This window comes from Streptomyces sp. NPDC048514, from assembly GCF_043199955.1.
Taxonomy (GTDB): Bacteria; Actinomycetota; Actinomycetes; order Streptomycetales; family Streptomycetaceae; genus Streptomyces.
On the sequence record NZ_JBICWT010000011.1, the window covers coordinates 230,687 to 285,858 of the forward strand.

The 55,172-nt window shown below is 71.4% G+C and carries 54 protein-coding genes and 3 tRNA genes (1 of these 57 cut by a window edge); 22 read left to right on the top strand and 35 right to left on the bottom strand.

The window, feature by feature from the left end; translation table 11 throughout:
- Positions 1 to 139: 139 nt before the first annotated feature.
- The 9 genes from ACGFT2_RS25135 to ACGFT2_RS25175 all read right to left on the bottom strand — a co-directional run bounded on the left by ACGFT2_RS25135 (position 140) and on the right by ACGFT2_RS25175 (position 10,230).
- Positions 140 to 937: an HAD family hydrolase gene (locus ACGFT2_RS25135; protein WP_393281975.1), complete on the bottom strand. Its 798-nt coding sequence runs from the start codon at positions 935 to 937 to the stop codon at positions 140 to 142.
- Positions 934 to 2,211 (bottom strand): serine--tRNA ligase, encoded by a 1,278-nt coding sequence (serS, locus tag ACGFT2_RS25140; RefSeq protein WP_393281976.1) that lies wholly within the window; start codon positions 2,209 to 2,211, stop codon positions 934 to 936. The genes ACGFT2_RS25135 and serS overlap by 4 nt, the downstream gene beginning before the upstream one ends.
- A gap of 529 nt (positions 2,212 to 2,740) precedes the next feature.
- On the bottom strand, positions 2,741 to 3,673 hold the full coding sequence (gene pheA / locus ACGFT2_RS25145) for a prephenate dehydratase (protein WP_393281978.1): 933 nt from the start codon (positions 3,671 to 3,673) through the stop codon (positions 2,741 to 2,743).
- 80 nt (positions 3,674 to 3,753) lie between these two features.
- Positions 3,754 to 5,037: an iron uptake transporter deferrochelatase/peroxidase subunit gene (efeB, locus tag ACGFT2_RS25150; RefSeq protein ID WP_393281979.1), complete on the bottom strand. Its 1,284-nt coding sequence runs from the start codon at positions 5,035 to 5,037 to the stop codon at positions 3,754 to 3,756.
- A gap of 6 nt (positions 5,038 to 5,043) precedes the next feature.
- Positions 5,044 to 7,215, bottom strand: a complete 2,172-nt coding sequence (locus tag ACGFT2_RS25155) for a copper resistance protein CopC (protein WP_393281981.1) — start codon at positions 7,213 to 7,215, stop codon at positions 5,044 to 5,046.
- A 13-nt stretch (positions 7,216 to 7,228) separates the two neighbouring features.
- Complete coding sequence (locus ACGFT2_RS25160; protein WP_393281983.1) at positions 7,229 to 7,729, bottom strand: copper chaperone PCu(A)C; 501 nt, start codon at positions 7,727 to 7,729, stop codon at positions 7,229 to 7,231.
- A complete protein-coding gene (locus ACGFT2_RS25165; protein ID WP_393281985.1) occupies positions 7,726 to 8,376 on the bottom strand; it encodes an SCO family protein in 651 nt (216 codons plus the stop codon). Before ACGFT2_RS25165 ends, ACGFT2_RS25160 begins: the two co-directional genes overlap by 4 nt.
- Positions 8,377 to 8,459: 83 nt before the next feature.
- Entirely contained in the window at positions 8,460 to 9,236 is a 777-nt protein-coding gene (locus ACGFT2_RS25170; protein ID WP_393281987.1) for a YcnI family protein, read from the bottom strand.
- A gap of 163 nt (positions 9,237 to 9,399) precedes the next feature.
- On the bottom strand, positions 9,400 to 10,230 hold the full coding sequence (locus tag ACGFT2_RS25175) for a hypothetical protein (protein ID WP_393281989.1): 831 nt from the start codon (positions 10,228 to 10,230) through the stop codon (positions 9,400 to 9,402).
- Between the two features lie 186 nt (positions 10,231 to 10,416).
- On the opposite strand from ACGFT2_RS25175, the gene ACGFT2_RS25180 reads away from it, so the two are divergent.
- Together ACGFT2_RS25180 and ACGFT2_RS25185 are read left to right on the top strand one after the other, a co-directional pair.
- A complete protein-coding gene (locus tag ACGFT2_RS25180; RefSeq protein WP_393281991.1) occupies positions 10,417 to 10,863 on the top strand; it encodes an ATP-binding protein in 447 nt (148 codons plus the stop codon).
- 43 nt (positions 10,864 to 10,906) lie between these two features.
- Positions 10,907 to 11,470, top strand: coding sequence for a GNAT family N-acetyltransferase (locus tag ACGFT2_RS25185; protein WP_393281993.1), 564 nt, complete (start codon positions 10,907 to 10,909; stop codon positions 11,468 to 11,470).
- A 101-nt stretch (positions 11,471 to 11,571) separates the two neighbouring features.
- Here ACGFT2_RS25185 and ACGFT2_RS25190 read toward each other — a convergent pair whose 3' ends face one another.
- Positions 11,572 to 13,056, bottom strand: a complete 1,485-nt coding sequence (locus ACGFT2_RS25190; RefSeq protein WP_393281995.1) for an aminopeptidase P family protein — start codon at positions 13,054 to 13,056, stop codon at positions 11,572 to 11,574.
- A gap of 156 nt (positions 13,057 to 13,212) precedes the next feature.
- Positions 13,213 to 14,637: a PP2C family protein-serine/threonine phosphatase gene (locus ACGFT2_RS25195; protein ID WP_393281997.1), complete on the bottom strand. Its 1,425-nt coding sequence runs from the start codon at positions 14,635 to 14,637 to the stop codon at positions 13,213 to 13,215.
- A 610-nt stretch (positions 14,638 to 15,247) separates the two neighbouring features.
- On the opposite strand from ACGFT2_RS25195, the gene ACGFT2_RS25200 reads away from it, so the two are divergent.
- Positions 15,248 to 15,910: a bifunctional DNA primase/polymerase gene (locus tag ACGFT2_RS25200; RefSeq protein WP_393281998.1), complete on the top strand. Its 663-nt coding sequence runs from the start codon at positions 15,248 to 15,250 to the stop codon at positions 15,908 to 15,910.
- Between the two features lie 55 nt (positions 15,911 to 15,965).
- The gene (locus ACGFT2_RS25205) at positions 15,966 to 16,538 is read left to right on the top strand and encodes a hypothetical protein (RefSeq protein WP_393282000.1); all 573 of its coding nucleotides are present in this window, start codon (positions 15,966 to 15,968) and stop codon (positions 16,536 to 16,538) included.
- 260 nt (positions 16,539 to 16,798) lie between these two features.
- On the opposite strand, the gene ACGFT2_RS25210 is transcribed toward ACGFT2_RS25205, so the two are convergent.
- The 3 genes from ACGFT2_RS25210 to ACGFT2_RS25220 form a co-directional block, all read right to left on the bottom strand.
- Positions 16,799 to 17,788, bottom strand: a complete 990-nt coding sequence (locus ACGFT2_RS25210; RefSeq protein ID WP_393282002.1) for a DUF5926 family protein — start codon at positions 17,786 to 17,788, stop codon at positions 16,799 to 16,801.
- Positions 17,789 to 17,924: 136 nt separating this feature from the next.
- Positions 17,925 to 18,563: an ATP-binding protein gene (locus ACGFT2_RS25215; RefSeq protein ID WP_393282003.1), complete on the bottom strand. Its 639-nt coding sequence runs from the start codon at positions 18,561 to 18,563 to the stop codon at positions 17,925 to 17,927.
- Between the two features lie 101 nt (positions 18,564 to 18,664).
- Positions 18,665 to 19,492, bottom strand: coding sequence for a glycerophosphodiester phosphodiesterase (locus ACGFT2_RS25220; RefSeq protein WP_393282004.1), 828 nt, complete (start codon positions 19,490 to 19,492; stop codon positions 18,665 to 18,667).
- A 229-nt stretch (positions 19,493 to 19,721) separates the two neighbouring features.
- Here ACGFT2_RS25220 and ACGFT2_RS25225 point away from each other — a divergent pair, with 229 nt between their 5' ends.
- The 3 genes from ACGFT2_RS25225 to ACGFT2_RS25235 all read left to right on the top strand — a co-directional run bounded on the left by ACGFT2_RS25225 (position 19,722) and on the right by ACGFT2_RS25235 (position 22,707).
- Positions 19,722 to 21,206, top strand: a complete 1,485-nt coding sequence (locus tag ACGFT2_RS25225; RefSeq protein ID WP_393282006.1) for a S1C family serine protease — start codon at positions 19,722 to 19,724, stop codon at positions 21,204 to 21,206.
- 622 nt (positions 21,207 to 21,828) lie between these two features.
- On the top strand, positions 21,829 to 22,461 hold the full coding sequence (locus ACGFT2_RS25230; protein WP_393282008.1) for a LysE family transporter: 633 nt from the start codon (positions 21,829 to 21,831) through the stop codon (positions 22,459 to 22,461).
- Positions 22,462 to 22,622: 161 nt separating this feature from the next.
- A tRNA-Ser gene (locus ACGFT2_RS25235) sits at positions 22,623 to 22,707 on the top strand.
- A gap of 191 nt (positions 22,708 to 22,898) precedes the next feature.
- Here ACGFT2_RS25235 and ACGFT2_RS25240 read toward each other — a convergent pair.
- A complete protein-coding gene (locus ACGFT2_RS25240; protein WP_393282010.1) occupies positions 22,899 to 23,171 on the bottom strand; it encodes a hypothetical protein in 273 nt (90 codons plus the stop codon).
- 403 nt (positions 23,172 to 23,574) lie between these two features.
- On the opposite strand from ACGFT2_RS25240, the gene ACGFT2_RS25245 reads away from it, so the two are divergent.
- Positions 23,575 to 23,760 (top strand): DUF6381 family protein, encoded by a 186-nt coding sequence (locus ACGFT2_RS25245; RefSeq protein ID WP_393282012.1) that lies wholly within the window; start codon positions 23,575 to 23,577, stop codon positions 23,758 to 23,760.
- 227 nt (positions 23,761 to 23,987) lie between these two features.
- On the opposite strand, the gene ACGFT2_RS25250 is transcribed toward ACGFT2_RS25245, so the two are convergent.
- Together ACGFT2_RS25250 and ACGFT2_RS25255 are read right to left on the bottom strand one after the other, a co-directional pair.
- Positions 23,988 to 24,455, bottom strand: coding sequence for a hypothetical protein (locus ACGFT2_RS25250; protein ID WP_393282014.1), 468 nt, complete (start codon positions 24,453 to 24,455; stop codon positions 23,988 to 23,990).
- A gap of 242 nt (positions 24,456 to 24,697) precedes the next feature.
- Positions 24,698 to 25,570: a bifunctional DNA primase/polymerase gene (locus tag ACGFT2_RS25255; protein ID WP_393282016.1), complete on the bottom strand. Its 873-nt coding sequence runs from the start codon at positions 25,568 to 25,570 to the stop codon at positions 24,698 to 24,700.
- A gap of 378 nt (positions 25,571 to 25,948) precedes the next feature.
- Here ACGFT2_RS25255 and ACGFT2_RS25260 point away from each other — a divergent pair, with 378 nt between their 5' ends.
- The 6 genes from ACGFT2_RS25260 to ACGFT2_RS25285 all read left to right on the top strand — a co-directional run bounded on the left by ACGFT2_RS25260 (position 25,949) and on the right by ACGFT2_RS25285 (position 32,128).
- Entirely contained in the window at positions 25,949 to 26,260 is a 312-nt protein-coding gene (locus tag ACGFT2_RS25260) for a hypothetical protein (RefSeq protein ID WP_393282017.1), read from the top strand.
- Positions 26,261 to 26,526: 266 nt separating this feature from the next.
- Positions 26,527 to 27,498: a bifunctional MaoC family dehydratase N-terminal/OB-fold nucleic acid binding domain-containing protein gene (locus tag ACGFT2_RS25265; RefSeq protein WP_393282209.1), complete on the top strand. Its 972-nt coding sequence runs from the start codon at positions 26,527 to 26,529 to the stop codon at positions 27,496 to 27,498.
- Positions 27,495 to 28,010 carry a MaoC/PaaZ C-terminal domain-containing protein gene (locus ACGFT2_RS25270; RefSeq protein WP_393282019.1) on the top strand — a complete coding sequence of 172 codons (516 nt, stop codon included), beginning with the start codon at positions 27,495 to 27,497 and terminating at the stop codon, positions 28,008 to 28,010. The genes ACGFT2_RS25265 and ACGFT2_RS25270 overlap by 4 nt, the downstream gene beginning before the upstream one ends.
- Entirely contained in the window at positions 28,007 to 29,173 is a 1,167-nt protein-coding gene (locus ACGFT2_RS25275; protein WP_393282020.1) for a lipid-transfer protein, read from the top strand. The genes ACGFT2_RS25270 and ACGFT2_RS25275 overlap by 4 nt, the downstream gene beginning before the upstream one ends.
- A gap of 610 nt (positions 29,174 to 29,783) precedes the next feature.
- On the top strand, positions 29,784 to 30,374 hold the full coding sequence (locus ACGFT2_RS25280) for a SigE family RNA polymerase sigma factor (RefSeq protein WP_393282022.1): 591 nt from the start codon (positions 29,784 to 29,786) through the stop codon (positions 30,372 to 30,374).
- A 98-nt stretch (positions 30,375 to 30,472) separates the two neighbouring features.
- Positions 30,473 to 32,128 (top strand): long-chain fatty acid--CoA ligase, encoded by a 1,656-nt coding sequence (locus ACGFT2_RS25285; protein WP_393282023.1) that lies wholly within the window; start codon positions 30,473 to 30,475, stop codon positions 32,126 to 32,128.
- Between the two features lie 116 nt (positions 32,129 to 32,244).
- Here ACGFT2_RS25285 and ACGFT2_RS25290 read toward each other — a convergent pair whose 3' ends face one another.
- Positions 32,245 to 33,498, bottom strand: coding sequence for an MFS transporter (locus ACGFT2_RS25290; protein WP_393282024.1), 1,254 nt, complete (start codon positions 33,496 to 33,498; stop codon positions 32,245 to 32,247).
- A gap of 133 nt (positions 33,499 to 33,631) precedes the next feature.
- Between ACGFT2_RS25290 and ACGFT2_RS25295 the strand changes: the two genes are divergently transcribed.
- Entirely contained in the window at positions 33,632 to 34,213 is a 582-nt protein-coding gene (locus tag ACGFT2_RS25295; RefSeq protein ID WP_393282026.1) for a TetR family transcriptional regulator, read from the top strand.
- Between the two features lie 27 nt (positions 34,214 to 34,240).
- On the opposite strand, the gene ACGFT2_RS25300 is transcribed toward ACGFT2_RS25295, so the two are convergent.
- A complete protein-coding gene (locus ACGFT2_RS25300; protein ID WP_393282028.1) occupies positions 34,241 to 39,679 on the bottom strand; it encodes a PAS domain-containing protein in 5,439 nt (1,812 codons plus the stop codon).
- A 545-nt stretch (positions 39,680 to 40,224) separates the two neighbouring features.
- Positions 40,225 to 40,722, bottom strand: a complete 498-nt coding sequence (locus tag ACGFT2_RS25305; RefSeq protein WP_393282030.1) for an SSI family serine proteinase inhibitor — start codon at positions 40,720 to 40,722, stop codon at positions 40,225 to 40,227.
- 366 nt (positions 40,723 to 41,088) lie between these two features.
- On the opposite strand from ACGFT2_RS25305, the gene ACGFT2_RS25310 reads away from it, so the two are divergent.
- Positions 41,089 to 41,179 (top strand) — tRNA-Ser (locus ACGFT2_RS25310).
- A 215-nt stretch (positions 41,180 to 41,394) separates the two neighbouring features.
- Positions 41,395 to 41,467 (top strand) — tRNA-Arg (locus tag ACGFT2_RS25315).
- 77 nt (positions 41,468 to 41,544) lie between these two features.
- On the opposite strand, the gene xerC (ACGFT2_RS25320) is transcribed toward ACGFT2_RS25315, so the two are convergent.
- The 10 genes from xerC (ACGFT2_RS25320) to ACGFT2_RS25365 form a co-directional block, all read right to left on the bottom strand.
- Positions 41,545 to 42,771: a tyrosine recombinase XerC gene (gene xerC / locus ACGFT2_RS25320; protein WP_393282031.1), complete on the bottom strand. Its 1,227-nt coding sequence runs from the start codon at positions 42,769 to 42,771 to the stop codon at positions 41,545 to 41,547.
- The gene (locus tag ACGFT2_RS25325) at positions 42,768 to 42,974 is read right to left on the bottom strand and encodes a helix-turn-helix domain-containing protein (RefSeq protein ID WP_135791302.1); all 207 of its coding nucleotides are present in this window, start codon (positions 42,972 to 42,974) and stop codon (positions 42,768 to 42,770) included. The genes xerC (ACGFT2_RS25320) and ACGFT2_RS25325 overlap by 4 nt, the downstream gene beginning before the upstream one ends.
- Positions 42,971 to 44,251, bottom strand: coding sequence for a replication initiator (locus tag ACGFT2_RS25330; protein WP_393282211.1), 1,281 nt, complete (start codon positions 44,249 to 44,251; stop codon positions 42,971 to 42,973). The genes ACGFT2_RS25325 and ACGFT2_RS25330 overlap by 4 nt, the downstream gene beginning before the upstream one ends.
- A gap of 157 nt (positions 44,252 to 44,408) precedes the next feature.
- Positions 44,409 to 44,654, bottom strand: a complete 246-nt coding sequence (locus ACGFT2_RS25335; RefSeq protein WP_393282033.1) for a SpdD protein — start codon at positions 44,652 to 44,654, stop codon at positions 44,409 to 44,411.
- Between the two features lie 25 nt (positions 44,655 to 44,679).
- Positions 44,680 to 44,874 carry a hypothetical protein gene (locus tag ACGFT2_RS25340; RefSeq protein ID WP_362311772.1) on the bottom strand — a complete coding sequence of 65 codons (195 nt, stop codon included), beginning with the start codon at positions 44,872 to 44,874 and terminating at the stop codon, positions 44,680 to 44,682.
- Positions 44,875 to 44,890: 16 nt separating this feature from the next.
- A complete protein-coding gene (locus ACGFT2_RS25345) occupies positions 44,891 to 45,082 on the bottom strand; it encodes a mobile element transfer protein (RefSeq protein ID WP_393282035.1) in 192 nt (63 codons plus the stop codon).
- An 11-nt stretch (positions 45,083 to 45,093) separates the two neighbouring features.
- A complete protein-coding gene (locus ACGFT2_RS25350; RefSeq protein WP_393282037.1) occupies positions 45,094 to 45,714 on the bottom strand; it encodes a DUF2637 domain-containing protein in 621 nt (206 codons plus the stop codon).
- Between the two features lie 33 nt (positions 45,715 to 45,747).
- Positions 45,748 to 47,124, bottom strand: coding sequence for an FtsK/SpoIIIE domain-containing protein (locus tag ACGFT2_RS25355; RefSeq protein ID WP_393282039.1), 1,377 nt, complete (start codon positions 47,122 to 47,124; stop codon positions 45,748 to 45,750).
- Positions 47,124 to 47,480, bottom strand: coding sequence for a hypothetical protein (locus tag ACGFT2_RS25360; protein WP_101417896.1), 357 nt, complete (start codon positions 47,478 to 47,480; stop codon positions 47,124 to 47,126). The genes ACGFT2_RS25355 and ACGFT2_RS25360 overlap by 1 nt, the downstream gene beginning before the upstream one ends.
- Before the next feature lie 167 nt (positions 47,481 to 47,647).
- Entirely contained in the window at positions 47,648 to 48,436 is a 789-nt protein-coding gene (locus ACGFT2_RS25365; RefSeq protein WP_053710568.1) for a GntR family transcriptional regulator, read from the bottom strand.
- 109 nt (positions 48,437 to 48,545) lie between these two features.
- Between ACGFT2_RS25365 and ACGFT2_RS25370 the strand changes: the two genes are divergently transcribed.
- The 4 genes from ACGFT2_RS25370 (at position 48,546) to ACGFT2_RS25385 (ending at position 51,853) form a co-directional block, all read left to right on the top strand.
- Entirely contained in the window at positions 48,546 to 48,953 is a 408-nt protein-coding gene (locus ACGFT2_RS25370; protein WP_393282213.1) for an NUDIX hydrolase, read from the top strand.
- A gap of 46 nt (positions 48,954 to 48,999) precedes the next feature.
- On the top strand, positions 49,000 to 49,431 hold the full coding sequence (locus tag ACGFT2_RS25375) for an ATP-binding protein (protein WP_393282041.1): 432 nt from the start codon (positions 49,000 to 49,002) through the stop codon (positions 49,429 to 49,431).
- Entirely contained in the window at positions 49,428 to 49,805 is a 378-nt protein-coding gene (locus ACGFT2_RS25380) for a hypothetical protein (RefSeq protein WP_393282215.1), read from the top strand. The genes ACGFT2_RS25375 and ACGFT2_RS25380 overlap by 4 nt, the downstream gene beginning before the upstream one ends.
- A gap of 1,772 nt (positions 49,806 to 51,577) precedes the next feature.
- Entirely contained in the window at positions 51,578 to 51,853 is a 276-nt protein-coding gene (locus ACGFT2_RS25385; RefSeq protein WP_393282043.1) for a CRISPR-associated protein Cas2, read from the top strand.
- A gap of 176 nt (positions 51,854 to 52,029) precedes the next feature.
- On the opposite strand, the gene ACGFT2_RS25390 is transcribed toward ACGFT2_RS25385, so the two are convergent.
- The 3 genes from ACGFT2_RS25390 to ACGFT2_RS25400 all read right to left on the bottom strand — a co-directional run bounded on the left by ACGFT2_RS25390 (position 52,030) and on the right by ACGFT2_RS25400 (position 53,366).
- Entirely contained in the window at positions 52,030 to 52,311 is a 282-nt protein-coding gene (locus ACGFT2_RS25390; RefSeq protein ID WP_393282216.1) for a hypothetical protein, read from the bottom strand.
- Between the two features lie 64 nt (positions 52,312 to 52,375).
- Positions 52,376 to 52,588: a hypothetical protein gene (locus tag ACGFT2_RS25395; protein WP_389576480.1), complete on the bottom strand. Its 213-nt coding sequence runs from the start codon at positions 52,586 to 52,588 to the stop codon at positions 52,376 to 52,378.
- A gap of 502 nt (positions 52,589 to 53,090) precedes the next feature.
- Positions 53,091 to 53,366 carry a hypothetical protein gene (locus ACGFT2_RS25400; protein ID WP_393282044.1) on the bottom strand — a complete coding sequence of 92 codons (276 nt, stop codon included), beginning with the start codon at positions 53,364 to 53,366 and terminating at the stop codon, positions 53,091 to 53,093.
- Positions 53,367 to 53,960: 594 nt separating this feature from the next.
- Here ACGFT2_RS25400 and ACGFT2_RS25405 point away from each other — a divergent pair.
- Complete coding sequence (locus ACGFT2_RS25405; protein WP_393282046.1) at positions 53,961 to 54,377, top strand: DUF6234 family protein; 417 nt, start codon at positions 53,961 to 53,963, stop codon at positions 54,375 to 54,377.
- Here the strand turns inward: ACGFT2_RS25405 and xerC (ACGFT2_RS25410) are convergent.
- Together xerC (ACGFT2_RS25410) and ACGFT2_RS25415 are read right to left on the bottom strand one after the other, a co-directional pair.
- Positions 54,374 to 54,937, bottom strand: coding sequence for a tyrosine recombinase XerC (gene xerC, locus ACGFT2_RS25410; RefSeq protein ID WP_393282218.1), 564 nt, complete (start codon positions 54,935 to 54,937; stop codon positions 54,374 to 54,376). The two genes, ACGFT2_RS25405 and xerC (ACGFT2_RS25410), sit on opposite strands and share 4 nt — an antisense overlap.
- Before the next feature lie 177 nt (positions 54,938 to 55,114).
- Positions 55,115 to 55,172: the end of a hypothetical protein gene (locus ACGFT2_RS25415; RefSeq protein WP_393282047.1), read on the bottom strand. The gene runs 563 nt beyond the window's last position; 58 of the gene's 621 nt are visible here — the last part of the coding sequence; its start codon lies off the right edge, out of view — the gene reads right to left on this strand; the stop codon is at positions 55,115 to 55,117.

Consider the following 55,172-nt stretch of genomic DNA (forward strand, 5'->3'; position numbering starts at 1 on the left):
CGGGCGACGAACCGCAGGCCTCAGAGCCACGCACCGGGCGACGAACCACGACGGACCCGCGCCCGGCGACGAACCGCAGGCCTCAGAACCACGCAGGCGACTGACCGCAGAGCCCGGGGCCAGGTATCCGGAGCGGCTGCTACGTCAGGAACCGCTCCAGGACCACCGCGATGCCGTCCTCCTCGTTGGAGGACGTGACCTCGTCGGCGATCGCCTTCAGTTCCGCGTGCGCGTTGGCCATGGCCACACCGTGGGATGCCCAGGCGAACATGGGGAGGTCGTTGGGCATGTCGCCGAAGGCGATCGTGTCGGCGGCCTTCAGGCCCAGCCGACGGGCGGCGAGCGACAGCCCCGTGGCCTTGGACAGGCCCAGGGGCAGCAGTTCGACGATGCCCTCGCCCGCCATGGCCGCCGTGACGAAACCGCCGGCGGCCTGCCGGGCCGCATCCGCCAGCTCGTCGTCACCCAGGGTCGGGTGCTGTATGTAGATCTTGTTCAGCGGAGCGGCCCAGAGGTCCGAGACGTCCGTGAGCGGCGTCGCCGGGAGCTTGCCCGTGACCGCGTAACCGGGCCCCACCAGCACCTCGCCGTCGAGGCCGTCGCGGCTGGCCGCCAGGTACAGCGGGCCCACCTCGGCCTCGATCTTGGCCAGGGCCACCCCCGCCAGCTGCCGGTCCAGGGTCACCGACGTCAGCAGGCGGTGCGCACCGGCGTCGTAGACCTGGGCACCCTGGCCGCAGACGGCGAGGCCGTCGTAGCCGAGGTCGTCCAGGATGTGCCGGGTCCAGGGGACGGCGCGGCCGGTGACGACGATGTGCGCGGCGCCCGCTGCGGTGGCCGCGGCGAGCGCGTCACGAGTGCGCTGCGAGATCGTCTCGTCGGAGCGCAGCAGCGTCCCGTCGAGGTCGGTGGCGACCAGGCCGTACGGGAAGCTCACCGCGACACCGGCTCCAGGAGCTCACGGCCGCCCAGGTACGGGCGGAGCACCTCGGGCACGCGGACCGAGCCGTCGGCCTGCTGGTGGTTCTCCAGGATCGCCACGATCGTGCGCGGTACGGCGCACAGGGTGCCGTTGAGCGTGGCCAGCGGGCGGACCTGCTTGCCCTCGCGGACCCGGATGGACAGCCGGCGGGACTGGAACTCGGTGCAGTCCGAGGTCGAGGTCAGCTCGCGGTACTTGCCCTGGGTCGGGATCCAGGCCTCGCAGTCGAACTTGCGGGCGGCCGAGGCACCGAGGTCACCGGTGGCGACGTCGATGACGCGGAACGGCAGCTCCAGCGACTCCAGCCACTGCTTCTCCCAGGCCAGCAGGCGCTGGTGCTCGGCAGCCGAGTCCTCGGGAGTGACGTACGAGAACATCTCGACCTTGTCGAACTGGTGGACGCGGAAGATGCCCTTGGTGTCCTTGCCGTGCGAGCCGGCCTCGCGGCGGAAGCAGGGCGAGAAGCCCGCGTACCGCAGCGGCAGCTTGCCGGCGTCGATGATCTCGTCCATGTGGTAGGCCGCCAGCGGCACCTCGGAGGTGCCGACCAGGTACAGGTCGTCCTTGTCGAGGTGGTAGACGTCCTGGGCCGCCTGGCCGAGGAAGCCGGTGCCGGCCATGGACTGCGGGCGCACCAGCGCGGGGGTCAGCATCGGCGTGAAGCCGGCCGCCGTGGCCTGGGCGATCGCCGCGTTCACCAGAGCCAGCTCCAGCAGGGCGCCGACGCCGGTGAGGAAGTAGAAGCGGGAGCCGGAGACCTTGGCGCCGCGCTCGACGTCGATGGCGCCGAGCAGCTGGCCGAGCTCCAGGTGGTCCTTGGGCTCGAAGCCCTCGGCACCGAAGTCGCGGATGACGCCGTGCGTCTCCAGCGTGACGAAGTCCTCCTCACCGCCGACGGGCACGTCGGGGTGGACGAGGTTGCCGAGCCGGCCCAGCAGCTCCTGGGTCTCGGCGTCGGCCGCGTCGCGCTCGGTGTCGGCGGCCTTGACGTCGGCCTTCAGCTGCTCGGCGCGCTTGAGCAGGACGGCCTTCTCGTCGGCGGAGGCCTTGGGGATCAGCTTGCCGAGTTGCTTCTGCTCGGCACGCAGCTCGTCGAAGCGGACGCCGGATGACCTGCGCCGCTCGTCGGCGGACAGGAGGGAGTCGACGAGCGCGACGTCCTCTCCACGGGCACGCTGGGAAGCGCGCACACGGTCGGGGTCCTCACGGAGCAGGCGAAGGTCAATCACGGGGCCAAGGCTACCGGTGCGGGGTTGCCGCTCACGAATCACTATTCCGAGGTGTTGTGATTCGCGCCTTACGTTGCGTTATGCGGTAATTGCCAAGCGTGTCAAGGAAAAGTGTCTCATTCCCTGGGACGGAGCATGCGCCGAGCGCCCGGTTGACCCGATTTCCTTGCGGAGAACGGGACTTGGCGGGCCGGTTTTCCACAGAGATCCACACCCCCGGAGAGTTATCCACAGGCTGTGTGGAAGGTCTGTGGACTTCGGAATTGATCACGCCGGAAGTGTCGAACGGAAGGAAGAATTCCCCGGTCAAACCGCCTCGACACCCACTTTCGGGTGGAAAACGGTCGCCCCAAAAGATGAACCGAAGGAAACGGGTGGACGAAGGGTGACTCGGCCGACGGTGCCCCCGCCCGAGGCCCACAGGGCGATTTGTCGACCCTGTGGCGCATCCGTGTCGACTTGTCCCCAGGTCGAGAAGGGCACCTGTGGATAACTTCTGTGGATAACGCTGATACGCAGGTACGACTGGCTAGAACCGGCCGTCCTGGCAGCGCGCCACCCAGTCGGCCGCCGCCACGAACTCGGCGTCCGACGTCCCGGGCAGCCTCGGCCGGGCTCCGCCCGGCGCGATGTCGGCACGCGGGTAGGAGCCGAGGAAACGCACCTGCAGACAGATCCGCTTCAGCCCCATCAGTGCCTCCGCCATCCGCCGGTCCGAGATGTGGCCCTCGGCGTCGATGCAGAAGCAGTAATTGCCGATACCCGCGCCCGTGGGCCGGGACTGCAGCAGCATGAGGTTGATGCCGCGCGAGGCGAACTCGCCGAGCAGGTCGCGCAGAGCGCCGGGATGGTCGTCGCGCTGCCACAGCACCACCGAGGTCTTGTCGGCTCCGGTCGGCGCGGCGGGCCGGGACGGGCGGCCGACCAGCACGAACCGGGTCTGCGCGTTCTCCGCGTCGTGGATGCCGGTCTCCAGGGCCTCCAGGCCGTACCGGGCGGCGGCGAACTCTCCCGCGAAGGCGGCGTCGTACCGGCCTTCCTGGACCAGACGGGCGGCGTCGGCGTTGGAGGCGGCCGACTCCCAGAGGGCGTCGGGGAGGTGCTTTCGCAGCCAGTTGCGCACCTGCGGCTGGGCCGCCGGGTGGGCGGAGACCGTCTTGATGTCCGTGATCGTCGTGCCCGGCCGGACCAGCAGTGCGAAGGTGATGGACAGCAGCACCTCGCGGTAGATCGTCAGCGGTTCGCCTGCGACCAGTTCGTCGAGGGTGGTGGTGATGCCGCCCTCGACCGAGTTCTCGATCGGCACGAAGGCCGCTTCCGCGTCGCCGGCCCGCACCGCGTCCAGCGCGGACTGCACCGACACGTAGGGGATCAGCTCCCGGGTGGCCGTTTCCGGGAGCGTCCGCAGGGCGACTTCGGTGAAAGTGCCTTCGGGGCCGAGATACGCATAGCTCGCTGGCATGTCCCTCACCCTAACGGCGGCAGGGCGGCCCGTCCCGCCTGTCTCACGGCAACCACTCGACCGGGTGGTTTGAAGCGGGATCAGCCTTCCAGCAGACGCTGTCCCACGTATTCGCCCTGCGCCGACCCGCCCGGCACGGCGAACAGCCCGCTGGACTCGTGGCGGATGAACTTCGACAGCGCGTCACCCCGGTCCAGCTTGCGCTGCACCGGCACGAATCCGCGCAGTGGGTCCGCCTGCCAGCAGATGAAGAGCAGACCGGCGTCGGGTGTGCCGTCCGCGTCGATGCCGTCGTGGTACGAGAACGGGCGCCGCAGCATCGCCGCACCGCCGTTCTCGTCCGGCCGGGTGATCCGCGCGTGCGCGTTGAGCGGGACGAGGTACTCGCCCTCGGCGCCGGTCTTCTCCAGGTCCATCGCCGTCGTCTCGTCGCCCCCGGACAGCGCCGCCCCGTCTGCCTTGCGGCGGCCGATGACCTGCTCCTGCGCGGAGAGCGAGAGCTTCTCCCAGTCGTCCAGGAGCATTCGGATGCGGCGTACGACGGCGTAGGAGCCGTTCGCCATCCACGCGGGTTCGCCCGAGGCCGGGACGAAGATCCGCCGGTCGAAGTCGGGCTCGGCCGGCTTGGGGTTGCGGGTGCCGTCGAGCTGGCCCATGAGGTTGCGGGCGGTCATGGGGTGGGCGGTGGCGCCCGGAGTGCGGTTGAAGCCGTTCATCTGCCAGCGCACCCGCGCGGCCGAACCGGCGTCCCGCTGGATCGCGCGCAGGGCGTGGAAGGCGACCAGGGCGTCGTTCGCCCCGATCTGCACCCACAGGTCACCGTCGCTGCGCGCCTTGTCGAGGCGGTCGGAGGAGAAGTCCGGAAGCGGGTCCAGAGCGGCCGGCCGCTGCTTCTCCAGTCCGGTCCGGGCGAAGAAACCGTGCCCGAATCCGAAGGTGATCGTCAAAGAGGAGGGGCCGGCGTCCCGGGCCACGCCGGTGTCCTCGTGCGGAGCGGCCTCACCCGCCATCAGCCGCTCGGCTACGGCGGACCAGCGGCGCAGCAGGGCCGCCGCCTCCTTGCGGCCCGCGCCCGCCGCCAGGTCGAAGGCGACGAGATGGCCGCGCGCCTGCAGCCCCTCGGTGATGCCGGGCTGATGTTTCCCGTGAAACATCGCCCGCCCGGATCCCACCGACGTCAGCGGAGTGGCCTGGGCGGGCGCGGCGGCATAGCCCACGGCGCCGCCGGCCGAGCCGAGCACGAGCCCCGTGGCCCCCGCCGTGCCGAGCAGCGCACGCCGGGAGACACCCCGGCGGCCGTCCGGGACGGAGCCCGGCACCGTGGGCTCGGGCGTACGGGTCTGCGGGGAGGACTGGTCGGGCATGGGGGTTCAGCCGATCTGCGCGTTCTTGGAGACGGTCGCCTGGTCGATGTCGGAGGTGCGCACGGTGACGGCGATCTTCCAGTCGCCGGCCATGGGGATCTGCACTCCGTTCGCCGTCCAGTGGCCGGTGGTGACGTGGTCGGGGTCCACGGGCAGCGGACCGATCTTCTTCGCCTCCAGGGTGAAGGCGACCTTCACCTCGGGGACGTCGAAGGCCCGGCCGTTGGGTCGCTGGACGTACACGTGCATCACGTTGCCGCCCACGCGCGCGGGGTCGAGGTCGACGCTGACGATGCCCTTGCCGTCGCTGCCGCCGGTGTCGAAGGGCATGTCCAGGGTCAGCGCGCCGGACGTGGTGGACGACGAGGAGGAGGAGCCGGCGGAAGCGGACGTGGCGGCCTTGGCCTCCTGTTCGGTGCGGCCCGGCTCGGTCTGGGTGAGCGCGGTGGTGACGGCGAGCAGGACGACCGCGATCGCTGCCTCGGTGAGCACCGAGCGGCGCAGCCCGAACAGGTGGGGGTCGGCGTCCCGCAGCCGCTTCTCCCGGGCGGCGTCGACCGCGGCCCGCTGCCGGGCGAGCTGGACGGCGCGCCGAGAGCCGGCGTCCGAAACCTCGCCGCCCGCGACCGCCTGCGCGCCCTTGCCTGCGCCCGACTCCCGCGAGGCGGAGACCTCCCCGGCCGCGGAGCCGGTCGCCTCGGCCGGGCCGGAGGTCTGCGTGCCCGCGGCCAGGGTCGCCTCGTCCGGGCCGGATGTCTGCGTGCCCGCGGTGGAACCCTGCTCGTCCGGGCCGGCGGTCTGCGTGCCCGCGGCCAGGGTCGCCTCGTCCGCGTGGGAGGTCTGCGTGCCCGCGGTGGAAGCCCGCTCGGCCGGGCCGGCGGTCTGCGTGCCCGCGGCCGAGGTCACCCGTTCCTTCGGTGCCGGGGCCTCCTTGGCCGGCGCGGCCGTGTTCGCCAGCCGGCCGGTCCACCGGCGTGAGATCGAGGCGACGCCGACCAGCACCGCCACCAGGGCGATCTTGGCCAGCAGGAGCTGCCCGTACCCGGTGTCGGTGAACGCCGACCAGGAGCCGAGCTGCCGCCAGGACTGGTAGGTGCCGGTGGCCACGAGGGTGATCACCGAGCCGAAGGCCAGCTGGGAGAAGCGGCGTACCGCGGTCGCTTCGACGGGGGTCTCCGCGGGTGCCCGGTACAGCGCGACCAGGAGGGCGGTGAGACCGCCCAGCCAGGCGGCGACGGCGAGCAGATGAACGACGTCGACCGGCATGGCGATGACCGGCTGGAGGCCGACCGAGGCGTGCTCGGCCATCGCCCAGCTGGACGCGAGCCCGGCCGCGACGACCACCCCGCCGACGGCGAGCCCGAAGGTCAGGTCGCGCTTCTCCTCGCCTTCCTCGCGCCGGTTGTAGGCGCCGAAGAGCACGGCGACGAACAGCGCGGCGGCGGCGAGCAGCAGCAGCCGGGAGACCAGCGCGGCACCCGTCTTGGTCTGCAGCACCTGGCCGAGCAGATCGAGGTCGAAGACGTCGCCGAGCCTGCCCGACGTGGTGTACGAGCCGCGGAGCAGCAGCAGCCACAGGGTGGCCGCGGTCAGTGCCAGCCAGCCGCCGACGACCAGCCGCTGCAGCGCCCGTACGCCCGCGCCGCGCTGCCAGCAGGCGAGGACGAAGGCCGCGCCGCCCGCGAGCACGATGAAGCCGGCGTAGGACACGTACCGCCCCAGGGCGTAGAGCACGCCCACGGCTCCGCCGCCCGCGGCCGGTGTGGCACCGGAGACGACGGTCTGCGAGGGTGCCCCGACGGAGAAGGTGTAGGCGCCGGACACGGGGTGGCTGTCGGCCGAGACGACCTGGTAGGTGACCGTGTAGGTGCCCTTGGCCAGGCCGCTCTTGAGCTGCACCGCGTACGTGGTCCCGCTCACGTTGTCGGGTGTGCCCCGCTGGACCGGCTTGCCCTTGGGGTCGAGCACCCGCAGGGAGTCGTCGCCCATCGCCACCTTCTCGGAGAAGGTGAGCGAGATCTGGGTGGGCGCCTTGGTGACCACCACTCCCTGTGCGGGGTCGCTGCCGGTCAGTGCGGCGTGCGCGGAGGCCGGTCCGGCGCCGGCCAGCAGTGCGCCGGCGACGGCGAGGAACAGCAGCGCCAGGGCCCGCAGTCGGGGGGTGATGGTCCGCGTCAAGGTGGTCCCTCCCTCAGTGGCCGGTCGACGGGTTGTACGTGGCGGACTTCACCGGCATCTCGACGGTGAGCGGCTCGGCCTCGGCGAACGTGAGCTTCACCGTGACCGTCTGTCCCTGCTTCGGCCTGTGTTTCAGCTTCTCGAACATCAGATGGTCGCCACCGCTTCTGAACACGAGCCGGCCGTGGGCCGGTATGGCGAAGGAGGTCTGCTCCGTCATGGCGCCCCCGGCGGTGCGGTGCATGGTGACCTCGCCGGCGACGTCACTGGTGACCGACGTCAGCTCGTCCTTCGCCCCGCCCTTGTTGGCGATCGTCAGGAAGCCGGCCGCCATGTCGGCGGAGACGGGCTGCGGCATGTACGGGGAACTGACGGACAGATCGGCCTTCCCGGAGCCGGAGCCGGAGCCGGAATCGGAGCGGGAGCCGGAGCCGGAATCGGAGCCGGATCCCGAGCAGCCGGTGAGGGCGAGGGCGCCGGTGAGGGCGGCGGCGGTCAGGGCGGCGCGTCTCACGGCTTCGCCCCCTCGACGAGCTTGGGCAGGTCCTTGGTGTAGTCGTCGACCGTGGCGGACTCGCCGTAGAGGACGTAACCGGCGTCGGTCTTGGGCGAGAACGCGATGACCTGCGTTCCGTGCACGGAGACGAGCTTGCCGTTCTTGTCCTTGGTCGTCGGTTCGACGGAGATGCCCACCGTGCGGGCGCCGGCCCGGACGGCCGCGAAGTCACCGGTCAGGCCCACGAACTGCGGGTCGATGCTCTTGAGCCACTTGCCCAGCTCGGCCGGGGTGTCACGGCCGGGATCGGTGGTGACGAAGACGACCCTGAGGTCCTTCCGCGCCGCCGCGGGCAGCTTCTGCGCGGCGACGGCGATGTTGCTCATCGTCGTCGGGCAGATGTCGGGGCAGTGTGTGTAACCGAAGTAGACCAGGGTCGGGTGGCCCTTGGTCTCCTTGCGGAGGTCGTACTTCTCGCCATGGGTGTCGGTGAGGACCAGGTCCGGCTTCTCGAAGGGCTGGTCGAGCACGGTGGCGGCCCTGTTCGAGCCGGATCCCACCGAGACCGCGGCGGACGTGTCCTCGTCGTTCCCGCTGCCGCAGGCGGAGAGGGTCAAGGTGGCGGCGGCGAGCAGTGCGGCCGCGGTGAACGTCTTCTTGCGCATAGAGAAATGTCCCAGATGTGAGAACTCCGGCGCGCACCGGGGTCGTACGGGAGCACGGCCCCGGTGCGCGGACGGCAGGTGGCTCAGGCGGCGGTCCGGCGGCGGCCGGCGAGGACGCCGTAGGCGACACCCGCGGCGCCGACGACGATGCCGACCACGCCGAGCACACGCGCGGTGGTGTCACTGCCGCCGTCGGAGTCCTTGTCGGCGGCCGTGGTCCTCGACGTGCCGGACTCGCCGGACTTCCCGGACTCGTCCGAGGCGCCCTTGGCGCCCGCCGCGCCGTGGTGGTCGTCGGTCGCGGCCGCCAGCTCCAGCACGGGGGCCGGGTTCTCCGGCTCCTCCTGGCCCTTCTGCGGCACCTCGATCCAGCGCACGACCTCCTTGTCGGAGTACGTCTGGATCGCCTTGAACGCGAGCTGGTCGGTGTCCTCGGGCAGGGCACCGACGGACAGCGGGAACTTCTGGAAGTAGCCGGACTCGATGCCCTTGCCGTCGGCGGTCCAGGTGACCTTGGAGACGGCCTCGTCGATCTTCTCGCCGTGCATCGTGAGCGGCTTGTCGAGCTTCGACTTGGTGATCTTCACGGTCCAGCCCGGGATCGGCTGCGGCATGACCGAGGCGATCGGGTGGTCGGTCGGGAGGTTGACCTCGAGCTTGGTCGTCGAGGCGTCGTCACGCTCGTTGGGCACCTTGAAGTCGACGACCGCGTAACCGCCCTTGGCCGCGGTGCCCTCGGGCTGCACGGTGACGTGGGCGAAGGCGGGGACCGACAGGGTCAGCACGGCCGTGCCCGCGACGGCGGCGGCGGCGGCGACACGAGAGGCGATACGACGAGGGGCGACACGAGAAGCCTGCATGGCAGGAGCACTCCACTCTGGTGGTTCCGGTGAGGATGGCGGTGTTGCCGGGAGGTACGCGCGTGCGTGGCCGTGCCACTCGACGGGTGCGCCGGACGCATGCGCGCGGGGCCGCACGACGGCGGCCCCTCTCCCACCGGTGGTGTGGAGTGGTGCGGCCGCGTCAGGCGGCGAGAAGGAAGGCGGCGGCGGGCGGCCCGCGCCGGATCACCGTGTGCTGGAGCGCGGCGGCGTGCGGGGCGGGTGCCTCGTCCCGGGCGGTACGGCGACCGCGTGGGCGCGGCTCGACGGCGGGCAGCAGCCCGGCGCACAGGGCGCGCACCAACGCGAGCGCCCCGCGCAGGGACCGGACGAGCGCCCCCTCGGCGACTCCGTGCGCCGACAGCTCGATCAGCCGCAGCACCGCCAGGTCGCCCCGGCGCAGCAGCCAGCCCGCGACGACGGCCGCGAGGAGGTGGCCGAGCAGCATCGGCAGCGAGGGCAGCAGGGCGGCCGGGGAGCCGCTGGGAGCGGCCATGTGGTGCATGGCCGGCGCGGTGCCCACCGCATGGCCCTCGGGGTCGATGAGGCGCGCGTCGAGCAGGAGCCGGTAGGCGTGTCCCGGGGTGAGCACGGACGGACCCGACCCGCACACCAGGCGGGCGGCCCGCTCGACGAGCGCGGTGTCGTCCATCGCCCCGTCCGCCGGGCCCATCGACATCCCGCCGGTGGCCATGGCCTGCCCGCCCAGCCCGAACAGCGTGTGCAGGACGGCCTGCCCGAGCGCGAGGAGCGCGGCGATGCCGGGCAGCGAACGGCTCCGCCCGGTGAGCGGTGCCGCGAGCAGCAGAGAGCCGAGGAAGCCCGCGCCGAGCGTCCACAACGGCACGCGCGCGCAGGAGGCCAGAGTGTGCCCGGCCGCGGCCAGCACGACACAGACCGCGGCGAAGACCGCGGCCCGCAGAATCCGGAGCCCGGCTCCGGGACGCGCCGTGCGCGGGTGGGGGGCACTCATGGCGGCCTCATCATCGCACTGCCCGCTCCCGGCGGGTACGGCAGGTCGTGGGACGCGCCCCTCATACACCGATTTCTCCCCGGGCGCATCGACCGTATGGGCGCTGTCACGTCGGCTGAGTGCTTACGGCCACCTACGGGCGGCAATACGTAACGGTATGTCGAGCCGCGGCCAGGAGGCTGGAGCATGAGCATCTGGTGGTCACTCCATCTGCGCCGCGAGGCCGCGAGCGTGCCGCTCGCCCGACGCCTGCTGATCGGCACCATGGAGACGGCGGGCGTCGACCCGGAGATCTCCTACGACCTGTCCGTCGCCCTCAGCGAGGCCTGCGCCAACGCCGTCCAGCACGGCGGGGGGACGGCACCCGGTGCTGCCCCGGAGGCGTACCGGGTGACCGCGTACCTCGACGGGGAGAAGTGCCGTATCGAGGTGGCCGATTCGGGACCCGGGCCCGCTCGGCTGCCGGAGGTCCGGCCCGCGCGCCCGGACGCCGAGCACGGCCGCGGACTCTGTCTCATCCGGGAGCTCGCCGATCACGTGCACATCGGCGCCAAGCCCGGCCGGGGTGGCACGGTGGTCAGCTTCGACAAGATGCTCAAGTGGCGCGGGGACGTGCCGCCCGTGGCGGTGTGAGGCCGGGTCCCCTTCTCCGGGGGAGCGGCCCTAGGGTGCGCGCATGCGAATCGAGACCGAGGAGATAGCGGCCGGCGTGACGTTGCGGCTGCTCGCGCGCGGGGACGTGGACGCGCTGTGCGCCGCCTACGTGGCGAACCGCAAGCATCTCGAACCGTGGGAGCCGGTCAGACCGGAGTCCTTCTTCACCGCGGCGGGGCAGTCCGAGCGGGTGCACGGGCTGCTGCGGCAGTACGCCGAGGGTGCCGTGCTGCCCATGGTCCTCGCGGAGGCGGACGGCCGGATCGCCGGGGCCTTCACCCTGACCGGGATCGTCCGGGGTCCCTTCTGCAGCGCCTATCTCGGGTACTGGGTGGCCGCCGACCGGCAGAACCGCGGGCTGGCCAGTGCCGCCGTGCGGCGGATGTGCCGGATCGCGCGGGACACCGCGGGGCTACACCGGCTCGAGGCGTCCACGCTGCTCGACAACGCCGGTTCGCAGCGGGTGCTGGCGAAGTGCGGCTTCCAGCCGATCGGGACTGCTCCTGACTACCTGCACATCAACGGCGCCTGGCGGGACTGCCGGCTCTTCCAGCGGATCCTGCACGACCGCGATCCGGGCACGTGAGGTCCTCCGCACCAGCGCGGTCCGGGCACGTGAGGTCCTCGCGCGCGTGCGGGGACGCCGGCGGCCGGGCGCCTTCCGGTGCCCGGCCGCCGCACGTCCTGTCAGCCCTTCAGCGAGGCCATCCACGTCTCGACCTCGTCGGAGCGGCGCGGCAGCCCCGCCGAGAGGTTCCGGTTGCCGTCCTGCGTGACGAGGATGTCGTCCTCGATGCGGACGCCGATGCCCCGGTACTCCTCCGGGACCGTCAGGTCGTCGGCCTGGAAGTACAGGCCGGGCTCGACGGTGAGCACCATGCCCGGCTCCAGCGTGCCGTCGACGTACGCCTCCACACGCGCGGCCGCGCAGTCGTGGACGTCCATGCCGAGCATGTGGCCGGTGCCGTGCAGGGTCCAGCGGCGCTGCAGGCCCAGCTCCAGGACGCGCTCGACCGGGCCCTCGACCAGGCCCCACTCGACGAGCTTCTCGGCGAGCACGCGCTGGGCGGCGTCGTGGAAGTCGCGGTACTTGGCGCCCGGCTTGACGGCCGCGATTCCGGCCTCCTGCGCCTCGTACACGGCGTCGTAGATCTTCTTCTGGATCTCGCTGTACGTGCCGTCGACCGGCAGCGTGCGCGTGATGTCGGCCGTGTACAGCGTGTGCGTCTCCACGCCCGCGTCGAGCAGCAGCAGGTCGCCGGAGCGGACCGGGCCGTCGTTGCGCACCCAGTGCAGGGTGCAGGCGTGCGGGCCGGACGCGCAGATCGAGCCGTAGCCGACGTCGTTGCCCTCCACGCGCGCGCGGAGGAAGAACGTGCCCTCGATGTAGCGCTCGCTGGTCGCCTCGGCCCTGTCGAGGACCTTCACCACGTCCTCGAAGCCGCGCACGGTGGAGTCGACGGCCTTCTGCAGCTCGCCCACCTCGAAGTCGTCCTTGACCAGACGGGCCTCGGAGAGGAAGACGCGCAGCTCCTCGTCGCGCTCGGCGGTGACCTTGTCGGTCAGGGCCGCCTCGATGCCGGCGTCGTGGCCGCGCACGACCCGCACCGGGCCGGTGGCCTCGCGAAGCCGGTCCGCGAGCTCGCGCACGTCCGCGGCCGGGACGCCGTACAGCGCCTCGGACTCGGTGAGGGAGTGCCGGCGGCCGACCCACAGCTCGCCCTGGCCGGAGAGCCAGAACTCGCCGTTCTCGCGGTCGGAACGGGGCAGCAGATAGATCGTCGCCTGGTGGCCGTCACCCTCCGGCTCCAGCACGAGGACGCCGTCCTCGGTCTGGTCGCCGGTGAGGTACGCGTACTCGGTGGAGGCGCGGAAGGAGTACTCGGTGTCGTTCGAGCGGGTCTTCAGATTGCCCGCCGGGATCACCAGACGCTCGCCGGGGAAACGGGCGGAGAGCGCGGCACGGCGGCGCGCGGTGTGCCCGGCCTGCTCGATCGGCTCCAGGTCACGCAGTTCCGTGTCGGCCCAGCCGGACCGCATGTTCTCGGCCAGCTCGTCGGAGACGCCCGGGTACAGGCCGTTCTTGCGCTGCTTGACGGTCTCCTCGGACTCGGTCTCCGGGCCCTCCGCGGTAGCGGAGTCGGGCACAGCCGGGTTGAGCTCGTCGGACACGTGATCCTCCTCGATACGCCAGTGATCTCCCCCGGGGCCCACACGCTCCTGGCTCGTGGCCGGGCGGGGACCCCCATCATCGTACGGTCGTACCGTCGGCGGACCGGGGCCGGATGACCTGTTATGCCCGGTCATGCCGGAGGCCGGGCGCGCCGCTCAGTCGAAGCGGGCGGCCAGCAGGACGACGTCCTCCTCGCTGTCCGCCGTGTCCAGACCGTCCGGCAGGACGGTGCGCAGGACGTGGTCGGCGACGGCTCCGGGATCGTGACGCACCGCGCGCGGGATGCTCGCGGCGGCCGCGTGCAGCCGGGCGAAGGCGCGGTCCATCGGGTCGCCGGTGCGGTGCAGCAGTCCGTCGGTGTAGAGCAGGACCGTGTCCCCGGCCTCCGCCTGGATCTCCACGCTGGGCGCCTCCCAGCAGGCGAGCATGCCGAGCGGCGCGGAGACGGAGGTCTCGGCGAACTCGGTGCGCCGCTCGCCGATCAGCAGCGGTGGACTGTGCCCGGCGCCGGCCAGGGTGATCTTGCGCAGTGCCGGCTCGCAGTAGGCGAAGAGCGCAGTGGCGGAGCGGGCGGGCTCGGTCAGCCGCAGCAGCAGCTCGAGGTCGGACAGGACGGCGACCGGGTCCTCGCCCTCCATCACGGCGTAGGCCCGCAGGGAGGCGCGCAGCCGGCCCATGGCGGCCACCGCGCTGGGCCCCGAACCGGTGACCGAGCCGACGGAGAGGCCGAGGGCCGCGTCCGGCAGCGGCAGGGCGTCGTACCAGTCGCCGCCGCCGCGCGGGCCGGTGCGGTGCCGGGCGGCGAGCTGCACGCCGGCCACCCGGGGCAGCCGGGAGGGCAGCAGTTCCTCGGTGATGGTCGCCACGCGCACGCGTGCCCGCTCCACCTCCAGCAGCCGGGCGAGGTGCTCGGTGGCGTGCCGGATGTAGAGGCCGGCCAGGTGGCGCTGCCGCTCGTGCGGTTCGGCCGGTTCGTCGTAGAGCCAGACGGCGGCGCCGAGTCGGCCGGCGGAGTCGGTGGCGAGGGGCACGGCGTAGCTGGCGGCGTAGCCGAGGCGGGCGGCCACCTCGCGGTGGCGGGGGTCGAGGCCGTCCTCGGCGAGCAGGTCGGCGTGGACGATCTCGGTGTCCTCGCCGGGTTCGAGGAGGGCGCCGTAGGGCAGTGAGCCGCGCGGGACGGTCTCGATGTGGCCGAGGTCGGCAGGGCCGAGGCCGAGACCCACGGTGGTGCGGGGACCGAGCCCGTCCCCGGGGTGCAGGACGACGAGGCCGCGGCGGGCGCCGACGAGGGCGGCTCCGGCGCGCAGCAGCTCGTGCAGGGCCGTGTCCAGCGCGCTCGTGCGGGAGAGCCGCTCGGTGAGTTCGTGGACGGTGGTGAGGTCGGAGACCCAGCCGGCGAGCCGGTCCTGGAGGAGGGCGCCGGGGGCGGGGGCGGGCGGCGCGGGGGCGTTCGGGACGGATGGGAGGGTGTCGGCGGCGGGGCCGCTGCCCGGGGCGGGGGGAGTGGGCGCGACAGTGTGTGCGGGGGTTGGAACCGTGGGGTCGATTCCAGCCACTTTCGGAGGGTGGGGGGCGTTCATGGCGTCCGGCTTTCAGACCGGTGCGTTTTGCTCAAAAGCATCGCAAACCCCCATGTCACTCTGCGCCGCTAGCAGTGTCTCCACATGTACACGCACTCGTAAGGGGATGTCCAGCATTGTCCTGCGGGGTTTCCTGGTGTCCATGGGTCTGACGCCGATTTCTCCGGAAGCCCTTGCCTTACTGCCAAGTTGGCTGAAAACTGCCTCAGGTATCGGTCCATTGCGGTCGACTGGCCTTGCTCGACGGAGCGTCACAGCGGTCGTGATGGGTACGTACTCGGAGAAGGCCAGGGGTGGCTGGGGGCCACCCGGAACCTGGCGACGGACCCGGGCGTCATAACCACCGATGGCCGAGCCCCATCCTCCCGTGGCGGAGGCGGAGAGAACCACGCGCGAAGGCAAAACGCCATACTTCGCCACCCCCACGCCGCAGCCGTGCTTTTGGAAAATGCACTACGGACGCGGACGCGGCCAACGCTCGACCCCCTGGGGTCCCCCTGCCGCGGGCAGGGGTGTGATGCGCCAATAGGTACGCACAGTGAAGTGATCGACACATGATGTGATGAGTCCACGGTGTTGCCAGCGGTGCAACGGAAAGGAACGAGCGCTCATGCGCGAGATCCTCGGAAGGCGACGCAGGCTCCTGTCCAGGAACGACGGGAAGCCTGAGCTGATCAGCGCGGCGCTGGCCTTCGCGACTCAATGGCAGTGGCCCGTACTCCCGGGCGTGGCCCCGGACCCGCACGGGCGGGCCCGCTGCGCCTGCCCCGACCCGGAGTGCACGGTGCCCGGCGCGCACCCCTTCGATCCCGGCCTGCTCGCCGCCTCCGCCGACGCGCGCATGGTGCGCTGGTGGTGGACCAACCGGCCGAGCGCGCCCATCATCCTGGCGACGGGCGGCAAGGCGCCCTGCGCGGTCAGCCTGCCGGCGCTCGCCGCGTCCCGCGCCCTCGCCCTGCTGGACCGGCGGGGTATGCGCCTCGGGCCGGTGATCGCCTCGCCCACCCGCTGGTCGCTGCTGGTGCGGCCGTACTCCATGGAGCAGCTGGGCGAGCTGCTCTACGCCAAGGACTTCGTGCCGGGCTCCCTGCGCTTCCACGGCGAGGGCGGCTACATCGCCCTGCCCCCGTCCGAGACGGGCCAGGGCGGCGTCCGCTGGGAGCGTCCCCCGCTGCCCGGCTCGGCCTCCCCCTGGGTGCCCGACGTGGAGGCGGTGGTGGACGCCGTGGTCGACGCCCTCACCCGTACGGGTGTGAGCGCACCCGAGTTGTAGGGGGTGTCGGGCGCGGACGGGCCGGTCGGGTCCCGGCGCTCGTTATCTTCGCGACATGCTGTGTCATTCCGGGAGCCGGCCCCCGGACCCCCGAAAGCTTCGTCTGCTCGCCCTCGTGGTCGTCGTGGCGGCAGCCATCGCGCTGCCGCTGACCGTGGCGTCGGCGGGGCAGGTGGGCGACGCGGGGCAGGCGGCCGCCGGGACGCCGTCGGGTGGCGACGGCCCCGCGGAACGCGTCGACGCCAAGGACCCCTCCGCCGCTCCGAGCCGCTCCCCCCTGATCCTCGGCCTCGGCCTCGCCACCGCCGCCCGCTGCGGCCCCGAACTCACCTCGCCCGAGGGCATCGAGGCGCAGACCTGCGTGCTGACCCAGGGCCTGGACACCTGGGCGCGCACCTACTACCGCAACGCCACCGGCGAATCGCTGGACTCCGTGCTGAGTCTGCTGGGACCGGGCGGCCGCACCCTGCAGATGCGCTGCGTCACGGGCGCCGACGACGAGCCGGCCACCTGTGAGACGCCCCGCGAGCACAGCCGGGGCGGACCGGGCGCCTACACGGCCGTCACCGAGTTCGCCGGGCGCGGGGCCGGCGGCGCACTGCTGCTGCGCTCCGGCAGCAACTCATGAGGCACTGAGGGCATTTGCCGCTCGGCCCCGCGGTTCGCACCGGGTGCGGGCATGGAAAGGCCCGGTTGCTGGCGACGGGGGATGCACCAGCAACCGGGCTACTGGAACGGTAACAAGAGATCGGCGGTTCGCAAATTCGGTCCGGGTCATTCGGCCACCGATTTCCCTGTCCCAAGGGGGAGTTGTGACAGGAGTCACCTGTTGTGGGTACGGGTCTCGCGGCTGACCGACCGATCAGCCGCGACCCGGCGCCGGGGTCGTCAGCTGAGCGTGACCTGCCGGTTGGTCAGCCCGCCGCGTGCCCGGCGCTCGTCCGCGGTGAGCGGCTCCTGGACGGCGAGAGCGGCGGTGAGGCGATCGGCGAACTCGGCGGCCGGTTTCTCCACGTCCTCGGCCATGACCCCGCTCGGCAGGTCCCAGACCGGCACGGTGAGCCCGTGAGCACGGAAGGAGCCCACCAGCCGGGTGCCCTCGCCGAGGCTGGAACGGCCCGCCGCGTGCAGTCGCGCGAGCGCGTCCAGAAGCCGCTCCTCCGGATGGGGCATCACCCAGCGCAGGTGGTTCTTCTCCGGGGTCTCGCACCAGTACGCGGCGTCCACGCCGGACAGCTTCACCGTCGGGATCGCGGCGGCGTTCGCCCGCTCCAGGGAGGCGGTCACCTCCGGGGAGGCGTTCTCCGCGTCCGGCACCCAGAACTCGAAGCCGCTGTGCACGACCGGCTCGAACGGGGCGTCGGCGGTCAGCAGGTCCTGCAGCCGCGGGCCCTCGGCGGGGGCGCGGCGGCCCTGCACGGGGGTGCCGGGCTCCGCCTCCAGGGCGCGCAGCAGGGTGTCGGCGAGGTCGCGGCTGATGTCGCCGGACGCCGTGTCGTTCTGCAGGCCGATCAGGACCGAGCCGTCGTCGCGGCGCAGCGCGGGCCAGGCCATCGGCAGCACCGTGGCGAGGGTGACCGAAGGGACGCCCTCGGGCAGGCCGTCCGCGAGCGTCAGCTCGGCCGTCGCGGCCGGGACCAGCTCACGCATGGCGATCCAGTCGCCCTCGCCGGGCAGCCCCTCGAACGGGCGCTGCACCAGCTCGGTCGCGGCGTGCGCCGCGGCCCGGCCGTGGCAGGCCTTGTAGCGCCGGCCGCTGCCGCAGGGGCAGGGTTCGCGGGCGCCGACAACCGGAACCTGTCCATCAGCGCCTGTGGCGCGGGCCCCGTCGCTGAGCTGGGGCCGCTTGGCCTTCGTCTGGGGTCGCTTCTTGGCCATCGTGGGGTCTCCCGGTTACGGCTCTTCTCGTACGGGCGGGAGCCTAGCCGTTCAGGACGGAACCAACGGGAACCTGTGGACAACGCACGCACGCTCGACGCCAGAGGTGTGAACCGGGAGACGATCCGCCGACCGTTCAGCCCAGGTCCTCGAGGGCGTCGGCGAAGTCCATACCGGCCAGATCGGGGAGCGAGGGGGCGGTGACGCGCGTAGCGAAACCGGCGTGCCGGCACCCGGCATCGGGATCGTGCACGTCCGCGTGGACCACCACCCAGACCGTCACCTCACCGCGGACACCGTCCCGCACGCCCCAGTCGTCGGCGAGGGCCGTGATGATGTTCAGTCCCCGGCCGCCGTGCGCGGTCACCGACGGTGTGGCCGGTGCCGGCCGGGTCGGGCCGCCGCCGTCCGTCACCTCGACGATGAGCCGGCCCCGGGCGTCCACCCGCCATGCGGCGCGGACGTCGCCGTCGCCGGCCGGAACGTCACCCAGGGGGCGTCCGTGTTTGCAGGCGTTGCTCAAAAGTTCGGAAAGGATCAGTACGGCATCGTCGATGACCGTGTCCGATACGCCGCCGGTCCGTAGTTGCGCACGCATCCGGTGCCGGGCCTTCCCCACGCCCGCAGGACCATGGGGAACGGCCATGCTCGACGACGTGGGCACCTCCTGTGCCACCACAAACGCCACCCCCGAGACCTCCTTTGCCCCACGCCACGGTGTGGATGCCCCATTGGCCTGTACCGGAAACCGGCCAGTCCCCTTCCACCGACGCATTCGAAACGCTCGTACACGCATCGAACGCGCCGGAGCACACTCCGTGACGATCCGGCCGCCCCGTGCCGCCCACCGTCGGCGGCCGGCACGGGGCGCGGGTTTCAGCGGCCGAGTCGGTCCAGTACCGCGCGCGGGCGGTTGGTGATGATGGCGTCGATGCCCAGCTCGACGCAGAGGTCGACGTCCTCGGGCTCGTTCACGGTCCACACGTGCACCTGGTGGCCGGTCCGCTTCAGCCGCTCCACGTACGCGGGGTGACTGCGCACGATGCGCATCGAGGGGCCCGCGATCCGCACACCCGCGGGCAGCCGCCCGTCGCGCAGTCGCGGCGAGACGAACTGCATGAGGTAGACCGCCGGCAGGTTCGGCGCGGCCGCACGCACGCGGTGCAGTGAACGGGCCGAGAAACTCATGACCCGCACCGGGGACTCGGCGGCGCTGGCGGGCGCGTCCAGGCCGAACCGCTTCAGCAGCACCAGCAGCCGCTCCTCGACCTGGCCCGCCCAGCGTGTGGGGTGCTTGGTCTCGATGGCCAGCTCCACCCGCCGCCCGGCGTCCGAGACCAGTTCCAGCAGCCGTTCCAGGGTGAGCACGGACGTGTCCGCGGGGTCCTCCGGCCGGCTCTCCCAGTCGGGCTCCTCGTCCCGCCCGTGCCAGGCCTCGCGGGTCTTCCAGGAGCCGAAGTCCAGCGCGGCGAGGTCGGCCAGTTCCAGCGCGGAGACGGCGCCACGGCCGTTGGAGGTACGGTTCACCCGCCGGTCGTGGACACAGACCAGATGGCCGTCCGCGGTCAGCCGTACGTCGCACTCGAGAGCGTCCGCGCCGTCCTCGACGGCCTTTCTGTAGGCGGCGAGGGTGTGCTCGGGAGCGTCCTCGGAGGCGCCCCGGTGGGCGACGACCTGGATGGAGTGCTGTGGTGCGTGGGTCACCGCGTCATGGTGCCACCGTCGCCCGCTGGGCGGGGCGTCGCGGACGCGGCCGTACGACGAACGGGCTGTACAGCATGCTCGTTTATGTAACTTTTGTCTAAATGATCCTATATAAAGAGGGCCCCTCGGACCCACAGCCACCGCTTATGGTGCTCTGACGGCCCTTGGGAAAAGCTGACTGCAGACGAATACGACCGACGACAACAGGCGTGGATCGAGGAGAAGAGCTGTGAGCACCGAGAACGAGGGCAACGCGGTACCCCCGGCCCCGTCCGCACCTCCCGTGCCGGTGGCCTCTTCCGCCGCTTCCCCGCAGGGCCCCGCGCCCGAGGGGGGAGCGCCGACGGCTCAGCTGCCACCGGTGCCCCAGGACGCCCCGGCCGTGGCCGGACAGGGCCCGATGCCCGCCGGTCAGGGCCCTGCGCATCCCGCCGGCCCGCCCGCACCCGCCCCGGACGGCTCCTGGCCGCCTCCGCCGGCCACTCCCACCTACGGTGACGGCGGCGCCGGCGGCTTCGGCGGTACCGGTGGTTTCGGCGGCCCGGGCGGCGCCGGCTGGGGAGCGTCGTACCAGCAGCCCGCCCCCAAGCCGCGCAGCGGGCGCGGCGGGCTCGTCGTCGCGGTCCTGGCGGCCGCGCTGGTCGCGGGCGGTCTGGGTGGCGGCCTCGGCTACACCCTGGCCAAGGACAACGACGGCGGCGGCTCCACCACCGTCTCGGCCTCCGACGGCAGCGCCGCGCAGATCAAGCGCGCGCCCGGCACGATCGCCAACGTGGCCTCCAGGGCCCTGCCCAGCACGGTCACCATCGAGGCGGAGGGCAGCGACGGCCAGGGCGGCACGGGCACCGGCTTCGTCTTCGACAAGCAGGGGCACATCGTCACCAACAACCACGTGGTGGCCGACGCGGTGGACGGCGGCAAGCTCTCGGCCACGTTCCCGGACGGCAAGAAGTACGCCGCCGAGGTCGTCGGGCACGCCCAGGGTTACGACGTCGCCGTCATCAAGCTCAAGAACGCCCCGTCGGACCTCAAGCCGCTCGCGCTGGGCAACTCGGACAACGTGGCCGTGGGGGACGAGACCATCGCCATCGGCGCCCCCTTCGGCCTGTCCAACACGGTGACGACCGGCATCATCAGCGCCAAGGACCGCCCCGTGGCCTCCAGCGACGGCAGCTCCAGCAGCAAGGCGTCGTACATGAGCGCCCTGCAGACCGACGCGTCGATCAACCCGGGCAACTCCGGCGGCCCGCTGCTGAACGCCTCCGGCGCGGTCATCGGCATCAACTCGGCGATCCAGTCCAGCAGCAGTGGCGGCTTCGGCTCCGGCCAGTCCGGCTCGATCGGCCTCGGCTTCGCCATCCCGATCAACCAGGCCAAGTCCGTCGCCCAGCAGCTGATCAAGACCGGCAAGCCGGTGTACGCCAAGATCGGCGCCTCCGTCTCCCTGGAGGACTCCGGCGACGGTGCGAAGATCACCGACCAGGGTGCGGGCGGCGCCGCGGCGGTCGAGTCCGGCGGTCCGGCGGCGAAGGCCGGTCTCAAGCCCGGTGACGTGATCACCAAGCTCGACGACCACGTGATCGACAGCGGTCCGACCCTGATCGGTGAGATCTGGACCCACAAGCCGGGTGACAAGGTCGCCATCACCTACAAGCGGGGCGGCCAGGAGCACACGGTGGACCTGACCCTGGCCTCGCGCGACGGCGACGGCTGACCCGCACGACGGGTACGCGCACGCACGTGACCAAGGGGTGCCTCTCACGGGAGGGGCACCCCTTCACGCGTCCCGGGAAGCGGTCGTGCCCCTGGGAGCGAACGGCGCCCCGCGGAGGGCGCGCCGGGCGAGCGACGGGCGCCCCGCGAGTGAACGGGCGCCCCGCGAGTGAACGGGCTGGCCGGCGTGGCCGGCTGACTGGCTGACCGGCGTGGTCGTCGCGACTGGCTGACCGGCGTGGCCGGCGGTCGGCGCGACCGGCTCATCGGCGTGACCGGCTCACCGGCGTACCAGCGTGACCGGCTGGGCGGCGGGCCATTAGCCAGCCACCAGCCACCAGCCACCAGCCACCAGCCACCAGCCACCAGCCACCAGCCACCAGCCACCAACCACCAACCACCAACCACCAGGTGACCACCGACCAGGTGACCATCGACCAGTTGTGCAGTTCTCGGCGGACCTCGCGGCCCCGGTTCGAAAACCGGTTGTCCGGTCGCCCTCACTGCCGCGAGGATCGGCCCATGACCTCGATCCCCGTAGTCCTGCCGCCGACCTCCGCCGCGCGATCGGTGCGAGGCCAGCAGCAGTCCGGCCGACCGTGGAGGCCGACGCTCTTTCACGCGTGAGCGCCGCCCTGGTCGCGGGGCTCCTCGCCGGTTATGGCATCGCCATGCCCGTGGGAGCGGTCGCGACGTATCTGGTGGCGCTCACCGCCCGGACCTCTCTGCGGACCGGCGCCTGCGCAGCGCTCGGGGTCGCGACCGCGGACGGCCTCTATGCGCTGATCGCCGTGATCGGTGGCTCGGCGCTGACACACGCCATCCAGCCGATCACGGGCCCCATGAGATGGGGCGCCGCCGCCGTCCTCGTCGTACTGGCGGCCCACGGCGCGGTCACGGCGATCGCCCGTCACCGCGGGCCCGGGACGGCGGCGCGTACCGACGAGACCCCCATCGGCCCGGGGCGGGCCTACCTCGGCCTGTGGGGCATCACGATGATGAACCCCGTCACCGTGATCTACTTCGCGGCTCTCGTGCTCGGCAGCCGGGCCTCGGCGGAGGCGAAGCCTTTGCAGCAGGCCGTGTTCGTGCTGGCCGCCTGTGCGGCATCCGCCAGCTGGCAACTGCTGCTCGCCGGCGGTGGAGCACTGCTCGGCCGGCTGCTGACCGGCAGCCGCGGCAGGCTCGTCACCGCGATGGTGTCCAGCACCGTGATGACCGTACTCGCCGCCCGCATGCTCCTGTCCCCGTCCTGACCGGCCGACCGACCGGCGGTTCCGGCCCGCCGCCCCGCTCCCGCGGGACCCGCCGGGCCGCCGGTCACCACCAACCCGCCCTCCCACCCGGGCCCACACCCCCACCCCGCCCGCCGATCCCGGTACGCTGTACCCGCTCCGGCCCTGGTGGCCGGTGCCGAGGTGGGTTGCCCGAGCGGCCTAAGGGAACGGTCTTGAAAACCGTCGTGGCGCGAGTCACCGTGGGTTCAAATCCCACACCCACCGCTTAGCAGGTCGGAAGCTTGCAGGTCAGAAGGGGTGCCACTCTCCGGAGCGGCACCCCTTCCGCATGACCTTGTCTCACCCTGGCCCGCCGGTACCCCACCGATGAACAGCGCGTGCGGCCAACCTGCGGCCAGGATTCAGGGCCCCTCGGCCCCACTCTCGTGCTCTGCCAACCCTCGAGTTCCGGGCGGTCACTTCACCTCCACCCGCACCTTCCACGGCGTGACGACAAGCGGGCAGAGTCGGCCCGCGCCGGGTCGGCAGTGCCTTGCCGCGCTGATCGCCGCGATACCGTCCCTCTCGACGTGGAAGCGTGCCGTGGCGTTTCCCGTCGCGGTCGTGCTGCCCGCGGTCCGCCGGAGGACGGCGGAGTCGCTCACCGGGATGCTCCAGGAGTAGGTGAGCCCGTGGTCGCGGTAGCCGGTGAGAGTGACTTCGATGTCGTCACCGGTCCGTGCGGACACGGTCCTGCCGTCGTCCGCGTTCGTAAGAGCAACGCGTGCGGCCGTCTGGCGCGTCGCCTGGCTGTGAGCAGCCGCTGGCGCTGTCGCAGATGTCATGACAGCAACCAGGGCCAGTCCCACTCCCCAGGGAGCGGCAGACCGATTCGTTCCCACTACGTTTTCCTCCCTTGGTCCCGGCGGGTCGGACGTCCTTCCCGACGGCATCAGTGGAATTGATCCTTCCGGTCAGCGCGACGTGACAGCGAGGAGTCGCTGCGAAACCACCCGGCCGAGGGTTGTGGCGCCCCCACGTCAGACACGCCCTAAGCGCGACGAGCCCACGAACGGCACGTCGAGATGCCGAGACCACCGGAGCTTGGTTCGCTGGTATCCGTAGCCCCCTCCACGAAAGCGAGGTCCGGTCATGAGCAGCGGAGAGACACGCGCACGGATTGAGCAGATGCGCGAAAAGGCCAGGGCACTTGCGGATGCCGCGGAGCACACCAGCGACCCGGAGGAGCGGCAGCGACTCCAGGAGAAGTCCCGCAGGCTGCAATCCCAGAGCGAAGAGAGCGCCATGCGGAGCGGAGACATCTACCCCCCGGAGTAGGCGGCGCCCTCCTGGGCATCGCTTACGACGCCGGGCCCGAGGAGTATCCGACCAGCGCGGACGAGGACGACGAGGTACGGAGCGTCCCACGGTCCGCGCTGTCCATCACCCCTGCGAACACTGCCGACCAGACAAGGCCCCAGGGATCACGAAGGACCGGAAGGAGCCTGACTTTCGGACCGTCTTGACCCGACCCGAAGATCCGCCGGGCAGGTTCTATCAGGCGCTCAGGAAGTGGTGGCGCAGATGGCGTAGACGGAGATACTGACGTCATCGCTATTAGGCGACCAACCGTAGGCGATCCACCCGTCGTTGTCGCTGCTGGGGAAGGATCCCCCCAGGCTGGCCTGGAATGTTGAGGAAGTGGCCGTGGCCCCGCCGCCGATCACTCGCTTGCCTGCGGGGCACGACGCCTTACGCTGGGTGAAATTGGGCACGGTCTCGGCGGGGAGCCTGACAGTCTCCACGCCGGTCACCCCGCCGCTTGCGGGAGGTGGTGTCGTCGCGGCCTGCTGGCAGGAAGCGGTCTGATTCACCTGGTTGTTGTTGCCGGCCACGTTGTTTTGTGCATTGCACACCAGCGGTGACAAGAGCCCCAACAGGGGGCCGTCCTGGGCCTGGGCTTGTCCTGAGCCAAAGGTACCCATGGCCACGGCTGCGGTCAGCGTTGCGATGATCCGACCGGTCTTCCTCATTCAGGATCTCTTTTCCGTAGCAGCACATGGATTTGACCTGCCGGGAAATCTACTGTTCCGAGGTGTGCATTCATGAATCGACATGACCGTTTCGTCCATTCAGGCCAGACTTGGATGGCCTTCGGAAGAGTCACCGTGGGTTCACATCCCGCACCCACCGCGCAGTTGGACGGCCCTGGACCCGGATGAACCGGTCCGGGGCCGTTGCTGTCGGTCCCGCCGGGGCGCCGGGGTGCTTGTCCTCAGGATCGGTGGCCTGTCATGCGGGCCGCCGAGGCGATCGTGGCGCGGGCCTCGCGTTCGCTGAGGCCGGTGTGGCGGGCCGCTTCGGTCAGGGGGTCGGCGAGGACGGGGCCGATGCCGTTCTCGTAGGCCCGGCAGGCCGCCCAGAACAGCCGGGTGTTGCGCTGACCCTCGTGGGCGGAGAGGACGAACTGGACCAGGCCGCGGCCGTGGTCGCCGGGTGCCGGGGGTGCCGGGTGGTTGCCGCGCGGCGGGGGCAGGAGCAGACGCAGCAGGGAGGCCGGGCAGGGGGCGGGGGCCAGCTGCGCGGTGCCGGGGGCGGTCGCGTAGACGCCGTGTTCGGTGCGGGAACCGGGGCCCACCAGGTAGCCACCGGCGCCCCGGATGTCGATGCCGGGGGCGAGCCGGCCGGCCGAGTTCGGTACGACGACGTCCGGCGGGCCGGTCAGCCACAGGTGCCGGCCGCCGCTCGGGGTGAGGACGACGACGGTCGGCGGGATCGTGAACAGATGGCGCAGGGCCAGCTCGCGCAGGGCGGCCGAGGAGTCCGTGCCCGACTTGGTGTCCAGGTCGACGCCGATCAGGTGGTACGGGGGAAGCCCGCAGGCGATGCCGTAGCCGGTGGGCCTGGACGCGGCGGCGAACAGCTCGCGGATGCGGACGGGATCGGTCGAGGCGTCGTACACGCCGTGGCCGAAGCGGCCGCACTCGCCGTGGCAGCGTGGTGCCGCCGGATCGGGGTCGGCGTGGTGGGGCGAGCGCAGGGCGGGGAGTTTCGTCCGGGACAACGGGATGACGGCCAGGCCGCGCTCGGCGGCTGACAGGGCGTGTGCGAGGGCCAGCGTCGTGGCCTGCCGGTCGATGGTGGCCATGGTCTTATATTCGTACACGCGTTCGAAAAAGGGAAGAGGGGGCGGGTGGGGCGCGCCGGGGCGGGGTGGATCGGCCGGAGAGTGCCGGAAAATGCCGGAACGATTCTCTTCTTGTGTCGCTTGGCGGGTGAACATCCGCAGTCGCGCCTGCTGGGGCATCGCGGGCCAGAGGTGGCGTTAGGGGTTTATCGACTTGTCATCACGCTTGCGTGCGAATCACCGCTTCCGGGGTGGTTCGCCGGGGATTCGGTGGGCAACTCTTGGGGCGTGACGTCGTCCACGACAGTCCAGGCGGTCGGCCAACTGCCTTGACACAAACCGTAGTTCACGTGCTTCCGGCCCATGGGGCCGCAGAGTGCTCGGTTCTGGAGGAACAACATGGCAAGCATCCGTACCGCCCGCGTTCTCGCCGTCGTCGCCGCGCTTCCGCTCGCAGCCGCTCTCTTCACCGGCATCGCGGCCGCTGACAACGGCGGCTTCGCGGACGACGGATCGAACGCGGGAGTGGCGTCCGTCATCGGCAGCGGAGTCGGCCACGACAACAACGGCAACTCGTCCACCACGCAGCAGAACGCGGTCGGCTCCGGGGCCTCGAACCAGAGCAGTACCGCGCAGGTGAACGGATCCGCGTTCACGGCCATCCAGCAGGGCAACGAGAACGTCGCCGTCCACTTCACCCACCTCTGGTGACCGTAGGCCGAGGTTCCTCCTGAGGAGGGCTTCGCGGGGTGTGCTCAGGGGTCGTAACACGTCCGCGCGGCGGTACTTCGGTACCGCCGCGCAGGCGTTCTCCGCCCGGTTCCGCTGCGTGCGGCCGACCTTGACACCCGACCGTATCTGACGGACAGTCAGAAATCGTCTGGATGGTCGGAGGCCGTCAGGCCGAAGCCGTGCGGGCCGATGCCGTGCTGGCCGGGGCCGTGTGGGCCGATCGGGAGGCGGAGGTGAGCGCGGAGATGGACGAGGTGGGGACCCGGCTCAAGGCGTACGAGGGTCTGCCGGCCACCGTCGCCGGAGTGGGCAAGGACCCGGTGAACGCGCCGATGATCCGGCACTGGTGCGAGGCGATGGGCGACACCAGTCCGGCCTACCGCGGCCCGGACGCCATCGCCCCGCCGACCATGCTCCAGGCCTGGACGATGGGCGGCCTCTCCGGCCACACGGGCCGCACCGGGGCCTACGACGAACTGCTCGGCCTGCTCGACGCCTCGGGGTGCACCTCCGTGGTGGCCACCGACTGCGAGCAGGAGTATCTACGGGCCCTGCGCCCGGGCGACGAGGTCACGTTCGACTCCGTGATCGAGTCCGTCTCAGGACCCAAGACGACCAAACTGGGCAGGGGCTACTTCGTCACCACCCGCACGGACGTCCGGGTCGGTGGCGATCTGGTGGGCACGCACCGGTTCCGCATCCTCAAGTACGCCCCCGCGCACACCGGTCCGCGCGCACGGCGCCCCCGTCCGGTGGTCAACCGGGACAACGCGGGCTTCTGGCAGGGCGTGGCCGAGCACAGACTCCTCGTCCAGCGCTGCACGGACTGCGGCACACCGCGCCACCCCTGGCTGCCAGGCTGCAACGCCTGCGGCGGCCTGGGCTGGGACACGTTCGAGGCGAGCGGTGCGGGCACGGTCCACTCCTACGTGGTGATGCACCATCCGCCCTTCCCGGCTTTCGATCCCCCGTACGCCGTCGGCCTCATCGAACTGGCCGAAGGCGTGCGGATGGTGGGCAACGTGGTGGGGGTGCCGTACGACAAGGTGCGCATCGGGCTGCCGGTGCGGGTGGAGTTCCGGACCTACGAGGACGACGACGGCGCGCTGGTCCTGCCGGTCTTCCGCGTCGCCTCCTCCGGGTCGCAGGAGGCGAGGGACGACATGGACGTGGACCGCGCGGACGCCGGGGCCCGGACCGGGGCGGGTGACGCATGACGACGGCACTCACGGCGGGCACGGAACTGCCCCCGCTGGAGATCCCGGTCACCCGCACGCTCATCGTGGCGGGCGCGCTCGCCTCCCGGGACTACCAGGACGTGCACCACGACGCGGAGCTGGCCAGGGCGAAGGGCTCGCCCGACGTCTTCATGAACATCCTGACGACGAACGGCCTGGTCGGCAGATACGTCACGGACCACTTCGGTCCGGCGGCGGTGCTCCGCAAGGTCGCCATCCGGCTCGGCGCGCCCAACCACCCGGGGGACACGATGGTGCTGACGGGCAGGATCGAAGCGGTCGACGGCGACACCGCCACCGTGCGGGTCGTCGGCGCAAACGGCATCGGCCGGCACGTCACGGGCACGGTGACGGTGACGGTCGCGGACGCGCGGGTCCCGGGCGCGGGGGCCGCTGAGGTACGGGTCCCGGGCGCGGGGGCCGACGACGCATGCGTCCGCGGCGCGGAGGCCGCTGACGTGCGGGTCCCGGGCGCGGAGGTCACGTCGTGAGTCTGCGCGGGCGCGACGCGCTCGGCGGCCGGGCGGCGATCGCCGGCATCGGGGCCACCGAGTTCTCCAAGGACTCCGGGCGCAGCGAACTGCGGCTGGCGGTGGAGGCGGTGCGGGCCGCGCTCGACGACGCGGGCCTCACGCCGGGCGATGTGGACGGGCTCGTGACGTTCACGATGGACACCAGCCCGGAGATCACGGTGGCCCAGGCCTGCGGGATCGGCGAGTTGTCGTTCTTCTCCCGGATCCACTACGGGGGCGGCGCGGCCTGTGCGACCGTCCAGCAGGCGGCGCTGGCGGTGGCGGCGGGCGTCGCGGAGGTGGTGGTCTGCTACCGGGCCTTCAACGAGCGCTCGGGCCGCAGGTTCGGCGCCGGCGTGCAGCACCGTGAGCCCACGGCGGAGGGCGTGGCGCTGGGCTGGGCGCTGCCGTTCGGGCTGCTCACCCCTGCGTCCTGGGTGGCCATGTCGGCCCAGCGGTATCTGCACGCGTACGGGCTGACGCCGGAGGCGTTCGGGCACGTGGCCGTGGTGGACCGCAAGTACGCGGCGACGAATCCGGCGGCATGGTTCCACGGACGCCCGATCACGCTCGCCGACCATGCCGCGTCCCGCTGGATCGCCGAGCCGCTCAGGCTGCTGGACTGCTGCCAGGAGACCGACGGCGGGCAGGCGATCGTCGTCACCTCCCTGGAGCGAGCCCGTGACCTGCCGCATCCGCCCGCGGTGATCGCGGCGGCGGCCCAGGGGGCCGGCCGGGCGCAGGAGCAGATGACCGGTTTCCACCGCGGCGATCTGACGGGCCTGCCGGAGATGGGCGTGGTGGCCCGCCAGTTGTGGCGGACCTCCGGGCTCGCACCTGCCGACATCGACCTGGGGATCCTGTACGACCACTTCACCCCGTTCGTGCTGATGCAGCTGGAGGAGTTCGGGTTCTGCGGGAGAGGGGAGGCGGCGGACCTCGTGGCCGAGGAGAGGCTGCCGCTGAACACCCACGGCGGGCAGCTCGGGGAGGCGTATCTGCACGGCATGAACGGCGTGGCGGAGGCGGTACGGCAGCTGCGCGGCACGGCGGCGAACCAGCTGCCGGGGGTGTCCCGGACCCTGGTGACGGCTGGCACCGGGGTACCGACGTCGGGCCTGGTGCTCGCGGCGGACCGCTGAGCCCCCCCCCCGCGGACCGGTCCACCGAGGAACGCATGCTCCCGCGGCCGGGCAGGCCCCAGGGACAGGGTGCCGGGGCTCACACCGCCGGGCAGGCCTTGCGACGGCAGCGCACCCGGGCTCCCGCCGCCGAGCGGCCCCCGGCGGCAGGGCTACGGGGCTTCCGCGGGCGGGCAGGTCCTGCGACGGCAGCGCACCCGGGCTCCCGCCGCCGAGCAGACCCCGGCGGCAGGGCTACGGGGCTTCCGCGGCCGGGCAGGTCCTGCGACGGCAGCGCACCCGGACTCCCGCCGCCGAGCAGACCCCGGCGGCAGGGGTACGGGGCTTACGCGGGCGGGCAGGCCCCCAGTGGCAGGGTGCCCGGCCCCTACGGCCGGGCACGGCGTGACGAGGGTGGGCGGGGCGCACCCACCGGCCGGGCACAGGGCCCTTCGTGGCCGGGCTCGGGGCCGGACCCGGACCCGGCATCAGGGTCGGACCCGCAGGCGGAGTGGATCTGCCGTCCACCTTCAGGAGGTGCAGGCACCCCCACCCCTACAACCTGAGGGGGACTCCCCTTCGGGACCTGCGGCCGATCCGCCGGGCCGGCCCCCGCTTCTAGCGTGGAGCCATGACCGCACCCGTCTGCACCAGCGCCTCGGCCGCCGCACCAAGCCGGCGGAACCGCCCCCAGTCCGGGCTCCGCTCCGGCGGCGGGACGCCCACGTACCCGTCGTTCGCGTCGTACGTGCGGGCCCGCCAGCCGGTCCTGCTGCGTACCGCCCGCTCGCTGACGGCGAACCCCTGCGATGCCGAGGACCTGCTGCAGACCGCCCTCGCCAAGACCTACGTGGCGTGGGAGCGGATCGAGGACCAGCGGGCGCTCGACGGCTATGTGCGCCGGGCGCTGCTCAACACGCGGACCTCGCAGTGGCGCAAGCGCAAGGTGGACGAGTTCGCCTGCGAGGAGCTGCCCGAGCCGGAGTCCGCGCCGGGCGACGGAGACCCGGCCGAACGGCAGGCCCTGCACGACGCCATGTGGCGGGCGGTCGCGAAGCTGCCGGCGCGGCAGCGGGCGATGGTCGTCCTGCGGTACTACGAGGACCTCAGCGAGGCCCAGACCGCCGAGGTGCTCGGCGTGTCCGTGGGCACGGTGAAGTCGGCGGTGTCCCGGGCGCTGGGCAAGCTGCGCGAGGACCCGGAGCTGATGCTGGTCCGCTAGCCCGAATTTCCCTTCCCCTAGTGACATACCGCGCGGTATGTGCGCAGAATCAGCGCAACCTCTACCACCGCGTAGGCAATGTCGCCCGGGAGGACGCCGTGCTGAGCACGATGCAGGACGTACCGCTGCTGATCTCGAGGATCCTGAACCACGGATCCACGGTCCACGGCTCATCCCAGGTGACCACCTGGACCGGGGAGGCCGAGCCGCACCGGCGCACCTTCGCCGAGATCGGCGCCCGTACGGCCCAGTTGGCGAACGCGCTGCGAGACGAACTCGGGGTCCGCGGCGACGACCGCGTGGCCACCTTGATGTGGAACAACGCCGAGCACGTCGAGGCGTACTTCGCGATCCCGTCCATGGGCGCGGTGCTGCACACCCTCAATCTGCGGCTGCCCGCCGAGCAGCTGGTGTGGATCGTCAACCACGCGGCCGACAAGGTCGTCATCGTCAACGGCTCGCTGATCCCGCTGCTGGCGCCGCTGCTGCCCAAGCTCCCGGCGGTCGAGCACATCGTCGTCTCCGGGCCCGGTGACCGTACCCCGCTGCACGGCACACACGCCCGGCTGCACGAGTACGAGGAGCTGATCGCCGGCCGGTCCACCGGGTACGACTGGCCGGAGCTGGACGAGTGCCGGGCAGCCGCCATGTGCTACACCTCCGGCACCACCGGAGACCCCAAGGGCGTGGTGTACAGCCATCGGTCGATCTACCTGCACTCCATGCAGGTCAACATGACCCAGTCGATGGGCCTGACCGACCAGGACACCTCGCTGGTCGTGGTCCCCCAGTTCCACGTCAACGCCTGGGGCCTGCCCCACGCCACCTTCATGACCGGCGTGAACATGCTGATGCCGGACCGTTTTCTGCAGCCCGCGCCGCTCGCCGAGATGATCGAGCGGGAGAGGCCGAGCCACGCGGCCGCCGTGCCGACCATCTGGCAGGGTCTGCTCGCCGAGCTGCAGGCCAGGCCGCGCGACGTCGCGAGCCTCACCCAGGTCACCATCGGCGGCGCGGCCTGTCCGCCCTCGCTCATGGCGGCCTTCGACCAGCTGGGCATGCGGGTCTGCCACGCCTGGGGCATGACGGAGACCTCCCCGCTGGGCACGGTCGCCCGGCCGCCGGCCCACGCGGTCGGGACCGACGAGGAGTTCGCCTACCGTCTCACCCAGGGCCGCTTCCCGGCCGGCGTCGAGGCCCGCCTGAGCGGTCCCGACGGCGAACGCCTGCCCTTCGACGGCGAGTCGGCGGGCGAGCTGGAGGTGCGCGGCCCGTGGATCGCGGGCGCCTACTACAACGGCCCGGACGCCGAACCGCTGCGCCCCGCCGACAAGTTCAGCGAGGACGGCTGGTTGAAGACGGGCGACGTCGGCACCATCTCCCCCGACGGTTTCCTCACCCTCACCGACCGCGCCAAGGACGTCATCAAGTCGGGCGGCGAGTGGATCTCCTCGGTGGAGCTGGAGAACGCGCTGATGTCCCACCCGGACGTGAGCGAGGCCGCCGTGGTCGCCGTGCCCGACGACAAGTGGGGGGAGCGCCCGCTGGCCACGGTCGTCCTGCGGGAGGGCGCCACCGCCGACTTCGAGACCCTGCGCGTCTTCCTCGCCGAGGAGGGCCGCATCGCCCGGTGGCAGCTGCCCGAGCGCTGGACGGTGATCGCGGCGGTGCCGAAGACGAGCGTGGGCAAGTTCGACAAGAAGGTGCTCCGCAGGCGGTACGCGGACGGCGAGCTGGACGTCACCCGACTCTGACCGGCCGATCCGCGGCACACCGTCGACCGCATCGGCGTACGCCACAGGCCCCCACCCGGCGTGCGCCGCTGCCGGCCGCCCCGGTCGCGCCCGGTGTCGGGAGTGGGGGGTGATCGTCAGCTGGTCGGTCCCGGTGTGAGCGGTGTGGCTCCCGGCCGCGTGCGCCGGGTGGGCCGGATCGTCGCCACCCAGCCGGGGATCAGCCACGCACCGGCCACCGCGCACACGCCGGTCCAGCCCCAGTGGCCGAAGGCCGGGCCCGCGGCGGCCGAGGCGAGCGCGCCGCCGGCGAAGCCGGAGACGACGTAGGCGGTGTTGGCGGTGGCGGGGGTGGCGGTCGTGGTCAGGGCGAGGGTCTGGTTGGCCACGTGGGAGGCGACCAGGGCGGCGTGGACTGCGATCGCGGCGGCGAACAGGGCCGCCATGGCGTGGCCGCCGAGCCAGAACAGCGGCACGGATACGGCCGCCAGCAGATAGGCGACGCGCACGACCCGCGTGGCACCGAACCGGTCCACCAGGCCGCCGGCCGGCGGGGCCACCGCAGTGGCGGTCAGGCCGAAGAGGCCGAACAGTCCGGCGGTCGCGGTCGTGAGGCCGTAGGAGGGGCCGGTCAGCAGGAGCGTGAGGGAGGTCCACAGCGCGCTCCAGGCGCCGAACATCCCGGCCTGCCGCACGCAGGCCCGCCACAGATCGGGCGAGCGGCGCAGCAGCCCCGGCAGCTCGGCGATGCCGGAGAACAGCCCGCTTTGCCGCGAGCGCCGTTCCGAGGGCAGGGCCAGGGCCGTGGCCAGACCCAGCACGAGGGTCAGTACGGCGGACCCGGCGAACACCCAGCGCCAGCCGAACGCCTGCCCGGCGAGGGCGCCGACGACACGGGCGGCGACGATTCCGGTGAACAGACCGGCGATGACGGCCGCGACATGGCGCGCGCGCCGGTCGGCGGGCGCGCGCTCCGCAACCAGTGGCACGAGCAGCTGCGGTACGACGGTCGCGGCGGCGGCGACGAACACGCAGGCGGAAAGGGCGGCGATGCCGGGGGCGAGGGCCGCGACGACGAGCGAGACGGTGGTGGCCACGGAGAGGCCGGCGACGAGCGGGCGCCGGTCGACGCGGTCGCCGAGCGGCGCGAAGAAGAGCAGCCCGGCCGCGTAGCCGAGCTGGGCGACCGAGGCGATCCAGGTCACGGCCGACGGGACCGTGCCGAAGTCATGGGCGATGAGCGGGAGCAGCGGCGCCGCGAGGTAGATGTTGGCGGCCGTGACGGCGGTGCAGACGGCGATGAGAAGGAGGAAGAAGGAGCCCGAGGCGGGCCGCTCGCGGGTGACGACCGGTATGCCCGGCGTTAGACGGGTGGCGGTGGCTGACGGCATGGGCGGGACTGCTCCTTGGGCCGGTTCTTACAACTAACTGGTTGGTTGGAAGTCTCCAACAGCTTGCCGTCCGCCCGCTTCCCCGTCAACCAAATAGTTGGTTACTTCTCTCGCCCGGCCCTAGCCTGTGCCTATGGCAGCAGTGAGGGACCCCGAGGCCACCAAGGCCCGCATCTTCGACGCGGCGGTCACCGAGTTCGCCCGGCACGGGATCGCGGGCGCCCGGATCGACCGCATCGCCGCCGCGGCCAAGGCCAACAAGCAGCTGATCTACGCCTACTTCGGCAACAAGGCCGAGCTGTTCACCCAGGTCCTCGGCAGCTGCATGGTCGACCTGGCGGCGGCCGTGCCCGTCGATCCCGACGACATCGAGGGCTGGATCGACCGCCTCCTCGACTACCACGCCACCCACCCCGAACTGCTGCGCCTGCTGTTCTGGGAGGGCATCGAGTACGGCACCGCCGAACTGCCCGACGAGACACGGCGCCAGGAGCACTACGCCCGCAAGGTCGCCGCCGTCGCCGACGGCCAGGCCCGAGGCGTGATCACCGACGCGATCCCGCCCGGCGACCTGCTGTTCCTGCTGGTCGCGCTCGCCAACTGGACCGCCGTCGTCCCCCAGATGGGGCGCATCCTCGCGGGCGGCCAGCAGCCCGACCGCGACCGCCTGCGGGCCTCCATCAAGGAGGCGGCCCGCAGACTCGTCGCCGGCTGAGGCGCCCCCGCTCCGCGCCGGCGCCGATCAGTTCGTGCCGATCCGGGCCAGCAGGTCCACGATCCGTGCCTGCACCTCGGTGCTGGTGGACCGCTCGGCGAGGAACAGCACGGTCTCGCCCGAGGCCAGCCGGGGCAGGTCGGCCTGGTCGACGGCTGCGGTGTAGACGACGAGCGGGGTGCGGTTGAGCTGCCCGTTCGCCCGCAGCCAGTCCACGATCCCGGCCCGCCGCCGGTGCACCTGCATCAGGTCCATCACCACGAGGTTCGGCCGGAACTGCCCCGCCAGCGTCACGGCGTCGTTGTCGTTCCCGGCCCGCGCCACCTGCATCCCGCGCCGCTCCAGCGTCGAGGTCAGGGCCAGCGCGATCTCCGCGTGCTCCTCGATCAGCAGCACCCGAGGCGGATGCTGCTCGCTGTCCCGGGGCGCGAGCGCCTTCAGCAGTACGGCGGGGTCGGCACCGTAGGCCGCCTCGCGCGTCGCCTGCCCGAGCCCGGCCGTGACCAGCACCGGCACCTCGGCGGCCACGGCGGCCTGGCGCAGCGACTGAAGCGCCGTGCGCGTGATGGGCCCGGTCAGCGGATCGACGAACAGCGCGGCGGGGAAGGCCGCGATCTGCGCGTCCACCTCTTCGCGCGAGTGCACGATGACGGGCCGGTAGCCACGGTCGCTCAGCGCCTGCTGCGTCGTCACGTCCGGCGCGGGCCACACCAGCAGCCGGCGCGGGTTGTCCAGCGGCTCCGGGGGCAGCTCGTCGTCCAGCGGCTGCGGCCGCGGGGTGTCGGACACCTCGACGGCACCGCCGGGACCGTCCAGTGGCTCGGGCCCCTCGGCGGCGTCGGGCTCCGGGGCACCTATGGCGTACGACCGTCCCGCACCCTCGGTGCCCGTGCCGATCCGGGTCTGCCCGGTCGGCGTGGGCTGCGCCGCCGATGCCTGGCCGCCGAGCGACGGCTGTGCGGGCGCGGGTTCGGCCGCCGGATGCGGCCGGACCGCCTCGTCCGGCTGTGCCTCGGCGCGGGCGGCCGGGTCGGGGGGCGTGCCCAGCTTGCGCCGGCGGCCGGAACCACCCGGCGTGTGCGGGGGCGGAGTCGCCATCGGCTGCTGCACCTGCGCGGCCTGCCGCGCGAACGGCACGCCCTGCCCCAGCGTCCGGACGCTGATGGCACGGCCGTGCGTCGAGTTCGGGTCCACGGCGGCTGCCGATGCCTCCGCGGGCAACGGCTGCGCGGCCCGCTGCGGCCGCGCACCGGCGTGTTCCGCGGGCAGCGGGGTGCCGGGCGGCGTACCGGCCGGGTTCGCAGGCGGTACGGGCAAGCCCGCACCGGAGGTGTCGTCGGCACCGGGCCACTGCTGGGGGACGGTGGCCGCGGGGGCGGTGCCGGTGGACGGCACCGGCACCTGACCGTTCGGGGTTTCCGTGGGCAGCGGCTGTGCGACCGGGGGCACCACCGGGGTGCCGCCGGGCGGGGTGCCGGGCTGCGCGGCGGCCGTCCCGGCGGTCTGCTGCCCAGGTGCGGCGGGTGCCCCGGCGCTCTGCTGCATCTGCGCGGCGGCCTGCTGCATCTGTGCGGGGCTCTGCTGCATCTGTGCGGCGGGCGTCTGCCGCGTTCCGGCGGCCTGTTGCACCGGGGCGGCCGCCGCCGGTACGGCCTGGCCGGCGGTGCCCTGCACGGGAACCGCGGGATGGGGGATGGTCACCTGCGGGCCGGGTACGACGGCACCGGGCCGGCCGCCGGGCTCCGCCTGCGCGGTCACCGGTGCGGTGGCGTGCGTCTGCCCGGCAGGGCCGGCGGGCGCGGCGGGCGTGGGGGCAACCGGGGTGGCGGGGGAGGCCTGGACGGGGATGCCCTGCCCCGCCGTACCCTGCGCCGGGATGCCGTGAGCGGCGGTCCCCTGACCGGGAGCCGGCGGTACGGCCGCGCCCTGACCGACCTGACCGCCGGCGGCCGAGCCCGGAACGGCTCGTGCGGCGGCCGCATGACCGGAAGCGGGCGAGTGCGCCGGAGCGGGGTGTCCCGCAGCCGCCGACGGGGGGACGGCCTGTGCGGCGGTGGCCGCCGCTCCGGGTGCGGTCCCCGGCACGACGGCCTGGGCGTTCTCGGGCGGCTGGGCCACTGCCCGGCGGCGCCGTCCGGTCGGCGCGGTGGTGGGATGCGGCTGAGGCGGTGTGTGGTCCTCGGCGTGATCGGGCGGCACGGCGTCGTGCCGCCCGTCGTCACCGGGCACACCCTCACCGGCCACCGGCATGGGGCCGGACACCTGAGCCTGTCCGGGTACTCGAGCCTGTCCGGGCACCTGGCCGTGTCCGGGCGTCCGTCCCTGCCCGGAGACCGGTCCGTGTCCGGAGACCGGTCCGTGTCCGGGAGCGACCCCCGCGTCCGGACCGGCGACGGCGTCGGGTCCGGCAACCGTGCCCAGACCGGGGACCGCGCCATGACCGGCAACGGCACCGGGTCCGGCGACGGCACCGGCACCGGGTCCGGCGGCGGCACCAGCGCCGGGAGCGGCACCGGGAACCTGCCCGGCGGCCTCCGGCTGCCCCTCGGCACCGGCACCGGCACCCGGGCCGACGGGCATGGCCGTACCCGGACCGACAGGCATGACGGCCCCCGGAACGGAGGGCATGACGGCCCCCGGACCGGCGGGCGCGCCGGCCTGCGGAACGATCGGCACGGCGCCGCCGGGACCCGCAGGCGAACCCGGGCCCACCGGCGCACCCGGTCCCGCGATCATCCCGGGACCCACGAACGCGCCCGGCATCCCCGGACCCGCGGGTGTACCCGGCATGCCCGGACCTGCCGCTGCGCCCGGCGCAACCGCCCCGTCCGGCGCCGCGGCCGTGCCCGCGTTCCCGCCGAGGTCTACGTCTACATCTACGTCTGAGTCTGCGGCCGTGCCCGTGCCCGTGCCCGTGTACGCGGTCGCGTCCGTCGCGTCCGTCGCGTCCGTCGCTTCCGGTCGGCGGTCGGCCTCGGCTGGTGGCAGGGCGAAGACAGTGCGCGCGCCGCCCGCCGCCTCCGCAGCTGCCGCGGCACGCTCCGCCGCGGCGGCCAGCGCACGGCGGCGCCGCCCGGTCGGCTCCGTCCCCTCGGCCGGGGCGGCCGCCGCACCGGGGTGCGCCTCCGCACCCGAAAGCCCCTGTGCGCCGTGAACGGCAACCGCCCCCGGCGTCGGTCCGTTGCCGGCCGCCGGCAGGGCGGGCGGCAGGGCTGCCTGTGGGGCGCCGGAGTCACGGCGAGCGCGGCGGCCGGTCGGCGTGGGCACGCCCTGCGGCGGCACGGTGCCGCCGAGTCCCGTACCGGAGGCGGCTGCTCCTGCCGCGTGTTCGGCGGCGGTCATCACGGCACCTTCGGCCACACCCTCGCCGCCACTGCCACTGCCACTGCCACTGCCACTGCCACCGGAACCGGGACCGTCACCGGAACCGGGACCGTCACCGGAACCGGGACCGTCATCGGAACCGGCGCCGGCGGTGGAGCGCTCGGCGGGCCGGCCACGGCGGCGCCCGGTACCACCGGACGCGGTCTCCGCGCTCTCGGCGGGGATCGCCAGGGCGGCCTCCTCGGCGGGCGCGCCGGCCCGCCGCCGGCGCCGTCCGGTCGGTGTGGTCGCCTCCGCCTCACCGGTGGCCTCGACCGCGCCGGTCACGTCACCGTCCAGGAAGGCGTCCGTGGAGGCCCGCCGGGCCCGCCGCCGCCCGGCACCGGTACCGCCGGAGTCCTGCTCACCCGCGCCGGACTCCGCCGCCGGCACCGCACCGGCGGGCACGACCTGAGCGCCGGTCTGCGCGGCGACCGCCCCGGCGCCACCGCCGAGCGGTACTTCGAGCACGTACGCGCTGCCGCTCATGCCCGGCACGTCGTGCGTCTGGAGCACGCCGCCGTGGGCGCGCACGATCCCGCGCACGATCGGTTCGTGCACCGGGTCTCCGCCGGAGTACGGCCCGCGCACCTCGATCCGTGCGACCTCACCGCGCTGTGCGGCGGCGACCACGACGGTGTTGTCCATGTAACCGCCCGCGGAGACGGGCGCGTTGCCGGTCGCGTCGACGCCGGCCACATCCGCGATCAGGTGCGCGAGTGCGCCGGCGAGCCGCTGCGGGTCCACCTCGGCCTCGATGGGCGGCGCGTGCACGGCGAACTGCACGCGCCCCGGCCCGATCAGCTCGACGGCCCCGTCGACACCGGCGGCGACGACGGCGTCCAGCATCACCTTCGTACGGGTGATGTCCTCGCTGCCCGTGTCCAGCCGCTGGTAGCCGAGGACGTTGTCGATCAGGGTGGTGATCCGCGAGTAGCCGGCGGACAGGTGGTGCAGCACCTGGTTGGCCTCGGGCCACAGCTGGCCCGCGTCGTCGGCCGCGAGCGCGGACAGTTCGCGCCGCAGCTCGTCCAGGGGGCCGCGCAGCGACTGCCCGAGCAGCGTGAGCAACTGCTCGTGCCGCCCGGCGAGCGCCTCGTACCGGTCCTTCTCCCGCTCGGCGAGCGCGGCGTAGCGGTCCTCGCCGGCCCCCAGTTCCTCCGCGTGCTTCTCGCGGAGTTCCTCCAGCTCGGTGACGTGCTGCCGGCGCAGCGCGGTCAGGTCGGAGGCGTGCTCCGCGGAGAGCCGCTCCACCTCCTCGGCGTGCGCTGCCTCCAGGGCGGCCTTCTCCTCGGCGAGGCCGTCGTACGGCCGGCGGTCGGTGAAGGTCATGACGGCGCCGACGAGCTGATCGCCGTCGCGCACCGGGGCGGTGGTCAGGTCGACCGAGACCTTCTCCTCGCCCTTGGACCACAGCACCTGCCCGCGCACCCGGTGCTTGCGCCCGGAGCGCAGGGTGTCGGCGAGCGCGGACTCCTCGTACGGGAAAGGGGAGCCGTCGGCACGGGAGTGCAGCACGAGGGTGTGCAGCTCCTTGCCGCCCAGCTCACCCGCCCGGTATCCCAGTATCTGGGCGGCGGCCGGGTTGACGAGCACGATCCGCCCGTCGGTGTCGGTCCCGACGACACCCTCGGAGGCGGCCCGCAGGATCATCTCGGTCTGCCGCTGCGAGCGGGCCAGCTCCGCCTCGGTGTCGACGGTTCCGGACAGATCGCGCACGACGAGCATCAGCAGCTCGTCGCCGGTGTAGCCGTAACCGTCGTACGCCTGCTGCCCGTTCTCCAGGTTCGCGCTCGTGACCTCGACCGGGAACTCGGTCCCGTCGGTGCGCCGCGCGATCATCCGCGTCGGCTTGGTCCGCCCGTGCGGGTCCATGTGATCGGGCCGCCGCATGGACCCGGGGATGAGCCGGGAGTCGAACTGCGGCAGCAGATCGAGCAGCCCGCGCCCCACGAGCGCGGTCCCGGGCGCCTCGAAGGCCTCCAGCGCGATGGTGTTGGCGTTGACGACCGTGCCGTTCGCGTTGACCAGGACCAACGCGTCCGGCAGCGCGTCGAGTATGGCTGCGAGGCGAGCAGCGCCTCGGGATGGCCTGCTGCTCACGAGACGCTTCCCTCCTGTTACCGCACCTTGCCGACCGCTCGGGCCATCTTGCCAACCGGCCCGCGACGTGTCACGCGAGGGAGTCTAAGCGCATGGGTCGCGCCCGCGGCGCCGGATGAGAGGGAGGTCCCACGTGGAAGTGACAACGAACGCGTGACCGCATGCCCAGGCTTCGCGAGACCTTCGCGGGACCTTTACGGCAGCGTTGATTCCGCTGAGCGGCGTCTGCTGGTCCGGTGGGGCGGCGTCTGCCGGTTCCGCGGGACGGCGTCTGCCGGTTCCGCCGGGTGGCGTCCTCGATTCCGCCGAGCGACGTCTGTGCAGCGCCGACGCCGTTCCCCGCGCACCACTCCGCCGGCGGGCACGCCCCACGCGCGCGCCGCCCGCGCCACCCGTACGCAGGACCTTCAGAGTCGCGCGCTTCCCGGCCGGACCTCGAGAGTCTCGCGCCCCCTGGCCGGACCGCGAGAGTCTCGCGCTTCTCGGCCGGACCTCCGGAGCCTCGCGCTTTCCGGCCGTCTCCCGCTTCTCGGCCCCCGCGGCTCCTACGCGGACGTCTCCGGTGTGGGCAGCAGGGGCACCATTCGGTCCCACCGCCCGATCTCGCATCCGTTGCCGCGGCTGTAGGTGGCGTCGACGGGTCGTCCGGCCCACGTACCGGTGACGTGGGCGGTGGCCGGCCCGCCGTAGAGCATGGTGCAGTTGCTGCCGGAGGGCACCGGAGCGAAGGGGTCCCGGCCCCAGCGGGTGTGCGTGTCGAGGGTGCGGCAGGCCCCGGCCACGTCCGGGTGACGGCCCGCGTCGGGATGACATGCCACGTCGTACGTCCCGTCCCGGCCGGGCCCGGCGTTCCGGACGACGACGGTGAGGTGATCACCGCGCGGCTCGGCGTGCCGCTGCGGGGCCCGGTCCTCGGGCCGGACGGGCGGCGGCATGGCACCGGCCGCCATGGCGGACACCGCGGTGAGCGGGACGAGGGAGGCGACGGTGGCGAGGGACGACACGAGGAGGCGTCGCCCGGCGGCCGGCAGAAGAGAATCCATGCCCTGTCCAACGCCTCCGGCCACCGGACGTTGCGCCACACACCCCTCCCACCCCCCACGTCGTCCCACCCCTTACCCGCGCCCCTCCCCGCCCCCCCGGCCCGTCCCCTCCCTGTCCCCTAACCGCCGCCCGCCCCGTCCCCCTCCTGTCCCCCCTCCCGCCGCCCGCCCTTCCCTCCGCCTCCCCCGCCCGACCCATCCGTCCCGACGGCCACGTGGCTCCCGCCGCCACGACGCCCCCGCCAGGGGAAGCCCTTTGCCCTGCGACCCGACTGCCTAGTACCGTGGGGGGCGATTGGTGACACCGCACCCGACTGTGTCATCATCTGCACGCACCACTCGCGCGCTCGCGTGAGCGGTTGTGCTGGAGGCGTCGCCTAGTCCGGTCTATGGCGCCGCACTGCTAATGCGGTTTGGGTCTTACAGCCCATCGAGGGTTCAAATCCCTCCGCCTCCGCACCGATCCCGAAGCCCCGGTCCCCAGGACCGGGGCTTCGGCGTTTCCCGGCGCACCTCTCCGCACCGTCCCGCTGCTCCCACTCTGGACGTTTCCGCAGGTCACAAGGGGTGCGCCTATCGGATTTCACATGGCGGCGGCAGTCATGTAATGTTCTTCCTGTCGCCGAGAGCGGGCCGGAAGGGCCGGGACCGGAGACGAAAAACAAAAAACAAGCACTCGTAGCTTAACGGATAGAGCATCTGACTACGGATCAGAAGGTTGCAGGTTCGAATCCTGCCGAGTGCACACAGGTTGAAGGCCCCGGAGAGATCCGGGGCCTTCTGCGTTTCAGGGTCATACAGCAGCGAAGTACAGCAACGGCATCAGCCGGCACCGCCCATGGCATCGGAGAGCTTGCCGAGCGCGGCCCGCACCTCTTCCTCGCTGGCTTCGGCGTAGACCTCCATCGTCATGGCGATCTGCGAGTGCCGCAGGATCCGCTGGGCCACCTTCGGGTGCACCTTCAGGGCGACCAGGAGCGAGCTGCAGGTGTGCCGGGTGTTCCGGAGCGGGATTACCCGGAGCCCGGCGCGCCGGGCTCGCAGGGCGAACATGCGGGTGAGGTTCCCCGGCTCGATGGGTGTCCCGTACTTCGTCGTGAAGATCAGCCCGCGGTTGTCCTGCCACAGCTCACCGGCCGCCTTCCGGTCCCCGGTCTGCTGGGCACGCCGCATCCGCAGCGCCCGGAGGCAGAACTCGGGGAGCGGAAGGAAGTCGTCGGACTCCTCCGTCTTGGTCTCCCGGTGGAGGATCTGCCGGCCCGCGCGCTGGATCTGGTGATCCACGTACAGCTCACCGGCCTCGAAGTCGATCGACTGCCAGGTGAGGCCCAGCGCCTCACCACGCCGCAGGCCGAGGCAGAGGACCAGGACCCAGGCCGCGAAAAGCGGATCTTCCCGGGCGACCGAATCGGCCAGGAAGCGCCCCGCTTCGACCACGGACCAGGGCTTGATCCGGCGCCGCCGAGGCTTGGGCACCTTCACCAGGGAAGCCACGTTCTTGCTGATCTCCTCCTCGGTCACGGCGTGCGTGAGAGCGGCCCGCAGGGCGTCGCGGGCGGCCTGGACGACGCGCCGGGACGGATAGGCCTCACAGCACTCCCCGACCGCACAGCACCGCTGACGCGGCTCGACCCGCTTGGCGTCCTTGCCCTGGGCGCAGCACTGGCAGATGCCGGCCAGCTTGGTCAGCCACTCCCGCACGTCCCGGACGGTCAGCTTGTCGAGCCGCTTCCCGCCGAGGTGCGGATTGATGTAGAGCCGCACCGAGCCCTCGTACGACACGTACGACAGCGGAGCGAGGTTGGGCTTCACGATCGACTCGAGCCAGTAGGACAGGAACGCCTGAACCGTCCGGTGCCGAGTCTGCACCGGGCCCTTGCTGGCGTCACTGTGGAGCCTGATCCACTTCTCGTGGGTCTCCTCGCGAGTCTTGCCGTAGACGTACTTGCGCTTGCGGTCGCCGTCCGGGGTAGTCACCCAGGCGTAGGCCGCGAAGCCGTTCTTGTACGGGTAGATGGAGCCCTCGCCGTTGGCCCTCTTTCCGCTCATGCCGCCCGCTCCACGGTCTCGGAGGCGCAGCGGTTCACGTACTCGTCGACCCAGGCCGGGAGGATGCGGCGGTTACGGCCGATCTTCACGGACCGGATCTCCCCGCTCAGGACGAGCGCCTTGGTCTTGGAGAGGCCGAAGCCGAGCATCTCGGCGACTTCGGCCGTGGTGTGCCACTTGCGGGTGATGGTCACCGTGGTCATGCGGTGGGCTCCCCTTCGGTTCCGGGTGCGGGTTCGAGAGATGCGGCCAGCCAGGCTTCGGCGTCGGACAGGCCGGTTCCGGCGAAGACCCAGTGGGCGAGGACGTACGTCGTCTCGGTCTCCGGGCCGTTGACTGTTGCCACTTGGGTTCGGCGCCATTCGGCGCGGGCGTCGCGGAGGGCGCCGAGGGTGGTGGAGTAGCGGCGGGACTTGGTGGAGAAGTGGCCGCGGAACCCGAGCATGTGAGCCCAGGCGCGCAGGCGGAGGTGTTCGAGGTCCTTGCGGGCGCCGAGGGTCCAGGCCGTTCGGATGAGGCGGCGGGCGTGCTCGCTGATGTCGAGCTGGGCGAGTTCGGCGGCGAACTTCAGCGGCCGGTCGAGAGCTCCCGTGGCGGTCTCGGCTCCCTTGGTGGCGTACTTGGCGATGTACGCCGCGACGGCTCGCTCGGTCAGTTCCTGGCCGCCGTCGAAGTCGGCCGAGCGGATGGTGCGGACGTCGAGCTGTCGGCCGAAGGCGAAGGTGTGCGCACGGCCGTCGATGACGGGGCCGTCGACGCGGACCTTGGCGGCGGCGGCCTCGATGGCGTCCGTGAGCAGTTCGGCGGTCGCCCAGGCCGGGGGCGGAGTGTCGCCGCCGCCGGGGCCGTCGAGGCGGATCACGGCGTGGAAGTGGACGGCTCCGCGCTTCTGGTACTCGGCGACCTTGGCGAACGAGACGCGGGCGTGCTGGCGGAAGTGGCGCTGTGACAGGCCCGCGCGCTTGGCGGCCTCTCGGCGGAGGTAGATGGAGAAGCGCCGCCAGAGCTGTCCGGCGTGCGCATTCCAGAGCACGGCCGCTTCGTAGTCGTAGGTGCCCGGGTCGAGCGGTGTGCCAAGGGCGTCGTCGTCCTGGTCGTGGTGGGTGCCGCAGCGGCAGGGGCGGCCGTCCGTGCGGCGGTTGTGAACCGGGCCGAAGCCGGGGGCGGTGAAAGTGGCGAAGACGCGAGGGTGAGCGGCGACGTGTTCCGGGGTGCCCTTGCCGCCGCGCAGTCCGGCGGTGATCAGGTGGAAGGTGTCGCGACGGTAGACCTCGGCGCAGGCCGGGCAGCGGGTGGTGCGGCGGTTGTTGCAGCGGACGAGGAGTTGGCCGGCCGGGAGGGCGGTCGAGTCGAGGTGCTGGAGGACGCGGCCGATCTCGCCGGTCGTGGTGTCGACGTCGTACTCGGTGCGGTGGCCGTCGAGGCGGATGGGGTGTGTGCAGCCGCCGAGCCCGGAGAGCTGACGGAGGATACCCGGCAGGGTGCCGTCGGCGGCTAGGTTGCTGAGTTCCGGGAGTGGTGGCGGGGTGGTGCGGGCGAAGATGGCGGTCTCCTTCTGACGGGCACTGTCGGGAGGGATGGGCCACCGGGGCGGCGGATGCTTGGTCGTGTCTCGCCGCCCCGGAGGTAAAGGCGTCTCAGCGCCGGTTGTGCTCGTGGAGCAGCGAGCGCAGGACCACGGCGGCGATGGCTACAGAGATGGCCGTGACGGCGACGGCGGCCAGGAGCGCGGTGAGGACCACGCCGGCGACGACCACGGCCGCGACCGTCTTCTGATCGATCTGGATCGACGGCAGGGTGCGTCGGGCGGGAGCCGGGTCGGTCGGGGCGTGCGTGTGAACCGGCGGCGGGGTCGGGTTGTCCGGGTACTTGGGCAGGAACACGGCGGGCTTCTCCTTGCCTACTCGTCTAGTTATGCGAGCCGTTTACGACACCCACGCCGGACCGCGTGCCGGACTCGATGGCGGGCGCGAGGAAGGTGTGCGAGAGCCAGAAGCCGAACAGGGCGATGAGGACGACGATCCAGGTGCGGACGCCGAGGAACTTGATCGCTCCCCAGGCGAAGAAGCCGAGAACGACGACGAGCGGCAGGCTGACGGTCACGGTGGTCCGGGTCCTTTCAGCGGGCGGGGCAGCGATGGGTGCGGGCGGCCAGTTCGGCGGCGGCGCGGCTGTCGTAGTCGGCGGAGAAGCCACAACGCGGGGCGGTGCAGGCGGCGGTGTGCTTCTCGCGACCTCGGTTGTCGTAGGCGGTGCCGACCTGGACGGGGCCGATGCGGGTGACGTTGCGGAAGCTGCGGTTGGCGGACATTCGGTCTCCTCTCAGAGGTGGGCGGCGATGGCTTCGGCCATGGGCACAGGGACGCCGAGGCGGGCGCGCAGGGTCGGGGTGTCGATCGGGGCGCCGGTGCGGGCGTGGTGCTCGGCGGCGACCTTGCGCGCGTGGGCGACCAGGGCGGACGGCACGGGTACGGGCGGGGGTTGCGGCGGTGCCTCGATGGCGGGTTGGGCGGGCAGGTCGGGCGCGGTTTCGGGCTCGTCCTCCTGGTCCTCCATGACCTCCGCACCGGGGCCCGTCTTCGGCGCGGTGTGCGCGAGGAGGGTCCCGCCGAGGAAGGCGACGGCGGGCCAGCCCGCGACGAGGATGCGCAGCCAGGCCGGGACGTCGCCGAGGTCGAGGAGGCCGGCGGTGGCGACGTTGGCGCCGAGGGATGCGGTGAGTGCGACGACGAACCAGCACCAGGCCGCCGTTTTGGTTGTACCGGAGCGCAGTCGACGCCAGGCGGCGACGAGCAGCAGGTCGACGGAGACGGGGTAGGCCCAGGCCTTCCAGCCGTCCTGTCCGGCCGCCACGGCGACGTCGTGCAGGTGGGCGAAGGACAGCGCGGCGGCGATGAGCGCCTGGACGAGCACCGCGTCGACGCGGGCCAAGCGGGCGCGCATGATGCGGCTCCTTCCGGAGTCGAACAGCGGGAATCAGTCGGTGACCGGACGGGGCAGGAAGACCGGGGCCGCGGTCTCGACCGGGCGCACGGGTACGTCAGGCCGGAACGGCTTCAGCGCGGGCAGGTCGGGCACCAGGTGGGCCGACTCGCGGCAGGTCTCGGCAGCGTCCCCGAGGGAGAGGTACGGCGTGCGGATGCGAGACCAGCCGCCGGAGGTGTCGCCCGCTACGGCCAGACCGGGCCGTTCGGGAGCGATGGAACAGGCTGCCTGGACAGCCTCCGGAGCGATGTCACCGAGGGCCATCTTCGCGGAGGCCTCGTCGTTGACGCGGTGGCAGACGCGGCCGGTGAGCTGGGCGCGGAGCATGGTGGCGCCCTTGCCGAGTTCGGCGCCGAAGCGTTGCCCGCAGACCTCCAGGTAGATGCCGGCGGCGCGGCCGAGCTGGGCGAGCCGGATGAGCTGGGTGACCATCTCGTCGCGGCGTTCCTCGTCTTTCTTGGTCGCGACGAGGAAGAGTTCAGCGACCTCATCCACGAACAGGACGATGGGTACAGGGCGTTCGCGGTCGGGCAGGCCCCAGACGTCGGAGGTGATCTCCTCGTCCGGAGTACCAGGGGCGATGCCCTGCCGGGCCTTGATCAGGTCGTACCGGTCCTCCATCTCGTTGACCAGCACGGGCAGCAGCTCGGCCGCCTGCTCCGGGTCGGTAGCCAGTGCGGAGAGCCGGGGTGCGAAGGGGGCCAGTTCGACGCCCCGCTTGCAGTCGATGCCGACCAGGGCGACGGGCTGAGGGGCGAGTCCGGCGACCAGGTGCCGCATGTACATGGACTTGCCGGACAGGGTGGCGCCGAGGGTGAGTTGATGGGGGATGGCGCGGTAGTCGCGGATGAAGGGGGTGGCGTCCTCCCGCAGTGCGACCGGCACTTTGAGCGGGCCGTGCGCGGCCTTGCGAGGCATGCGCACCCGCCGTAAGACGTCGTAGCCGACGAGCCGCAGGTCGACGACCCCAGGCTTCACGGTGGTGACGTAGACGGCGTGGACACCCCAGGCGTGCCGCAGTCGCTCGGCGGAGGCCGCGAAGTCGGCGGGCTCCTGGCCCGGCGCCAGGCGAAGACGGATCCGCAGTCCGGTCGTGGTGGGTCGGATGAGGCCCCGGCGCGGCGGCACGGGCCGCACTTCGCGCTGAGTCATGGCCTTGACGGCGAGCAGTCGCAGCCGGGAGGGGGCCACGGTCAGGCCGCATGCCTCCATGACCGAGCCGTACGAGCTGAGCAGCCGGACCGTGGACACCGGGAGGCCGACCGTGGACCAGTACGCCGCCGGGTGCTTGGCCCGGGCGTAGGCGGCCCCGCCGCCGAGTGCGGCGACAGGACCACCCACTTCGAGAAGTGTGGTCAGGTCGGACATCAGGCGGCAGCCCCGGTGACGGCCGGGAAGGCGGCCGGGGTGACGGCGGCGGCCCGGTAGGCGATGCCGTGGCGCTGCTGGCCGTTGAAGACGGACTCCCACGGCCGGGCGATGAGGCCGGGCAGCGACACCGGCGAGCCGAGGATCAGGCCCTCGGAGACACCGCCCTCGGGGACAGTGACCTTGATGAGCGAGGACTCACCGTCCTCGATGTAGACGACCCCGATGGTCATCAGCGCCTCGCCGCTGGTCGCGTCCTTGGCGATCTCGCCGGTCTGCCGGTCACGGACCTTCGGCTCCGGAGCCTCCGTGAGGAGGATCGTCGCGGCGGAGGTCTCAACGCGGATGGTGCGCAAGGTACTGCTCCTGTCTACTCGTCTATACAAGAGTCGATCTGTGAGCCCGATCTCCGGGTCACGTGGATCACCTTGACACACAACTTGCCCACTCGTCTATACGAGTAAGCGTGTCGGTGTGTACGAGTTCAGAGAAGCGTCCCCGCGCACTACCGCCGCTCGCGGGATCAGGTCGCCGGGAGCTGGTACGACAGGACGTACGCGTCCGCCGCCATGACCGTGTCGCAGACCTCGACGGCACGTCCCTCGGTGTCGAACGCGGTCCGGATCAGGTGGATGACAGGCACGCCGGCCGCCAGGTGCAGGAGCTTGACCTCTGCGGGCGAGGGCATGCGGGCGCGGATCTCCTCCTCGAAGTGGTCGAGGTGGTGCCCCAGCTCTTCGAGGCGGGCGTAGATACCGCCGGGACCCGGGTTGGGCTCGGCGATAGGAGTGCCGCGGGCGATGTCGAGCGGGAGGTACGAGGTCGCGAACTCGACCGGCCGCCCGTCGAGGAGATACCGGCGCCGACGAGCGAGGACTCGCCGCACCGACCCGAGCCGGGTGGAGATGTCCTGACTGGCCTTCTCTTCCTTGACCTCAAGGCTGTCGACCGTGGGATGACTGCCTGCGGCGTCGGCCTCCACGATGAAGGCGGACTTGCCCTGCTCGCGGTGGCGCCGGGCGAACCGGTCGGAGGCGAGCCGGCGCACCGGGGGACGCGGCCGGACGAAGACGCCCTTGCCGTGCTCGGCGTGTACCAGGCCCTCGCCCGTGAGGACGGAGAAGGAGTTCCGGACGGTCATCCGGGAGACGCCGTAGTGCTCGACCAGCTCGGCTTCGGAGGGCAGCTTCTCGCCCTCACGGAATCGCCCACGGTCGATGGCCTCGCGCAGCTGGTCGGCGATCTGCCGGAAGACCGCACGATCGCTCGTGGGGTCGAGATCACCGAGGAGGCCCGAAGGAAGAGGGCTCACGTGAGTACTCCTTTAGGTATCTAGACGAGTGGGCGAGTGCTGTTGCTACGGTGGAGAGCCTAGCCAGCCGAGAGGGCCGAGGAACGTGAGCACTGAACGCCCGCACTCCGTGAGCGTCGCCGGGGTCGTCGTGGACGACCAGGGCCGGGCCCTCCTGATCCAGCGCCGGGACAACGGCCACTGGGAGCCGCCGGGCGGCATCCTCGAACGCGAGGAGACCATCCCGGAAGCCCTTCAGCGCGAAGTCCTCGAAGAGACCGGCATCAAGATCGCGCTTCCCGCGACTCTGACCGGCGTCTACAAGAACATGACGGGCCTGATCGTCTCGCTGGTCTTCCGCTGTGAAGCCGCCGACGGCGTGCCCACCACCGGTGACGAGACCCGCGCGCTGCGCTGGGCCACCCGCGAAGAGGTCACCGAGCTTGCCGACGAGGCGTACTCGATCCGCGTCCTGGACGCACTCGACACGACGACCCCGCCAGCCATCCGCGCCCACGACGGCGTGAAACTCGTCTAGCCCGAACCCGCTGCACATGGCGGCCTACCAGCGTAAAGGAACTTGTATGCACGAGTATACGAGTAAGGCTCGGGTCTGGGGGCTGAGTTGCCCAGGATTCCCGGAAGAGGTGAGCCGGGCCCGCCGATGGACCCGTGACATCCTGCGTGGCTCCCCTTTAGCCGACGACGCCGAACTGATCGTGAGCGAGCTGAGTGCGAACGCGATCCTTCACACCGCGAGTGGCTTGGAGCACGGCAGCTTTCACCTGGCCGTTGCGGTCTCCGCTCAGGTGGTGGCGGTCTCGGTCACGGACGACGGCGGTACGGGGACGGCCCCGAAGGTCGAGCACCAGGACCAGGACGCCGAGCACGGCCGGGGCCTGGGCATGGTCAGCGTCATCGCTCACCGGGTCGTCGTCCACGACAGCGACCAGGGCCACACGGTCACCGCGGAGCTGTATGCGGACGCCCGGCGGGGAGGCGGGCTGTGTCGATGAAGCCACCGCAGCGGGGCTACTGGTGCGAGTGCTGGACCGAGGACCTCACCGAGAAGTGGCCGCCGGCACGGCTGGCATCTTTCGACGCCTACTCCGCGCCGCAGGCGGACCGTTGGGTAGCGGTCGTACTCCGCACGATCTCACCGGCACTGGACGCCGACGCATCGGACGCGGCGTGGGAGTGGCTGTACGAGGGCCGCATCGAAACGCGTCGAGCTCTGTTGCGGACGGAGCCGTGCACGGTGTCAGTCACCCACGCCAGGACCCGGATCACGTGGACGATCCGACCGGTGCTCTTCCTACCGCTGGCTCACCGTCAGGGCGTCGTACTCCCGAAGTGTGCGTACGTCTTCAAGCCCCACGGGACCTACTGAGTTACAACTTTCTCTACTGGTTCAAGCCCCGGCTGCGCTCCGCTCCGCCGGGCGCGCTTCCCGGCTCCGCCGCGGGCGCCGCTCCTGCCTCCGGCCCGCTCCGCCCGCGCTGCGCCGACGCGCGCCCACTGGTGGATAGGGTCGATGGCCATGAGTCGATCACCGCAGATCGCGGCCTGCGGTCAAGACGATGCCTCCGGCGGGGGATCGGCCGGCACCGGGATGGAGGGGGCGCCGTTCCCGACTGCGGGTCCGTAGGGGGTGCGCGGGGTGCTCCCATCCCGTCCACCGTCGACCCAGGCAGAGCCGAGCAGACGCGGCCCATGGCGTCCAGGTCGTTCGTACAGTGGCGCGCTCCACCTGGACGCCATGAACCACGCCCGCTCCACGGAGTGTGGGTCGACGGCGGACGGGATGGGAGCTGGGGTGGGTGGTGGCTTGGGTGGTGAAGGCGAAGCAGCCATCTAGATGTAAGAGATGCAAACGTATGGTGCCACTTACTCTGGGGCTCGCGACGTGTGCTCTTGTGCACTGTTAGAAGCGATCTTGGTCCGACTGGGGAAGTTTTTCTTCTACACAGCTGGGGACGAGGAAACCTGCTGGTCAATGGGCCTTTCTCGTGTGGTGCGGCCGGTTACCCACAGGCCTGTCCCGCAGGTCCCACACAGCTCTTGGTCAAGTCTCCACAGAGATGCCGAGGTTGTACCCAGGGCCTGTGGATAACCAGATTGGCTGGTGACAACGGGCGTGCCACTATCAGCAAGCCAAGCGGCAGAACTGACCTGCTAGGCGGCGCAGTTGACGTTGATCAGGTTCCACGTGAAACGACGCACAGGAGTAACGCCCGTGTCCGTAAGCGGAATTGGGCCTCTCATTTGTCAGTGGCGTGCCGTAGAAAGGTCAGGCCCAGACGAGACGCGGGGCGCACCCGAGCACTTTGGCGAGAGGCAGGTGCGCCCCGAGAGAGCCAGGAGGAACATGTACACGCCCCGTCCGACCCACAACGCCCAGCTTCAGCATGGAAGCTGTGGCGCTAGTACCACTGTTCCACGAGCCACTGACAACGCCCAATGGGTATGTCTCGGAGCAGTGGCTAGCTGCGTGATTGGAGCCCAGCCCCTTGCCGCAGCCCTCGATTCGGCGACACAGCTGGTCACCGTGATCATCGTGCTGTTGCTTGTCCGCGCACACCTGCGGAGTCACCCCTCCACTGCTGTAGAGGAGAGTCGTCAAGTACGCCGCTGATGTCTGACACCAGTGGCTGACGCCAACAGGGGCGAACAGCGGCGGTCGACGCTGAACCTGAGCGGACCAGCGATCCAGGCCGAAGGTCGATTGATCCAGCACGCACATCCGGCGTGATTGACCTGATAAGGATGCGGCCAGTCCCCAAAGCCCTAGCCCAGCGCGGGGCACCATCCTCAACCGATTGATGGTGCCCCGCCGGCCTACATCGGCCATTAAGACTCCGCCGACCTTGTCAGTGCCATCCACTAGGGTTCGAAGTTTGATGGCCCGTCAACGCCAAGCACTAGATGTAGTGGTCGATACTCGCCGGTAGCACAACTTGTGGGGGTAATGCTTGCTGTCGGGGCGTCAGAGGTGCTGTACTTGTCCTGACCGAAAACAAGCAGGCCCCACCCGGGGCTCGACTTGAGGTCGAGTCATCGGCATGGGGCCTTTTGCGTTGGCGCGCCTTGGGACCTTACAACGACTGACATGGTTGTCCAAGTCTTCGCGGCAGATGATTCGACCTCGGAAACGAGGTATTCATGCCCGCGAAATCTGTGCTCATCGGCTACGACCTGAACAGCCCCGGCCAGGACTACGACTCGCTCTTCGAGGCGATCAAAGCACTGGGCGCGTGGTGGCACCACCTCGACTCCACCTGGATAGTCAAGACGACGAAAACCACGGCGGAGGTGCGTGACACCCTGAAGGGTCACATCGACTCCAACGACGAGCTCCTCGTCGTCGCGCTGACCGGTGAGGGCGCCTGGACCGGATTCAACGACCGGGGCAGTAAGTGGCTCAAGGACAACCTCTGACCGTGCCCCTGCCGTGCCCGATCGCCCGGGCACTGACGGGGAGCCGCGGTGAGTAGCGGACAGTCTGCATGAGAACGGCCCCTGACCGATTTACCTGGTCAGGGGCCGTTCAGCTGCGGAGGCGGTGGGATTTGAACCCACGGTGACATCACTGCCACGACGGTTCTCAAGGTTGCTCAGTCGCCGAGGAACCAGAGGTAGCGGTGCGATCCGTTCAAGACGACGTGACACATCTCGCGGGCCTGCACGACCCAGGCCCCACCACAGGCGTCCGGAAGTCGGTCGAGTTCAGCGAGCAGTGACGGCACCTGTCGATGGTTGAACATCACGTCACCGTAAGGGGTCAAGGCCGAGAGCATCGGGAAGGCGGCCGCGTCGAGGCCGGCGAAAGCGTCCGTCCATTCCACCCCGGCCTCAGCGCGGGTCACGATGTCCCCCAGATCGCCGCGTACCTGCATGTTGATCACCGGCTGATGCTATCGGCGCCTCGTGCCCGACGTCAGTGCGGGATCCGTTCGGTGCTCACGGGAGTCCCAAAACCGTGAGCACCGCAAGGGACAGCGTCATGACGGCGATGAAGGCCCCACCTCCGTATAGAACGGCCTGCGCCAGAGAGACCCCGGTGGTCCTGATGAGGATCCCCGCGATGAGGGCCACGACCGCGGACAGCAGCGCTGCAATCGTGATGTACAGGACCCTCATGCCGATCGTCGGGGGTGCCGACTGGGTGCTCAACGATCCGTTTCCTTCCTGCAGGGAAGGTGGTTGGACCGAAAAAAGCAGACCTCAGCCCAACCACCCGAATTTGGGTGTTGGCCTGAGATCTGCCGACGTTCAGCTCTCAAAGCAGTGGTGGAGCTCCTCGGAGGGGCGCTGACTCAGTGTTACGTCCCGCGTTTCTCACGAGGCGGCATCCCGTACGTCGTAGGACACCTGATGCTTCGAATGTAGCAGACGGCAAGAGATGAACGCCGTGCTCACAGAGGTGAGTTGAGCCACTATGGCGAACCGTTGCCACCCCTGCGATCGGGTCGGGAGACCTCAGCGACCTCCCCGCCCGCAGTTCGGATCGAGGTAGGCGTACAGAGGACAGGCTCTAAACAAACCTGCGAGTCCTCGGGTCCACCTTCCCAAGGGTGCACATCCAGAACATCATGTCGATCATCCCGAAGGTCAGGCGCAACATCAGCCGCATCAGCGAGATCGCGAGCCCAATCACGGTAGCCTCCTTCCCGTCCTAGCGGCCGGCCTTCCAATCGGTGTCCAGGATCGCAGCGTGGACGGCCGCGACGATCAACGTAAAGACCAATACGCCGCCCGACCAGTTCTTCGCGTTGCCGACCAGGGACGCGGCGATCGGCGTGCCCCAGGCGAAGACGGCGTACAGAGCGGGCACGTACATGGCGACGACCCGCTTCTTCGCCGCAATAAAGAACAGCGGCGGCGCCAGCAGTCCAGCGGACGCCACGACGACCACGATCCAGACCACCTTGTGCACGGTGGATGAGTACATGCGCGCCCGGATCGGTGCGTTGAGATGCGGATTACCCACGGTCCCCCTCACGCTCACAGAGGCACAAGTGTGACTCACTGCACGTCCGCATGTACGAGGAACTCGGGTTTCAGAGGTGCTGGCCTCAGACCAGCCCGAGCACCGTGCCCACCCGCCTCGACCGCGGACCTCGAAGGTTCTCTGACCGGTCTCATCCCGCCAGGCAAGCTAACAGAGGGGACAGGCAACGGGATGACTGCGGGGAGTTGCGGTACAGCAGCCAGGTACAGCAACCCAAGCAACCGGCAGCACCCCGCACCGGCCGTCATGGGCCGCCAAGCAACCTGTATGACCGTCTCTGACCGATCTCTCTAGAGCTACGGATCAGAAGGTTGCAGGTTCGAATCCTGCCGAGTGCACAACAGTTCAGAGGCCCTGTGGAGTGATCCACAGGGCCTCTGGCTTTTGCGTTGACGGCAGTGTTTGACGGCAACCGCCTCGGAGGGCGGGCGCTGGGCCGATCAGGGTTGTCAGGTGGATCATGGGATCGACCTGAGCGGGGCTGAGTACTCGTGCTCATGCGGCCGCCACGCCCGCACGAGCAAGGTTGCGGGTATGAACTTACCCGTTGCCCCACCGGCCTTCGATGCGACCACTGGCCCGGGACAGCGCCACCGTGCCGACCGAGGCGCCGACATCGGAGCCGGGTGCGGTCTGGTGTTCCTGGAGCTGATCGCCTTGGCAGTGATCTTTGGACTCTGGTTCCTGTCCGGGTTCAACCTGGATCCGGCCAAGACCGTCACGACCGACTCGTTGTGGAAGTACCTGACCGCCGCTGGCGGAGTGGGACTCCTCGCCATCGCGGCGGCCACGATCGCCGCGCGGGCCGGGGCCGTCGTGACGGTTGTAGGCCAGGCCATCATGGCTGTCCTGATCTGCGTCCTCGTCTTCGGCGGGGCTGCGGCGCAGGCCCATCAGGATCGTCTATGCCGTGACATACCGTCAGCGACCGGCTGCAAGGGCGACAACTAGAGGGCCGCGAGGACATCGGTCATGCCGCTGTCATCGTCCGGCCCGTTGCCGTCACCCTTCAGCGCATCGCCGACGCGGTCGAAGGCGGAGCGCTGGGTGTCGAACCGTACGAAGGCGTAGATGACCATGGTCACGCGGATGGAGTTGTGGCCCAGGACTTCCATGATCATTCGAGCGTCGGGGCCCTGCTCGTGGAGCAGAGACGCGCACGTGTGGCGCGGGTCATGGACGCGGACCTTACGGACGCCCGTGCGGGCGTACAGCGCCTCGAAAGACCGGTTCAGGTTGCGCGGCTCAGTGGGGGTCCCGTTCTTCGTGGTGAAGACGAGGCCCTGCCCCGTCCCCTTCCAGTTCGCGCCGGCGGCCTTCCGGTCGGCGATCTGCTGGGCATGCTGAGCACGCGATGCGGTCACGCACTCACGCGGCAGGGCGATGCGGCGGGCCGAGCGCTGTGCTTTCGGTGCGACGATCAGTAGCTCGCCATCCACGCGCTGAAGAGCCTGCCGGACGGTGAGGACCCCCTCGTGGAGATCCACATCCGACCAGCGCAGCCCCAGCAGCTCACCCCGTCAGGCTCCGTGATGATCTCGACGTCACGGAAGGCGTCCTCGTCATTGAAGCGCAGCTGTGGGTCACCTTCGCGGCGTCCGCAGTCCCGGTCGAAGTCCGGACACCAACACCCTGCTGGGAGACCCAGTGGGAGCGAGATTGAAATCGAGCGACGGTCGGTCTGGAGGTCAGATGGAGGCGATCTCCCAGGCGACCACGCCGTTCGATCCATGAGTGGCGTCGACG

Coding starts and splice junctions, on each gene's coding strand:
- pheA (WP_393281978.1), bottom strand. CDS start 3,673: ATGCCAGCGAGCTATGCGTATCTCGGCCCCGAAGGCACTTTCACCGAA.
- efeB (WP_393281979.1), bottom strand. CDS start 5,037: ATGCCCGACCAGTCCTCCCCGCAGACCCGTACGCCCGAGCCCACGGTG.
- ACGFT2_RS25165 (WP_393281985.1), bottom strand. CDS start 8,376: ATGCGCAAGAAGACGTTCACCGCGGCCGCACTGCTCGCCGCCGCCACC.
- ACGFT2_RS25170 (WP_393281987.1), bottom strand. CDS start 9,236: ATGCAGGCTTCTCGTGTCGCCCCTCGTCGTATCGCCTCTCGTGTCGCC.
- ACGFT2_RS25175 (WP_393281989.1), bottom strand. CDS start 10,230: ATGAGTGCCCCCCACCCGCGCACGGCGCGTCCCGGAGCCGGGCTCCGG.
- ACGFT2_RS25180 (WP_393281991.1), top strand. CDS start 10,417: ATGAGCATCTGGTGGTCACTCCATCTGCGCCGCGAGGCCGCGAGCGTG.
- ACGFT2_RS25185 (WP_393281993.1), top strand. CDS start 10,907: ATGCGAATCGAGACCGAGGAGATAGCGGCCGGCGTGACGTTGCGGCTG.
- ACGFT2_RS25195 (WP_393281997.1), bottom strand. CDS start 14,637: ATGAACGCCCCCCACCCTCCGAAAGTGGCTGGAATCGACCCCACGGTT.
- ACGFT2_RS25200 (WP_393281998.1), top strand. CDS start 15,248: ATGCGCGAGATCCTCGGAAGGCGACGCAGGCTCCTGTCCAGGAACGAC.
- ACGFT2_RS25205 (WP_393282000.1), top strand. CDS start 15,966: ATGCTGTGTCATTCCGGGAGCCGGCCCCCGGACCCCCGAAAGCTTCGT.
- ACGFT2_RS25210 (WP_393282002.1), bottom strand. CDS start 17,788: ATGGCCAAGAAGCGACCCCAGACGAAGGCCAAGCGGCCCCAGCTCAGC.
- ACGFT2_RS25215 (WP_393282003.1), bottom strand. CDS start 18,563: ATGCGTCGGTGGAAGGGGACTGGCCGGTTTCCGGTACAGGCCAATGGG.
- ACGFT2_RS25245 (WP_393282012.1), top strand. CDS start 23,575: ATGAGCAGCGGAGAGACACGCGCACGGATTGAGCAGATGCGCGAAAAG.
- ACGFT2_RS25250 (WP_393282014.1), bottom strand. CDS start 24,455: ATGAGGAAGACCGGTCGGATCATCGCAACGCTGACCGCAGCCGTGGCC.
- ACGFT2_RS25255 (WP_393282016.1), bottom strand. CDS start 25,570: ATGGCCACCATCGACCGGCAGGCCACGACGCTGGCCCTCGCACACGCC.
- ACGFT2_RS25260 (WP_393282017.1), top strand. CDS start 25,949: ATGGCAAGCATCCGTACCGCCCGCGTTCTCGCCGTCGTCGCCGCGCTT.
- ACGFT2_RS25265 (WP_393282209.1), top strand. CDS start 26,527: ATGGACGAGGTGGGGACCCGGCTCAAGGCGTACGAGGGTCTGCCGGCC.
- ACGFT2_RS25270 (WP_393282019.1), top strand. CDS start 27,495: ATGACGACGGCACTCACGGCGGGCACGGAACTGCCCCCGCTGGAGATC.
- ACGFT2_RS25280 (WP_393282022.1), top strand. CDS start 29,784: ATGACCGCACCCGTCTGCACCAGCGCCTCGGCCGCCGCACCAAGCCGG.
- ACGFT2_RS25290 (WP_393282024.1), bottom strand. CDS start 33,498: ATGCCGTCAGCCACCGCCACCCGTCTAACGCCGGGCATACCGGTCGTC.
- ACGFT2_RS25295 (WP_393282026.1), top strand. CDS start 33,632: ATGGCAGCAGTGAGGGACCCCGAGGCCACCAAGGCCCGCATCTTCGAC.
- ACGFT2_RS25305 (WP_393282030.1), bottom strand. CDS start 40,722: ATGGATTCTCTTCTGCCGGCCGCCGGGCGACGCCTCCTCGTGTCGTCC.
- xerC (WP_393282031.1), bottom strand. CDS start 42,771: ATGAGCGGAAAGAGGGCCAACGGCGAGGGCTCCATCTACCCGTACAAG.
- ACGFT2_RS25325 (WP_135791302.1), bottom strand. CDS start 42,974: ATGACCACGGTGACCATCACCCGCAAGTGGCACACCACGGCCGAAGTC.
- ACGFT2_RS25345 (WP_393282035.1), bottom strand. CDS start 45,082: ATGTCCGCCAACCGCAGCTTCCGCAACGTCACCCGCATCGGCCCCGTC.
- ACGFT2_RS25350 (WP_393282037.1), bottom strand. CDS start 45,714: ATGCGCGCCCGCTTGGCCCGCGTCGACGCGGTGCTCGTCCAGGCGCTC.
- ACGFT2_RS25355 (WP_393282039.1), bottom strand. CDS start 47,124: ATGTCCGACCTGACCACACTTCTCGAAGTGGGTGGTCCTGTCGCCGCA.
- ACGFT2_RS25375 (WP_393282041.1), top strand. CDS start 49,000: ATGCACGAGTATACGAGTAAGGCTCGGGTCTGGGGGCTGAGTTGCCCA.
- ACGFT2_RS25380 (WP_393282215.1), top strand. CDS start 49,428: ATGAAGCCACCGCAGCGGGGCTACTGGTGCGAGTGCTGGACCGAGGAC.
- ACGFT2_RS25385 (WP_393282043.1), top strand. CDS start 51,578: ATGCCCGCGAAATCTGTGCTCATCGGCTACGACCTGAACAGCCCCGGC.
- ACGFT2_RS25390 (WP_393282216.1), bottom strand. CDS start 52,311: ATGCAGGTACGCGGCGATCTGGGGGACATCGTGACCCGCGCTGAGGCC.
- ACGFT2_RS25400 (WP_393282044.1), bottom strand. CDS start 53,366: ATGTACTCATCCACCGTGCACAAGGTGGTCTGGATCGTGGTCGTCGTG.
- ACGFT2_RS25405 (WP_393282046.1), top strand. CDS start 53,961: ATGAACTTACCCGTTGCCCCACCGGCCTTCGATGCGACCACTGGCCCG.